The sequence below is a fragment of the Haloferula sp. BvORR071 genome (genome assembly GCF_000739615.1).
In the GTDB taxonomy this organism is placed as follows: Bacteria; Verrucomicrobiota; Verrucomicrobiia; order Verrucomicrobiales; family Akkermansiaceae; genus Haloferula.
Window position 1 is genome coordinate 1 of record NZ_BATP01000026.1, and the last position, 45743, is coordinate 45743.

The 45743-nt window shown below is 62.7% G+C and carries 44 protein-coding genes and 1 pseudogene; 27 read left to right on the forward strand and 18 right to left on the reverse strand.

The window, feature by feature from the left end:
- The 7 genes and pseudogenes from BV071_RS14515 to BV071_RS14545 all read left to right on the forward strand — a co-directional run.
- Positions 1–469, forward strand: a pseudogene (locus tag BV071_RS14515) (hypothetical protein); the annotation flags it as partial.
- A 110-nt stretch (positions 470–579) separates the two neighbouring features.
- The gene (gene trpC, locus BV071_RS14520; protein WP_035608452.1) at positions 580–1368 is read left to right on the forward strand and encodes an indole-3-glycerol phosphate synthase TrpC; all 789 of its coding nucleotides are present in this window, start codon (positions 580–582) and stop codon (positions 1366–1368) included.
- Between the two features lie 43 nt (positions 1369–1411).
- Positions 1412–1654: a hypothetical protein gene (locus tag BV071_RS14525; protein ID WP_035608454.1), complete on the forward strand. Its 243-nt coding sequence runs from the start codon at positions 1412–1414 to the stop codon at positions 1652–1654.
- A 224-nt stretch (positions 1655–1878) separates the two neighbouring features.
- Positions 1879–3378 carry an anthranilate synthase component I gene (gene trpE, locus BV071_RS14530; protein WP_265594448.1) on the forward strand — a complete coding sequence of 500 codons (1500 nt, stop codon included), beginning with the start codon at positions 1879–1881 and terminating at the stop codon, positions 3376–3378.
- A 6-nt stretch (positions 3379–3384) separates the two neighbouring features.
- Complete coding sequence (locus BV071_RS14535; protein ID WP_035608456.1) at positions 3385–3948, forward strand: aminodeoxychorismate/anthranilate synthase component II; 564 nt, start codon at positions 3385–3387, stop codon at positions 3946–3948.
- A 301-nt stretch (positions 3949–4249) separates the two neighbouring features.
- Positions 4250–4501 (forward strand): SHOCT domain-containing protein, encoded by a 252-nt coding sequence (locus tag BV071_RS35430; protein WP_265594449.1) that lies wholly within the window; start codon positions 4250–4252, stop codon positions 4499–4501.
- A 107-nt stretch (positions 4502–4608) separates the two neighbouring features.
- Positions 4609–4977, forward strand: a complete 369-nt coding sequence (locus BV071_RS14545; protein ID WP_035608461.1) for a hypothetical protein — start codon at positions 4609–4611, stop codon at positions 4975–4977.
- 25 nt (positions 4978–5002) lie between these two features.
- On the opposite strand, the gene BV071_RS14550 is transcribed toward BV071_RS14545, so the two are convergent.
- Positions 5003–5611, reverse strand: a complete 609-nt coding sequence (locus tag BV071_RS14550; protein ID WP_052573365.1) for a CGNR zinc finger domain-containing protein — start codon at positions 5609–5611, stop codon at positions 5003–5005.
- 116 nt (positions 5612–5727) lie between these two features.
- Between BV071_RS14550 and BV071_RS14555 the strand changes: the two genes are divergently transcribed.
- Positions 5728–6657 (forward strand): alpha/beta hydrolase, encoded by a 930-nt coding sequence (locus tag BV071_RS14555; protein WP_081886001.1) that lies wholly within the window; start codon positions 5728–5730, stop codon positions 6655–6657.
- A 369-nt stretch (positions 6658–7026) separates the two neighbouring features.
- Here the strand turns inward: BV071_RS14555 and BV071_RS14560 are convergent, their stop codons facing one another.
- Positions 7027–8547: a hypothetical protein gene (locus tag BV071_RS14560; RefSeq protein WP_265594450.1), complete on the reverse strand. Its 1521-nt coding sequence runs from the start codon at positions 8545–8547 to the stop codon at positions 7027–7029.
- Between the two features lie 195 nt (positions 8548–8742).
- Here BV071_RS14560 and BV071_RS14565 point away from each other — a divergent pair, with 195 nt between their 5' ends.
- From BV071_RS14565 to BV071_RS14575, 3 genes are read left to right on the forward strand one after another with little or no spacing between them, the layout of a single operon-like run.
- Positions 8743–9825 carry a M42 family metallopeptidase gene (locus BV071_RS14565; RefSeq protein ID WP_035608547.1) on the forward strand — a complete coding sequence of 361 codons (1083 nt, stop codon included), beginning with the start codon at positions 8743–8745 and terminating at the stop codon, positions 9823–9825.
- The gene (locus BV071_RS14570; protein WP_035608464.1) at positions 9822–11786 is read left to right on the forward strand and encodes a hypothetical protein; all 1965 of its coding nucleotides are present in this window, start codon (positions 9822–9824) and stop codon (positions 11784–11786) included. The genes BV071_RS14565 and BV071_RS14570 overlap by 4 nt, the downstream gene beginning before the upstream one ends.
- Positions 11783–12730 (forward strand): MoxR family ATPase, encoded by a 948-nt coding sequence (locus BV071_RS14575; protein ID WP_035608466.1) that lies wholly within the window; start codon positions 11783–11785, stop codon positions 12728–12730. The genes BV071_RS14570 and BV071_RS14575 overlap by 4 nt, the downstream gene beginning before the upstream one ends.
- A gap of 9 nt (positions 12731–12739) precedes the next feature.
- Here the strand turns inward: BV071_RS14575 and BV071_RS14580 are convergent, their stop codons facing one another.
- From BV071_RS14580 to BV071_RS14600, 4 genes are all read right to left on the reverse strand, one after another.
- Entirely contained in the window at positions 12740–14674 is a 1935-nt protein-coding gene (locus BV071_RS14580) for an alpha-L-fucosidase (protein WP_265594451.1), read from the reverse strand.
- Positions 14675–14750: 76 nt separating this feature from the next.
- Complete coding sequence (locus tag BV071_RS14585; RefSeq protein ID WP_035608471.1) at positions 14751–16226, reverse strand: DUF1501 domain-containing protein; 1476 nt, start codon at positions 16224–16226, stop codon at positions 14751–14753.
- Positions 16227–16240: 14 nt separating this feature from the next.
- The gene (locus BV071_RS32990) at positions 16241–18814 is read right to left on the reverse strand and encodes a DUF1800 family protein (protein ID WP_052573366.1); all 2574 of its coding nucleotides are present in this window, start codon (positions 18812–18814) and stop codon (positions 16241–16243) included.
- Positions 18815–19041: 227 nt separating this feature from the next.
- Positions 19042–20961, reverse strand: a complete 1920-nt coding sequence (locus tag BV071_RS14600; RefSeq protein WP_035608551.1) for an ATP-dependent DNA helicase RecQ — start codon at positions 20959–20961, stop codon at positions 19042–19044.
- A 98-nt stretch (positions 20962–21059) separates the two neighbouring features.
- Between BV071_RS14600 and BV071_RS14605 the strand changes: the two genes are divergently transcribed.
- A complete protein-coding gene (locus tag BV071_RS14605) occupies positions 21060–21896 on the forward strand; it encodes a hypothetical protein (protein WP_035608475.1) in 837 nt (278 codons plus the stop codon).
- An 18-nt stretch (positions 21897–21914) separates the two neighbouring features.
- Here the strand turns inward: BV071_RS14605 and BV071_RS14610 are convergent, their stop codons facing one another.
- Positions 21915–22622, reverse strand: coding sequence for a hypothetical protein (locus BV071_RS14610; RefSeq protein ID WP_035608477.1), 708 nt, complete (start codon positions 22620–22622; stop codon positions 21915–21917).
- A 44-nt stretch (positions 22623–22666) separates the two neighbouring features.
- Between BV071_RS14610 and BV071_RS14615 the strand changes: the two genes are divergently transcribed.
- From BV071_RS14615 to BV071_RS14625, 3 genes are all read left to right on the forward strand, one after another.
- On the forward strand, positions 22667–23071 hold the full coding sequence (locus BV071_RS14615) for an SH3 domain-containing protein (protein ID WP_265594452.1): 405 nt from the start codon (positions 22667–22669) through the stop codon (positions 23069–23071).
- A gap of 41 nt (positions 23072–23112) precedes the next feature.
- Positions 23113–23661: a hypothetical protein gene (locus BV071_RS14620; protein ID WP_035608483.1), complete on the forward strand. Its 549-nt coding sequence runs from the start codon at positions 23113–23115 to the stop codon at positions 23659–23661.
- 326 nt (positions 23662–23987) lie between these two features.
- Positions 23988–25769, forward strand: a complete 1782-nt coding sequence (locus tag BV071_RS14625; protein ID WP_035608485.1) for a hypothetical protein — start codon at positions 23988–23990, stop codon at positions 25767–25769.
- A gap of 72 nt (positions 25770–25841) precedes the next feature.
- Here the strand turns inward: BV071_RS14625 and BV071_RS14630 are convergent, their stop codons facing one another.
- On the reverse strand, positions 25842–26672 hold the full coding sequence (locus tag BV071_RS14630) for a DUF4394 domain-containing protein (protein ID WP_035608487.1): 831 nt from the start codon (positions 26670–26672) through the stop codon (positions 25842–25844).
- A gap of 192 nt (positions 26673–26864) precedes the next feature.
- Here BV071_RS14630 and BV071_RS14635 point away from each other — a divergent pair, with 192 nt between their 5' ends.
- Complete coding sequence (locus BV071_RS14635) at positions 26865–27386, forward strand: L,D-transpeptidase family protein (protein ID WP_052573367.1); 522 nt, start codon at positions 26865–26867, stop codon at positions 27384–27386.
- Positions 27387–27451: 65 nt separating this feature from the next.
- A complete protein-coding gene (locus BV071_RS14640; RefSeq protein ID WP_035608489.1) occupies positions 27452–28663 on the forward strand; it encodes a hypothetical protein in 1212 nt (403 codons plus the stop codon).
- 15 nt (positions 28664–28678) lie between these two features.
- Here the strand turns inward: BV071_RS14640 and BV071_RS34295 are convergent, their stop codons facing one another.
- Positions 28679–28840 carry a DUF3309 family protein gene (locus BV071_RS34295; protein ID WP_075090921.1) on the reverse strand — a complete coding sequence of 54 codons (162 nt, stop codon included), beginning with the start codon at positions 28838–28840 and terminating at the stop codon, positions 28679–28681.
- A gap of 82 nt (positions 28841–28922) precedes the next feature.
- Positions 28923–29120 (reverse strand): CsbD family protein, encoded by a 198-nt coding sequence (locus BV071_RS14645; protein WP_035608492.1) that lies wholly within the window; start codon positions 29118–29120, stop codon positions 28923–28925.
- Between the two features lie 346 nt (positions 29121–29466).
- Here BV071_RS14645 and BV071_RS32995 point away from each other — a divergent pair, with 346 nt between their 5' ends.
- Positions 29467–31656: a CHASE3 domain-containing protein gene (locus BV071_RS32995; protein WP_052573368.1), complete on the forward strand. Its 2190-nt coding sequence runs from the start codon at positions 29467–29469 to the stop codon at positions 31654–31656.
- Positions 31643–32755, forward strand: coding sequence for a hybrid sensor histidine kinase/response regulator (locus BV071_RS14655; protein WP_035608495.1), 1113 nt, complete (start codon positions 31643–31645; stop codon positions 32753–32755). Before BV071_RS32995 ends, BV071_RS14655 begins: the two co-directional genes overlap by 14 nt.
- A 459-nt stretch (positions 32756–33214) precedes the next feature.
- On the opposite strand, the gene BV071_RS14665 is transcribed toward BV071_RS14655, so the two are convergent.
- The 5 genes from BV071_RS14665 to BV071_RS14685 form a co-directional block, all read right to left on the reverse strand.
- Positions 33215–34285, reverse strand: coding sequence for a hypothetical protein (locus BV071_RS14665; RefSeq protein WP_035608501.1), 1071 nt, complete (start codon positions 34283–34285; stop codon positions 33215–33217).
- Positions 34286–34362: 77 nt separating this feature from the next.
- A complete protein-coding gene (locus BV071_RS14670) occupies positions 34363–35853 on the reverse strand; it encodes an altronate dehydratase family protein (RefSeq protein WP_035608503.1) in 1491 nt (496 codons plus the stop codon).
- Positions 35854–35860: 7 nt separating this feature from the next.
- Complete coding sequence (locus tag BV071_RS14675; RefSeq protein WP_035608505.1) at positions 35861–36448, reverse strand: hypothetical protein; 588 nt, start codon at positions 36446–36448, stop codon at positions 35861–35863.
- Positions 36449–36459: 11 nt separating this feature from the next.
- Positions 36460–37104, reverse strand: a complete 645-nt coding sequence (locus tag BV071_RS14680) for a cyclase family protein (RefSeq protein ID WP_035608508.1) — start codon at positions 37102–37104, stop codon at positions 36460–36462.
- Positions 37105–37201: 97 nt separating this feature from the next.
- On the reverse strand, positions 37202–38161 hold the full coding sequence (locus BV071_RS14685; protein WP_035608511.1) for an aldo/keto reductase: 960 nt from the start codon (positions 38159–38161) through the stop codon (positions 37202–37204).
- 104 nt (positions 38162–38265) lie between these two features.
- Between BV071_RS14685 and BV071_RS14690 the strand changes: the two genes are divergently transcribed.
- The 5 genes from BV071_RS14690 to BV071_RS14710 all read left to right on the forward strand — a co-directional run bounded on the left by BV071_RS14690 (position 38266) and on the right by BV071_RS14710 (position 41952).
- A complete protein-coding gene (locus BV071_RS14690; protein ID WP_035608513.1) occupies positions 38266–39141 on the forward strand; it encodes an AraC family transcriptional regulator in 876 nt (291 codons plus the stop codon).
- Positions 39142–39256: 115 nt separating this feature from the next.
- Positions 39257–40288, forward strand: coding sequence for a class II fructose-bisphosphate aldolase (gene fbaA / locus BV071_RS14695; RefSeq protein ID WP_035608553.1), 1032 nt, complete (start codon positions 39257–39259; stop codon positions 40286–40288).
- Between the two features lie 160 nt (positions 40289–40448).
- Entirely contained in the window at positions 40449–40907 is a 459-nt protein-coding gene (locus BV071_RS14700; RefSeq protein WP_035608516.1) for a GNAT family N-acetyltransferase, read from the forward strand.
- Positions 40908–40924: 17 nt separating this feature from the next.
- The gene (locus tag BV071_RS14705) at positions 40925–41419 is read left to right on the forward strand and encodes a hypothetical protein (RefSeq protein ID WP_035608518.1); all 495 of its coding nucleotides are present in this window, start codon (positions 40925–40927) and stop codon (positions 41417–41419) included.
- A 128-nt stretch (positions 41420–41547) separates the two neighbouring features.
- Positions 41548–41952: a hypothetical protein gene (locus BV071_RS14710; protein ID WP_035608520.1), complete on the forward strand. Its 405-nt coding sequence runs from the start codon at positions 41548–41550 to the stop codon at positions 41950–41952.
- 7 nt (positions 41953–41959) lie between these two features.
- Here BV071_RS14710 and BV071_RS14715 read toward each other — a convergent pair whose 3' ends face one another.
- The gene (locus BV071_RS14715; RefSeq protein ID WP_075090922.1) at positions 41960–42295 is read right to left on the reverse strand and encodes a DUF3820 family protein; all 336 of its coding nucleotides are present in this window, start codon (positions 42293–42295) and stop codon (positions 41960–41962) included.
- Positions 42296–42433: 138 nt separating this feature from the next.
- Between BV071_RS14715 and BV071_RS14720 the strand changes: the two genes are divergently transcribed.
- Entirely contained in the window at positions 42434–43210 is a 777-nt protein-coding gene (locus BV071_RS14720) for a VC0807 family protein (RefSeq protein ID WP_035608523.1), read from the forward strand.
- Positions 43211–43398: 188 nt separating this feature from the next.
- Here BV071_RS14720 and BV071_RS14725 read toward each other — a convergent pair whose 3' ends face one another.
- Positions 43399–43683 carry a 4a-hydroxytetrahydrobiopterin dehydratase gene (locus BV071_RS14725; protein WP_035608525.1) on the reverse strand — a complete coding sequence of 95 codons (285 nt, stop codon included), beginning with the start codon at positions 43681–43683 and terminating at the stop codon, positions 43399–43401.
- Between the two features lie 122 nt (positions 43684–43805).
- Between BV071_RS14725 and BV071_RS14730 the strand changes: the two genes are divergently transcribed.
- Together BV071_RS14730 and BV071_RS14735 are read left to right on the forward strand one after the other, a co-directional pair.
- Positions 43806–44255, forward strand: a complete 450-nt coding sequence (locus BV071_RS14730; protein WP_035608528.1) for a hypothetical protein — start codon at positions 43806–43808, stop codon at positions 44253–44255.
- Positions 44256–44337: 82 nt separating this feature from the next.
- Positions 44338–45021 carry a L,D-transpeptidase gene (locus BV071_RS14735; protein WP_035608532.1) on the forward strand — a complete coding sequence of 228 codons (684 nt, stop codon included), beginning with the start codon at positions 44338–44340 and terminating at the stop codon, positions 45019–45021.
- Positions 45022–45088: 67 nt separating this feature from the next.
- Here BV071_RS14735 and BV071_RS14740 read toward each other — a convergent pair.
- Positions 45089–45743, reverse strand: a 655-nt coding sequence (locus tag BV071_RS14740; RefSeq protein WP_265594453.1) for a LysE family transporter, incomplete at its 5' end; no start/stop codon positions are given.

The window sequence follows — 45743 nt, forward strand, 5'->3', positions numbered from 1 at the left end:
GGCCATCGCCATCGCCGGAGAAGCGACCGGCACCGCGATCATCGAGGACGCCGACCAGGCGGCCGAGCTGCCCTTCGCGCCGAAATTCGGCCTCGTCTGCCAAACCACCATTTCCAAACGCCGCGCCCACGCGGTGGCAGAGGCCCTGCGCCTGCGCCACCCGGATAGCCGCATGGTCTTCCTCGATACGACCACCCCCGCCACCTTGGAGCGGGAACGGTCCGTGGACGGGCTCAGCCGCTGGGCGGAATCGATTATCGTCGCGGGAGAAGTCGGGGAGGCTTCGGTACGGACCTTGATCGAGACCGCCCGGCGGTTGGGCCTCGCCGCCCGCGCCGTGGCGGATGCCGGGGCTCTTGATCCCGCCGAATTCGCCGGCTGCGGGCGGATCGGCCTGACCGCAGGGGAATTCTCGCCGGATGCCGTCCTGGATGGCATCGCGGCAAGGTTGGAGACAGAGGGAGCATAGGTAAACGGGTTGGGTGGTCCGCAAGGAGCGCTGCGCGGACCACCTTTTCCGCTTTCCGGGCCGGGGATTCCGTGGTGATTTCTCGCCCCCGCCACGCCATGCCGCCCGCCATGTCCGACAAGCTCGCTGAGATCATCGCCACCAAGCACCAGGAGGTGGAGGCCCTGCTGCCCCGTGCCGGGCACCTGCGCGCCGCCGCCCTGCAGCGCAATGATTTCCGCGGCTTCCGCGCCGCCCTCGACCTCGGCCCGGACCGTCTCGGCGTGATCGCGGAGGTGAAGAAGGCCTCGCCCTCGGTCGGCTTGATCGACCCGAATTTCGACCCCATCCGCCAGGCCAAGCGCTACCTCGATGGCGGCGCTTCCTGCCTCTCCATCCTCACGGACGAGAAGTACTTCCAAGGCTCCCTGAGCTACCTCACCAAGATCTCCGAGTTCTCGAATGCGCCCCTGCTGCGCAAGGACTTCACCGTCCACCCCGTGCAGATCCACGAGGCGATCATCGCCGGGGCGGATGCCATCCTTCTGATCGTCGCCGCCCTCGACGACGACACCCTCAAGCGCCTCTACAACGAGGCCAAGGACTTCCAGCTCGATGTGCTGGTGGAGGTCCACAACCTCGCTGAAATGGAGCGCGCCATCGAACTCGGTGCGGATCTCATCGGCGTCAACAACCGCAACCTGAAGACCTTCGAGATCGACCTTGCCACCACCGAGGAACTCGCCGACGAAGTCTCCGATGATGTCATCCTCGTCGCCGAGTCTGGCCTGAAGACACTTGAAGACGTCCAGCGCGCCCTCAATGCCGGCGCGAATGCCGTGCTGATCGGCGAATCCCTCATGCGCGCGCACAACCCGGCGGAGGAGATCGAGGCCTACCTCGGGCTGCGGACGGTGTGATGTGGCATGTGACCAAACAGGAGGTCACAATATCAGCCTAGCCATGAAGCTGCCCATTTGGATGCGCGGTGCGATGCTGGCTACCGCCGCAATGAACCTGACGGGTGCCGCGGCATTCCTGCCTTTCGCCAAGTCTCTCCGCCAGATTGGAGGCCTTCCGGAGGAAGGACATCCGCTCTACATGCTCACCGTCGGAGCCTTCGTCTTCATCTTTGGGTTGGCCTACCTATGGGCGGGGGCGTGGCGGACCGCCTCTTCGTCTCCACGGGCGCGGCGGGGAAGCTAGCGTTCTTCGGATTGCTGGTGTGGTGTTGGAGTGCTGGCACCTTACCCGCGAAGGTGGTGGGTGCCGGAGCTGGCGATCTCTTGTTCGGCACCCTCTTCGTGGTCTGGCTCTACAGAAGCCGGGGAAGCCATTCGGAAGGTTAGTATCCAGAACCCCTTGGAAATGTGAGGAGAGGGAAGCCCGGGCTTGCGCCACGCCGCTTCCCGGGCATGCTCCCGCGCGTTGTGAATCCAATTCCGGTCGAACCGTCGTTCGAAGCATTCGCGAAGCTGGCTACGCGGGGCAATGTCGTGCCCGTGTACACCCAGCTTGCCGCGGACTTCGAGACGCCGCTGTCCGCGTACCTCAAGGTGCGCGACGCGCGTCATTCCTTCCTGCTCGAGAGCGCTGAAAGCACGGAGAAGGGCGGACGATGGTCGATCATCGGCAGCGGCCCGCGGCGGGTGATCGAGGCCCGCGGCAAGGAGCTGACGATCCGTGAGGGATCCCATGTCGAGAAGTCGGTGGCGGAGGACGACCTGCTGGCCGCGCTGGAGCGCCACATGGCGGACTACAAGCCGGTGCTGCACGGCAACCTGCCGCCCTTCTGCGGCGGCCTGGTGGGCTATCTTTCCTACGATGCGGTCCGGCAATTCGAGCCAACCGTGCCCGAGCCGCCGAAGGACGAGCTCGGCATCCCCGATGCGGTCTTCCTGCTGGCGGACACGCTGGTGGTCTTCGACCAGCGCCTGCGCCGTTTGCAGATCATCGCGAATGCCTTCACCGCGGAGCACGCGACTCTGGAGGAAGCCTATGCCTCCGCACAGTCGAAGGTGGCCGCACTGGTGGAGATGCTGAATCGTCCGCTGCACGTGCCCGCTTTGAATGGCCTCGCGCCGGTCGAGCCCGAGCCTGCGGAAAGCAATACCACGCAAGCCGAGTACGAAGAGATGGTGCGCAAGGGGAAGGAATACATCGCCGCAGGTGATGTGTTTCAGTTCGTGCCGAGCCAACGCTTCGCCGCAGACTTCCACCGCTCACCGGTGGATCTCTACCGCGCGCTGCGGCACGTGAATCCTTCGCCCTACATGTTCATCCTGGAGCTGGGGGACTTCGCCTTGGTGGGTTCGTCGCCGGAGGTTCACGTTCGTGCCATCGCCGGCCGGATCGATATTCGCCCGATCGCCGGCACGCGTTGGAGGGGCAAGACGCCGGAGGAGGACGATGCCCTGGCTGCTGATCTCTTGGCCGATCCGAAGGAGCGCGCCGAGCACCTGATGCTCGTCGATCTCGCCCGCAACGACGTCGGCCGCATCGCCGCGCACGGCAGCGTGAAGGTCGATGACTTCATGATCATCGAGCGCTACAGCCACGTGATGCACATCGTATCGAACGTGACCGGCACGCTGGATGATACCCATAGCGCCTACGACGTGCTGCGCGCGACCTTCCCCGCAGGGACAGTCAGCGGTGCGCCGAAGATCCGCGCGATGCAGGTCATCAACGAACTGGAGAAGAGCAAGCGCTGCGCCTATGCCGGTGCGGTCGGATACTTCGGCTTCGATGGTGGCCACGACTCCTGCATCACTCTGCGCACCTGCCTGCTGAAGGACGGCAAGGCCTACGTGCAAGCCGGTGCCGGTGTGGTCGCTGATTCCAATCCGACTTACGAATACGAGGAGACCGTCAACAAGGCAAAGGGCATGCTCCGCGCCATCGCTCTTGCCAAAACCCTCGAAGGCTAAGCTGCCATGCTACTCATCATCGATAACTACGACTCCTTCACCTACAACCTCGTCCAATATTTCGGCGAGCTTGGTGCAGAGATGAAGATCGTGCGCAACGACGCGCTGACGGTGGCGGATGTGAAGGCCCTCAAGCCCGAGCGTATTTGCATCTCGCCGGGTCCCTGCACGCCGAACGAGGCGGGCATCTCCTGCGAGCTGATCCAAGAGCTGGGTGCCAGCACGCCCATCCTCGGCGTCTGCCTCGGCCACCAGTCGATCGGCCAGGTGTATGGCGGCGATGTGGTGCGCGCGGACCGTCTCATGCACGGCAAGACCTCGCCAATCCTGCACGAGGGCAAGAGCGTCTTCGCCGGCCTGCCGAGCCCCTTCGAGGCCACGCGCTACCACTCGCTCATCGTGAAGCGCGAGACCCTGCCGGATTGCCTGGAGATCACCGCGTGGACCGCCGAGGGCGAGATCATGGGACTGAAGCACAAGACGCATCCCGTGCACGGCGTGCAGTTCCACCCGGAGTCAATCCTCACGCAGGATGGGAAGCGGATCCTGGAAAACTTCTTGGGGTATTGAGTGCATCCAGTGACGCCCCTGCGTCGATCCGGACCGACGTGGCCTTGACCCTGTGAAATGTCGTCTGCTAGAGAGGGGGAGAATGAGATTCTTCTCCCCCTCTGCAGCCGCTGTGGTTTGCGCGCTTGCCCTCGCCTCCTGCAGCTCCTCGCCGCCAATTGAGCGCTATGCGACGAGCAAATCTCACTTTTCGTCACCGCCGAAATTGAACTCGCATACTTATCCTGAAAAGGATCTCTACCGCGTTTACGAGCGTGGGGCCTCCGGCTTCGTTCCCGTGTCGGCATGCCGCTCGGGAGCCGTGGAGCGCGCCACGGAGTTCTGCGAACAGATGGATCGGGACATGGTAATTCTCGGCGAAAAGAACACGATCGCTTTTCCGCTGCCTGGAAACTTTCCCGCCGCAGAAGTGGTTTTCGCCGCGGCTCAACGGAACAAGAAGAACCTCAGTGACGCCGATGTTTCGAGGCTGGCGAAGCTGAAGAAACTGCGCGACCAAGACGTGATCTCTGACGAAGAGTTTCAACAAGAGAAGCGGCGTGCGCTTCGATAGGTTTGAGATTCCGGGATCTTCGTGGTGTCGCGCAAAGGCAATGACGGAGATCTCCGCAAAAGCAGCGGATCTTTACCCGGCTCTTTCACCATGTATCGCGTTCCTCCATGACCTTGAGAGCCTTCCTGACTTTGTTGGCTGGAGCAGCCATCTCCAGCAGTGCCTGCCTCGCCCAGAACCCGGCACCGGAGAAGAAGCCGCTGCCCGACACCAAGCAAGAGCTCGAAGTCTATCTAGTCGGTACCAGTTGGATCGCGGACGCGGATGGCACTCGGGCTCACGTCTTCAGGAAAGACCCAAAGGCCAAACGACAGCTCTTCGAGGGCAAGAAACTCAAGCCAACCTATGTGGTAACCGGACGCCGCACCCTGACCGTCACGTGGGCTCCAAAGACCATCATCAATTGCGTGGTGACGGAGGACTGTTCGAAGATGTCCGAAATCAACGGCGAGAAGCACACGTGGGTAAGACAATAACAACGAAGGCTGCCGGGCCACTGAACTAGCCGTCTTTCCTCCTCGCCTGCCTCTCCCGGAAAGCCGCGACCTTGTGCCGGTTACCGCAGGCCGCGGCGCTGCACCACTGGCGGCGGTGGTTCTTCGTCGTGTCGTAGAAGAACAGCACACAGCCATGCCCGGCGCACTGGCGCAAGTACTCGTGATTGCAGCCGGTGAGGAAGTCCGCGATCTGGCGCGAGAGGATCGCCAGCACCGCATCGACACCGCGCAGCTCTGATGCGGAGCGCACCAAGGCAAAGTGAGCCTCACTGTTACCCGTCGCCACGGCCTCCGAGAAGCGGTCCTTCTCCAGCGCGGCATTCACCATCCGCAGGAAGTCCCGGCTGATGGGCTTGCCCGCGAGCATGCCCATCACCTGTTTCACCCAAGCCACTCGCAGGGCCACCACCGCTTCCAGCGCGGCCTTTGCCCCGGACTTGCTCACTTCCAGCGCCGCTCCGTCGCCGAGCTTCGCCTGATGTAGCCACTCGATGATATCAGCCCAAGAGCGCAACTGGTCTGCCAGTTCGCCGTGCGGAGCGTAGAGAGTATTCGCGAAATCAAGGGCCGGGTGCTCCCCGAGAAAAACAAATTCCGGACTGCTCGTGCTCACGGGTAAAATGTAACCGTTAAAATTGTTTTTGACAAGTTTCAGCATTGGCCGCATTTGGTAACCGTCATCACGACATTTTAAAGGTTACAAAACACATTCCCAATCCTGTCGACCCCATGAAGACCCCATCCATCCTCGCCGCCGGAGTTCTTGCGCTCGCGGCCCTCACTCACTCTGCAGCAGCGACGGAGGTCCACTACAAGACTGCCACCTTGCCGGAGGCCTCGATTTTCTACCGCGAGGCGGGCAATCCCTCGAAGCCGGTGATCCTTCTGCTCCACGGCTTCCCCAGCTCCAGCCACATGTTCCGGGATCTCATCCCCGAGCTCTCCGGCGACTTCCACGTGATCGCGCCGGACCTTCCCGGCTTCGGTTTCTCCAGCGCGCCGGATCATGAGAAGTTCAAGTACACCTTCGACCACCTCGCGGAGGTCATGGGCGGCTTCGTGGAGAAGCTGAAGCTGGAGAAATTCTCCATCTACATCTTCGACTACGGCGCACCGGTCGGCCTGCGCCTCGCCTTGAAGTATCCGGACCGCATCAGCGGCATCGTCACGCAGAATGGCAATGCCTACGTGGAAGGGCTTTCGGAAGAAGGCTGGCAGCCAGTGAGGAAGTACTGGGAACATCCTACGCAGGAGAACCGCGATGCCCTGCGCAATTTCCTCACCCTCGAGTCCACCCGCTGGCAGTACGTCCACGGCGTGAAGGATGAAAGCCTAGTCGCCCCCGAGTCCTACGCCCTGGACCACGTGCTGCTCGAGCGGCCGCAGAGCGCGGAGATCCAGCTCGACCTCTTCGGCGACTATCAGAACAACGTGAAGCTCTATCCGAAGTTCCAGGAGTTCTTCCGCAGCCGCAAGCCGCCCACGCTCGCCGTGTGGGGCAAGAATGATCCCTTCTTCCTGCCACCCGGCGCCGAGGCTTATAAGCGCGACAACCCGAACGCCAAGGTGGTCTTCTATGACACCGGCCACTTCGCGCTGGAGACTCACGCGAAGGAGATCGGCGCGGAGATCCGCAGCTTCTTCGCGGAGCGGAAGTGAGTTATATGGAGTGCGGTGGCACGACACCGCCTTGGCTGCGGGGGCGCTTGGATTCTCCGGTTCGTGGCCGTTCACCGCAGCAGCACCTATGCACCGACCGGAGAACAATCTGACCGCCCAGCCCGTGATCGTCTATCACGGCGGCACCTAGGCCCACCGGAGAGCGCACCTTCGCCAATCCGCTGCCGTCTACCGTTGCATCACCAACCCGAAGCCAAAGCGGTGTCGTGCCACCGCACTCCACATGCCGCTCCCGGTAGTGGGAAACCACCTTAACTGAGTACCATTCGAGGAACCTTACTGTCCCTGAGAACGGTCCCCAAGAGCTGCTTCGGCTACCGGTGCCAGCGCCAGTAAAGTCGCAGCTCCTTAGCCCGCCGATCCCGCGATGGCTTCCACCACCGGCGCGGGATCGCGGGGTGAGAGCGGGTAGTGCCCGGCACCTTCTTGGATGATGACCGTGATCTTGCCGCCGAGTTCCTGATAACGCTTCTCGATCACGCGGCCCTGCTCCTCCAGTGCGGGATCGAGCGCGCCGCAGACATGCAGCAGCGGCACCTTCGCGGTGGCCAAGGGCTTCAGCTTCTCTAACAGCGGCCCGTCCGTCATGTGGGATTGCAGCACGGGATTCTCCGCATAGACGCAGGACACTTTCCCCGGATTCGCGATTGCCCACGCATAGGCCTCACCCGCGGCGCGACCTGCACCTTCCATCACTGGCTTTGCAGAGAAACCATACTTCACCAGATGCTGATAGACCGCATTCCAGTGCTTCAGATCCGGGCCATCCTTGTTGTAAGAAACCGGGCCGGTGACGATGTGATAGCCCTTCGCAAGCAGCGCCACGTCCACCGTGGCCTCCCGTTCCACCACACCCGCGCGGAAGACCCAGGGCGTGCCCGCCGCCGCCTTCTCCGGCACGATCACATTCACCGCACCCTCCACCCCGGGAAGCTCGAAGGCATAGCGGTCATAGCAGCCGGTGAAACGAGCGCCGCGGCACGTGAGCGAAGTGCCTTCCACCTCGGAGTCCGCGTAGGTCATCGCCGTGCCATAGAAGCTGGCGTGCTTGCTCTGCTCACCCGCTAAGGCCGGAGCCGCGGGCAGTGGATGCTTCACACTCTGCTCGATGAAATCCGCGATCGGCCCCGGATCATGCAAGCTGTGCGGATGATGTCCCGCACCATCCTTCATGATCACTGAGATCCTTCCTCCCATCTGCTCATAGGTGGTCTCGATCACATTGGAGAAGCGGCCTAACAGCGGATCCAGGCTGCCGCACACATGCAGCAGCGGCACATTGTTCTCCGCCAGCCCGCCGAGGCCCGCGAGCATCTCCGCATTCCCGCCCGGATTGTCCGCATAGATGCAGGACACCTGCGCCGGATGCCTCACCGCCCAAGTGTAGGCATACTCGCCACCGCGGCTCATCCCGATGAAGGCCGGCTTCGGCGAGAGCCCGTGCTTCGCTGTTAGAAAATCATACCACGCATCCCACTCCTTGCCCGGCTTCAGCTCCGAGTTTGCCGAGATGTAGGCGATGTGGAAGCCGCGCTTCAGCAGCTCCACCTCCGCTTGGGGCTGGTGGTCCCAGTAGCAGCCCTGCCACGACCAAGGGTTCCCCGGCGCAGGTTCCTTGGGCGCAACTACCACGCAGCGGCGCTTGCCCTGCTCCGGATCGCCCACCGAGAAGTTCTCCCCCTTCGGAGCCTTGTAGGGAGAGATCTCCAGCGTGGCGGTGTCCATGATGAAGTCGTAGCGCTCGAAGCCATCATGCCACTGGCTCTTTCCGCCCTCGAAGGCGAGGGGTTCTCCTTCACCCCGGGCCAAGGGTAAAGCGAGGACCATGAGGATCAGCAAACTGGCGGGAGCGGAGATTCGGAATCGCATGGATCGGTAGATTTACCCCCAGCCTAGGCCCGGCGGCTCCCGCGTGACAATCTCCCCGGCTGTCCCCGGAAACGGCGGAAAAAATCATTTGTCCGCGCCAGAAAGCCCGCCGCAGGCCGAGCATCCCGCCCGAGAACCGACTGACTCCATCACTCCCCGATTGCCCTCCGCCATACAACTGCTTGAATGGCCGGGATGACGCAGGACGACCGGGATTTCCTTTTCAAGCTGTTGCAGACCCCCAGCCCCACCGGCTTCGAGATGCCGGGGCAGCGGGTCTGGGCCGATTATCTCCGCCCGATCGCCGCGGAGGTCACCTGCGACGCCTACGGCTCGACTTGGGCCACTCTGCCCGGCGCCGGGAAGTCGCCCAAGACCGTGATGCTGACCGCCCACGCGGACGAGATCGGCTTCATGATCAAGAGTATCCAGCAGGACGGCTTCATCCGCATCGACCGCATCGGCGGCAGCGATGTGGCCACTGCACGGGGCCGTCGGCTCGATTTCCAAGGCGACAAGGGTCTCGTGAAGGGGATTATCGGCAATACCGCGATCCATCTCCGTCGCGACAGCGCAGGCGATGAGAAGGCTCCGCAGGTCCACGAACTGTGGGTCGATGTGGGTGCCTCGAATGCTCGCGAAGTCGCGGCTATGGGCCTGCGCGTCGGCCACCCGGCGGTCTACGAAGACGGCCCGATCGAGCTGGCCCACAAGCGCATTGCCGGCCGCGCGATCGACAATCGCATCGGCGGCTACATCATCGCCCAGGTCCTCAAGCGCATCGCCAAGTCCAAGAAGAAGCCCGCCTTCACCCTGATCTGCGCGAACATGGTGCAGGAGGAAATCGGCGGGAATGGCGCGATGATGGCCACCTACCGCCTCAATCCCGACGTCTGTATCTGTCTGGACGTGACCCACGCCACGGACACCCCGGGCATCGACAATTCGAAGTTCGGCAGCGTGAAGCTCGGCGGCGGCCCGACCATCAGCCACGGCACCGCGAACCACCCGCTGGTCGTGAAGCGCCTGATCGATACGGCCACCAAGGGGAAAGTGCCCGTTCAACACGAGGCCAGCAGCCGCTTCACCGGCACGGATACGGACAAGATTTTCCACCAGCGCGAGGGCGTGCCCAGTGCTCTAGTATCCCTGCCGCTGCGCTGCATGCACTCGGTGGTGGAGACTGCGCACCTTGATGACATCGCGCGGACCATCGACCTGCTCGCCGGTTTCGTCACCTCGCTCACCGCTTCCGACCGCTTCCACCAGAGCCTATGAAGTCTCCCGCCGCCATCGCCTTGATCCTGGCTTCCTGCGGGCTCGCGTCCGCAGCCCAGAATCCATCGGACGCGGCGTTGGCGTGGCTGCGGGACGTGGCGGCCGGCAAGGCGGAAGTGAAGCCCGGCGAGGGCACCGCACTTTCCCCTGAGACCAGCCCGGAAGACTTGAAAGGCATTCGTTCGCGGCTGGTCCGCCTGCGCAAGAGCCTGAGGCCCGAGGATTTGCGGCCGGTGGCAGACAAGGAGGACGGCGATCTGGCGGCAGTGCTGGTCTCGCAGATCACCAATTTCGATTCGAACACGGTCCAGATCCACGCCGTGGGCTTGGTGAAGGAGGGGGACAACTGGCTGCCCGCACCCCTCCCCTCGTCCTTCGACAATACCGGCCTGAGCTTCCGCCCCGGCTTCCTGCAGCGGGCCACGAACTTGGAGGACTGGATGCTCCAAGAACGCTCCGACCAACTGCTGCGTCTCAAAAACGACGCCTTCTCCCTGCTGGCTGAGGAGATGCGCAAGGTGATCTCGCCCGGTGCCCTGCAACAGGCCACCCCCACCAAGCTGGCGGAGAACTTCCTCGCGGCACTGACCAAGCGCGACCTGCCCGCGGCACTCGCGATGCTCGGCGGCTTGGAGGAGCCCCGCCCCGCCGATTGGGATGAGACCTTCCAGGTAGTCTCCGGCAACCTGCGGAAGAAGGAGATCACCCACTCGCTCTGGCGCCTGCTGGCATCGCCGGAAGCAGTCCGCGCCATCGTCGCCACCGAGGACGATGACAAGGAGCCGCTGGTCAGCATCGTCGCACTCGATCCCGATGGGGATGCCTCCTCGCGCCTGCGGCCACGCACGGTGCATCTGCCCTTCGTCCGCTCGGCAGCGGGCAACTGGCACATCCGCCTGACCCACGACCTGCTGGCTCCGGCGACGCGCCCGCTTTCCCCCGGCCAAGAGGCCGACGACGAGGTTCTCGATGCCGAGTTCATCGAAAAATTCCCCGGCAAGCTGAAGGAGACGCTGGCACCCACTGCCGTCGGCAGCGCTCGTGAAGCGGCCCAAGCCATGGTGAATGCCCTGCGCCAGCCGTCCCTCGCCGACGCCTGCCACCTGCTCGACCTCGGAGCCCCCACGAAGGGGGCGCTCGACTCCATGTCGCGCGCAGCCGAGCTGTGGCGGAAGATCCACAATCGCCCGGACGGGGTTTCGCCGCTCCTACTGGACGCCTTCGAATCCGGTGACGATGCGGTTGCGCTCGTCCAGATGTTCGCGGGCCGCGATCCGGTGAAGCCAGCGATCGAGAAGCTCTATTTCCGCCGCGGCGAGAAGGGCTGGCTGGCCAATCCAGTCTTCGGCGGTGAGCCGGAATTCGCCTCGGCCACCAGCAAAGACGCCATTGCGGCTTGGCAAGAGCAGGCCATGGATGCACGGCGCCGCGAATGGTGGACCGGCACGGTCGGCCGCATCGGTGGCATCGCTGCGGATTCCGCCCCCAGCGAAGAGGACACCCGCCGCTTGGTAGACGAGGCCAGAAAGGCCCTGGTCCAAGGCGATGCCGAGGCCGTTTTTACCCGCTCCGCGTGCTTCGATGACGATACCGGCATCAATCGCCTGCTGCGCAACATCGGCTCCGATATCCGTGACGGACAAGCCGGGGAAATCCTCGGCATCCACCGCTCTGGCCGCTGGGCCGCAGTCAGCCTGCGGGTGCCACCGCCGGACGGTGATGACTCCGCCAATCTGTACCCGCTGGTGCTGGTAGTCAGCACTCCTGCCGGGCCGCGCCTGCTGCCCGAACTCGATCTCTACGATCCCCTGACCCGGACCCGCGACTTCTTGAATCGCGGCGTCTGGGACCGCGTCACCGCTCGCCTCCCGGAAGGAGCGCGCGGCGAGCTGGAGGCGATCTTCGAAAAGCACCGTGCCCTTTCCGCCGCCGACCGCGGCCGCCAGAAGACCACCGAATGAGCGATCTCAACTCCGCACGACAAACCGCCCAGCGTTTGGAAGAAGCCGTCCGCACCGTCGTGCGGGGCCAAGACACCGCCCTCCGCAACATCCTCGCCTGTCTGGCGGGAGGTGGCCATGCCCTGGTGGAAGACGTGCCCGGCACCGGCAAGACCACCCTCGCCAAGGCGATCGCGAAATCCGTGGACGGAGCCGCCTTCAAGCGCGTGCAGTTCACGCCAGACCTTCTGCCCGGCGATATCCTCGGGGTCTCGATCTTCGATCCGCGCACGCAGGAATTCCGTTTCCGTCCGGGTCCGGTCTTCGCCGATATCCTGCTCGCGGATGAGATCAACCGCGCCTCGCCGCGGACCCAGTCAGCCCTGTTAGAAGCAATGGCCGAGCGCCAGGCCACGATCGATGGCGAGCGCCATGACCTCGATGGTCTCTTCTTCGTGATCGCCACCCAAAACCCGGTGGAATTCCGCGGCACCTATCCGCTGCCGGAGGCACAGATGGACCGCTTCATGATCCAGAGCCGCCTGGGCTATGTGACGCCGGAGGAAGAGCGGGCGATTCTTTCCGATCAGATCGACCGCCACCCGGTCGACCTGCTCCAGCCAGTGGTGACCCGTGACAATCTTGTCGGCCTGTTAGAAGCGACCCGCCGCGTCCGCATCAGCGATGAGCTGCGGGGCTACATCGTCGATATCGTCTCCGCCACCCGCGGTCGCGACGACGTCCAGCTCGCCGCCAGCCCGCGCGCCTCGATCGCGCTGATGAAGATGGCGCAGGCGCTCTCGCTCTTCGAAGGCCGTGACTTCGTGGTCCCGGAAACGATCCAGACCGTTGCCGCGGATGTCATCGGCCACCGCTTGGTCATCGCGCCGGAGGCCAAGCTCTCCGGCGTGACGGGACGACAGGTGGTCACGGACATCCTCGCGCAGATCCCGGTGCCGGTGTGAGGCCAGGGCCTACCGCTTGTCCGCGGCGATCACGCCGATCTCGGCCATGGTCACGTTGTTCTTCTCCAGCACTCCGAGTGCCGTGAAGCGGACGTAGCGGGCCTTCACATCCGGTGGCAGCGCCACGCGCTGCTCCACGGGATTTGCCCGGATGTTGGAAAACTCCCCTTCGAGAGGCTTGCTCCAGTCCTTGCCGTCGCGGCTCCATTCGAGGCGATATCGGTCCACCACCGCGTGCGGGGTTCCGTCTTGCCGCGGCAAGAAAAGCAAGGCGGCCAAGGCCTGCTCCCGGCCGAGATCGAGCGTCAGGCTTTGTGGCGGCCCCTGCTCGCCCTTCACCGCATCGTGCGTGCACCAGAAAGTCCGCGGATCGCCATCGATCGCATGCTTCGCCGGGTGATCCGCGGTTTCAAAGCTCGCCGTCACGCTCCAGCCATCCTTGGACAGCTCGCCGGGATTCCGCTTCGCGAGATGATCCGGCACGCCTTCCGGCTCCAGCCACAGCGAGAACTCCGACAAGCACGGACAAGCCGCGCACTCCAGAAGCTCCAGCCGCACGGCATCCGCAGTCACCCGCTTGCCACGCAGCAAGGTCTGCGCGCCGATGCTGCTGCCATCGGCAATCCACGGCACCCACTGGCCTTGCTCACGCACCGAGAGAGAGAACCTCCGGACCCGCTGGCCGAGGCGAATCGCCTCGCGCAGCCGCACCACGCTGAAGGTCCGTGCCTCCGGCAGGGTCAGTTCCAGTGTTGCCTTGGTCACGTTGTCCGGAGTCGCCCAGTAGCTTGCCTTGTCGTCGTCCAAAACCTTGGCGGCGTCGAAGTCGGGCCCGCGAACGCTGCTGGCACTCACCTTGGCACCCTCGGCCAGGTTCTTGGAGAACAGGGCATCCAGCGCCTTCTTGTATCCTTCGAGAGCCGCCACATCGGCCTCATTGATGCGGCCGCGGCGATCCGGCGGCACATTCAGGAGGAAGGAAGCACCGTGGCCGACTGAGTTGAAATAGAGATCGAGCAAGTTCTTCGGCGAGCGCACCTTGCTGTTCTCCTCCTCATGCCAGAACCAGCCCGGGCGGATTGAGACATCGCACTCGCCCGTCAGCCACTGTGTGCCATCCACCGTGCCAGTCGTGCCCTCGCGCTCGCGCACGTGCCCGGGAGCAGCCGCTCCGCCATCCGGACCCACGGGCGAATAGGTCGCCCAGCACGGGTAGCCCGCCATGCCGCGCTCATTGCCGATCCAGCGGACGTCCGGCCCCACGTCCGAGAAAATCGCGGCAGTCGGCTGCAGCTTGCGGACCATCTCCCAAGTACGAGGCCAATCGTAGTAGCTCGTCCGGTCGATCGAGCGTTTGCCGCGCTTGCCTCCATAGAAGCCATCGCCGCCATTCGCGCCATCATGCCAGACCGTGAAGACAGGACCGTAACCGTTCAGTAGTTCCCGGAGCTGCTCGCGGTAAACTTCCACATAGCGGTCGCTGCCGTAGTCGGGAGAGTTCCGGTCCCAGGGCGAGAGATAAACCCCGAAGCGAATGCCTTGGCGCTTCGCCGCCTCGCTGAATTCCTTCACCATGTCGCCCTTGCCATTCTTCCACGGGCTGGCCGCGATGTCGTGCTCGGTGGTCTTGCTGGGCCACATGCAAAAGCCATCGTGATGCTTGCAGGTGAGGATCACGCCTTTCATGCCCGCCTTCGCGAGCGTGCCCACGATCTGGTCCGCATCGAAGTCCGTCGGATTGAAGATCGCCGGATCCTCGTCACCAAAGCCCCACTCCTTGCCGGTGAAGGTATTCGTGGTGAAGTGGACGAAGGCGTAGGTCTCGAGTTCGTGCCATGCGAGCTGCGCCTCGTTCGGAACGCCCTTGTAGGGCAGAGGCGCCGGCTCGGCGGCGAAAGCCGCCAACGGCATCAAAAACGAGACAAGCTGCGATATCCTGATCATGGGTGACATCATGTAGTCCTCAGGACCGCTCCCGCAAGCAAATCGATTTGCTCCCACATGCTTGCGGCAGCCCTCCTCAGCCGAAGAATCCCAGCGGCCCCGTCGCCCCCGGCGTGAAGAAATTCCCCACGTTCGGCAGCACGAGATGCAGGCTGGAGGGCGGCACTCCCAGCCACAGCGCGAGCTCGCCGAAGTACTCATCGCAGCTGGTGGTCGGGATCATCCGCCCTCGGCCGGTGTCGAGTGGATTGAGTTCACCGCCACTGAGAGGATTGAGGGCGAGACTGGGATATTGTCCGTAGATCTTCCGGCCTGCCACGCTGCCGCCCATGATGAAGTGATTCCCGCCCCAGGCATGATCGGAGCCGCGGTCGTTGCTTGTCAGGGTCCGCCCGAAGTCGGAGCCAGTGAAGAGCGTCACCTGATTCTCCACGCCCAGCAGGACAAGCTGGTCCCAGAATGCGCCGATCGCTTCATCCACCCATGCGAGCATGGTTTGCTGCTGGGACAGTGTCTCGCTGTGGTGATCCCAGCCACCAAGGTTCACGAAAAAGGTCTGCCGCAGCGCCCCGATCGCGCTCCGCCCCATGATCGCTTTCGCCACCTGATGGAGTTGCTGGCCCAGGCGATTGGGCGGCTCGTTGTTAGGTCCCGGGCCAAGCCGAAAGTTCACGCTCCCGGGCAGCGCGCCGGAAGTCGCATTGTGGTAGATCGAATAAGCCGCCTGCGCATCGCGGCGCTTCTGCTGGAAGGTCTCTTGCAGCAAGTGGCCATACTGCCGCGCCAGCATGCTATCCACCGCCGTGCTGGCGGCATTGCCGAATCCGGAGTTGGCATTGTAGCCAGACTGATAGCCCGCGAGCGCCTGCGCACCACCGTTGCCGCCCCCGTCGCTCGGTACGATCGCATACTCCGCTCCGGTGATCCCGCTCTGGAAGACATTGCTGCCATCCACCGAGATGTTCATGGAGACCAGTTGGCTCGGATTGATGTCCTTGATCAGGTCCATCATCCGGCCGCCCCAGCCAACACCCGAGCGGCTCTGCGGCACGCTGGTCTGCCACTGCTCGATTTGGTCCGCGTGCGAGTAGAGACCCAGCGGCAGGCGCTTGGAGGCATTGTTCACCTCGGTGCGATTGAAGACCGGCTCGATCAGGGTCCCGACATTCGCCACAAAGGCCGCATTCTCCGCCTCGAAGAGCTGCGCCAGCCGCGGCATCGAAGGATGCACCGCAAAGGTCCGGTCGGGCGTATTCAGCGGATGGACCTCGTGCAGGCCCGTCAATGGTAGCGCGAGATTACCACGGGTATTCTCGTACTCCGTTCGCGAGTTCGCATGCGTGGAGGACGCCCCGGTGAGAGGCGAGAGCATATTGTAGCTGTCATTCCCGCCGCTCATGAAGAGACAGACCAGCGCGCGGTATTCGCTCGCCTGCGGTGGCGCGGCATTCGCAATCGAGCTGGCGAGACGCAGGTTCAGCAGCGTGTTCAGCACCGGGATGGCACTGACGGCGGAGCAACTGGCTTGGCCAAGGAAACGGCGACGGTTCATGGGAAGAAGAGGTGTTAGTGTTGGACCGCGAACTCCGGGCTGCAGACGATCAGATAGATGGCGAGCTTCAGCCGACTCTCCGGCCACTCCCAGCCACTGCCGGGACCGATGCGGGCGAGCGCCTCGTGAATGACCTGGAATGACTCCGGCTCCAGCGTGCCACCGGTGAGCGCCAGATCGAGACGGCGGATCAAGGGGTCCGGGTCCAGTGGCTGCACATTCGGGTCCGGCTGCCCCACCGCGGCGGCAGGCACATTCAGCAGCCACTCCTGGTCGAGGTTCAAAAAGGTCCGGCGGTCATTGGTGGACGCGCCGTAGTCATACTGGGCCGTGATGTGATCCCAGAAGTAATTCGGCGCTGTGACCCCGGAGGCCGCATTGATGATCTGCAACTCCGGCGAGACCAGGCCCGCGGAAGCCAGCGCGCCCGGCGGCGTGTAGCTGGGCAGGTAGAAATTGAAGACACTCGGCGGATTGAAGGGCTCCTGCACGTGGTCCTGATCGTGATTCGAGAGGTAGTACCAACCGGCCTGCGTGCTCGCGTTGAAAGCCCGCGCGACGTTCACGACTTTCAGGAAGGGCTCGCGCAGCTTGCCAAAGGTTGGGTCTGCGATCTTCGCGGCATCGCGTGCCTCGGGATCCAGCAGGATCGCCTTCACCGTCCGCGCCATGTCACCCCGCGGCGCGGCATTGAAGGCAGCGCTCACCCGCGCAATGTAGGCGGGCGAGGGATTGGATGTCACCAGCCGCTGGATCAATTGCTTGCCGATGAAGGGGCCGACATTCGGGTGATTAAAGAGATTCGAGATCGCCGCGTTCACATCGGCCATCGTTGCGGTGCCGGTGCTGCCCGGGCTTGCCGTGCGCGCCGGGGTGGTCGCTCCCAAAAGCAGCGTCTTGGGGCCGAGATCATGCTCGGCATCGAAGCCCTTCATTGGCAGCGTGAAGTCGCCATCCCAAGATGCGAAGGGCGCCGGCTGGCCATTGACCAAGCCGCCGTACGAGAGCCCGGTGAAAACCCGCGCAAACTCGGTGATGTTCGAGTTGTCGTAAGTGGGGATCGGGTTGCCCTGGGGGTCCAGCTTGCGCGTGCCATCCGGGTTGAGCATCCACAGGCCGATGCTGAAGAGCTGCATGACCTCCCGCGCGTAGTTCTCATCCGGGAAAGTCCGGGTCACCGGGTTCGCCTTGCGATTGTCCAAGTAGCTCAGGTAGTTCCCCATGCAGGGATGCAGGGTCACATCGCGCAAGAGGTTCTCGAAGTTGCCGAAGCCATTCTCTAACAGCTTGTCGTAGAAGTGGGTCATCGCCGCCGGCTCCACGCCGATCCGCTCCATGCGCTCGCTGATCACGAAGATCTGGGCCAGCGCGAAGCCAACGCGCTGCCGCAGTGGATCGGGCAATTGCCCGGTGGCGGCATCCGGCCGCAGCTTTGGCACGCCCATCGCTCGGCCCCACCAGGCGTTCATCTTGCGATCGTTCCAGATATTCGCGCTGCCCGGCTGCTCGTTCTGCCAATTGACCATCGGCGTCAGGCGGCCGACCGGGCGGGTGAACTGGTCATCGATCCAAGCCTCGAAGCCCATCGACATCACTTCCTCCACGTTCTCGGGGATCTGGTCGGGGTCAGCCGCGGAATCCTGGTCAGGCCCGAAGGCCGCTTGGATCAGGAAGCGCGCCGCTTCCTTTGGCGAAGGGCCGCTGCTTGCCGTCTGGTTGTTGATCGAGACGCTGTCGGAGATCGTGCCGCCCAAGGTATAACCCGTGCCCGCAAGCGCGGTGAGTACGACCGTCTCCGTGCTTTCCTCATCGTCCGCGTCCTCGACAGGGACGACCTTCACAAAAGCTTCGTTCTGTCCTGCGGCGAAGGCCACCGAGCCGGTCGCGGAAGGCGTGTAGTCCACGCCATTGGTCGCAGTTCCGCCCAAGGAAAAGTTCACCGTCAGCGGCTTGAGGCCACCGCTGCGTCGCAGCACGAAAACCGCGGGATCCGGCCAGCGCTCCCAGCAGTTGTCATCATAGACGGAAACGGTGATCGTGTTCGTGGCAGTCAGTCCGGCGCTGATCCGCTGCGAGTCCGTCTGCGAGAAGCGCCCAGTGCGGTTGGTCGTGGGATTGAAGCCCACCAGTGCCTCCTCCCAGTCGCTTACGCCGTCGCCATCGCTATCGAGGTCCGAAGGCTGGAGCTTGAAGTAGGCACTTGGACCGCCCGCCGGCAGGCTCCGGGACATCGGCCCATTGGTCCCCGGGATGTTTCCCGGTAGCGGCGTCCAGCTTGTCAGATCAGTGCTACTAAGGATCTCGTAGCGCTTGCCCGCCACGCCCTGCCACTGCAGCAAGGATTGCCCGCCCGAACGATCCAACTCCACCTTCGGCCAGGACTTCGGATCAAGCGGATTGGTCCCTGCCAGGCTTTCGTTGAGATTGCTCCAGCCGTCCTTGTCGGCATCGGCCGCGGCGGATAGGCCGGACGCGCCGAAATACATTTCCCACACATCGCTCTGCGAGTTGCCGTTCCCATCAATGGCAAAGCTGGTCGACGGCAGGAGCGCGGCGAAGGCGATGAGAGGCGACAGCCCGGTCTTCATGGGACCAGATTGCATTGACCCTTAAGCCAAAACAAGCCTTCCGCATGTCCTGACATCCGAAGAAAGCGAATATATTCACCAAGAAATAAAACCTCGTCATTTACATTTTAACTATATCGACGCGTTCGGCATTTCGAATGGCGATAAGCGAGGTTTGGGATTCAGGCTCCGCGAGAACCACCAGAAACCTACTGCAATAGATCCAGGATCCCCGAGGGCCGCAGCACTCAGAGTGACTCCTCCGCCAAAGCCAACACCTCGCCGAAGGGCAGATGCTGCAGCAGCCCGAAGGCATCGTGTCGGCTCAAGCGTGCCCGTGTGACCGCCGGACTCGTAATCCCACACAAGAAGCGCGCAAGCTGCCGCGGGGTCTTCAGCGCGGCGTGCCGCTCGTCGCGCAGATCACGAATCATCTGCAAATCCTCTATCGACGGCTCTTGATGCGTCGTGCGCGGCACTGGCTGCGGAGCGATACCACGGCAGCGATCGCAGTGCCCACAGGGTGCCGCCAGCTCCTCGCCGAAGTGCCGCGTGACGAAGTTGGTGATGCAGCCCGGCTGCTCGGCCAGCTCCACCACTTCGCGCAGGCGCTCAAGATCCGACAGCTCGCGCTTGCGGAACTTCTCATCGAGCCGCGCGGCCAATTCACGCAAGTCGCCGGGCTCCTTCTTGATCCGGTAGCCTTGGCGCACGCCGGACTTCTTCAGCACCACATCGCCCGCTTCTTCCAAGTAGCCCAGCGCCGCGGTGATCCGCTGCGAATCCTCACCGGTCTTCATCGCCACCTCCGCCACCTCGAAGGTGTGCCAGCTCCGGCCCTCGCTCGCCGCAGCGAAGATCTTCCGCAAAAAGGTCTTACGCCGCGCATCGTAGCCCGCGAGCATCGCCTCGAATTTACGCAGGAAGCGCACCTGCCATGTGGACCAGAAGATCCGCGTGGCCTCGATCAAGCCCTCCAGCTCCAGATAGGTGAGCAGGGTATTCACCACCAGCGGGCGGACGTCATTCACCATCGACAGCTCGTAGGTCGAGACATCGAACTCCTGGCCGATCCGCAGGATATGATCGACCAAGTGCTGCGTGGCCGTCGGCGAGGGCGTGTCGCCATAGGTGAAATTCTCCAGCGTGACCAGATCATCGCCACAGGCCAGCAGCTCGCAGGAAGACATCAGCCCATCGCGTCCCGCGCGGCCGGTCTCCTGGGTGTAGTTCTCCAGGCTCTTCGGCAGGTTGTAGTGATAGACCGCGCGGATGTCCGCCTTGTCGATTCCCATGCCGAAGGCGATCGTCGCCACGATCACCCGCGTCTTGCCGCTCATGAAGGACTCCTGCGCATCGGCGCGGAATTCATCCGGCATCCCGGCATGGTAGGCGCGCGCCGCCAGCCCGTTCTTTTGCAGGTAGGTCGCCACTTCCTCCGCCGTTTGCTGCAGGGTCACATAGACCACCGCCGCACCCTCGCTCGCCCGCAACCTCTCTAACAAATGCGGCTTGCGCTCCCGCGCCGTCAGTGGCGTGACCCGCAGGTCCAGGTTCGCGCGGTGGAAGCTCAGTTGCACATGGTCGCCCTTCTTGATCCGGAAGGCGGTGCAGATGTCCTTCGCCACCTTCGGTGTGGCGGTCGCGGTCAGGCACAGCACCCGCGGCACCTTCAGGTCCCCGCAGAGCTTCGCCAGCTTCAGGTAGTCCGGCCGGAAGTTGTGGCCCCACTCGGAAATGCAGTGCGCCTCGTCGATCGCCACCAGCGCGATCCGCAGCTTCTTCAACCCCGCTCGGAAACCCTCGTTCGAGAGCCTCTCCGGCGCGACGTAGAGCAGCTTCAGCGAGCCATCGCCGAGCGAGCGGATCACCGCCTCATACTCCTCCCGCTCCAGCGTCGAATCCAGCCGCGCCGCCGCCACCCCCTTCGCGCGCAAAGCATCCACCTGATCCTTCATCAGCGCGATCAGCGGCGAGACCACCAGGGTCACCCCCTCCAGCAGCAAGGCCGGAAGCTGGTAGCACAGCGACTTCCCTCCGCCGGTCGGAAACACCGCCAGCATCGAGCGACCATCCATCAAGCCCTCCACCACTTCCCGCTGCCCGCCCCGGAAGCCGGAATGGCCGAAGCGGGATTCGAGCAGGTCATGGATAGCGTCGCCGGACACGGAGGGGAGATGGCTCACGCCCACTGAAAAGGCAAGGGCGCCTGTATCGCGATCGCGACTCAGAGAATCCACTCGACGGTCGCGGGACGTATTGCACCATGACCAAGTTGCTCATTCCACGCAAAGACTGGATCTTCATCCCATTGCTTATGCTATTGGGTTTGGTCGCTCCTGTATCGGGCGTGAACCAAGCATGGGTTGACGAGCAACAAGAGCAAATCGAGGCGATCCCTGAGTCTCCCAGCATCGATGACTTACGATTGCTGGCCACTCTAGCTGTTCACAAATCAAGTGAGGATCCTCTGGCTCGGCCGGTGGGCGAGGCAGCTTGGTCGAAATTGTCCTCCACTCCAGATTTTGCGGATCGACTACTCAAAGAAATTCTGGAAGCGCGGACAAAATCGAGAGCCGGAGGCGGGGATTCCGTAGACTACGACCGGAAACGCTGTTGGATAATCAACGACGTGGGCAAGCTGTCCGACTACCGCTCCATCCGGGTTTTGGGAGAGTTCCTTTCAGATACGGAAGTGCCAGGAGTGATCGGCGAAGCTGCCGGTGGGCCTTCCAATGCCCGACTGGCCGCCCGATCCTTGGAACAACTGCTGGAGAACCCGCCGACTCATGAAGACAAATCGCGGGATTCGGATGATGATCTCGTATCCTGGCAACTCTGGTACGAGCAGCTGAAAGCAGGTAACCGCAGCTTCCGTCTCAAAGGTGATCCTCAAGAGTATAGCCTGAATGGGCCCGCTACTGCGGCAATCACTCCGGCTGGCACACGGGCCGCGCGTTCAAATCCAAGGATTGCTCCCACCGCGCCCGGGAGCGCTCCTTCTACCAATGCCCCTGCTGGACGGTGGCCCGGCGTGGCACTCGCGGCTGCCTGCTGCGTGCTGCTCTTCGCCGCGTTCAAGGTTCTACGCCCCCGCCGCTAGCCAGTCTGCCCACTGCGACTACTTCCGCGTCATCCCCGGCGGCAGCTCATCCTTGGATGACTTCTTCGCGGGAGTGATCGTTCCAGGCTTTGCCGGAGCAGGGGCCGGACTCGGGTTTGCCTTGGCAGCGGCCTTGGCGTCTGCCAGCCCGTCGACGACCCGCTTCATCTCCGTCAGCGTCTGTAGGGTCAGCTCGGTATATTGGGTGCCGACGGCTTTCTGCTTCGCGATGACCGTTTGCACTTCCGGCGACTTCACCGATTTTCCGGAATCGAGAAGCGTGATGATCTGCTGATCCAGTCCGTCGAGCTGCTTGGCCTCTTCATACATCGCAATCACCGGAGTGGCGAGGGCCTTGGTCTCGGGGTCGAGCAGCATAGCAGCCACCTCGGGCTTCAGGACATGGATTTCCTTCCATGCGGCGGCGCGCTCCACGGCAGCCGTTTTCCGGTGCTCAGCCAGTTCCGCGGCAGAGGCGGGCGGCTTCCCATTTTTCGGATTGCGTAGAGTCAAGCCCTCGCCATTGACCTTTATCAGGCGTGAGTACTGCTGGAGAAGTAGTCCCACCGGCTTCACCGCGAGCTGTTCCTTGGTATATTGCCACCCTGCGGGAGCTGGCGGCAATGTCGGAGCTGGCGGCGGCTCCTGTCCCGCAGCGGAGGCAATGGCCGCGAGGGCGACGAAGAAAAACGGGACCGGACGAAGCAGGTGGGACAGCAGGGACATGACCTCGCTATATCACGGGCAAGTCGACATTCAATATTTTCGCAGTGACGGATCCAGAAGCCACGCCCGCTCTTGCCCCCGCGCCCATCCCACTCCAGCATCTCACCATGCCGCGCTTCATCGCCAATGCCGATTACGAGGACAAGGACAGCCACCCGATCAATCTGGAACCCGGGGACGAGGTGACCGTCGGCCCTGTAGACCGCGCCTGGCCGGGCTGGGTCTGGGCGGAGGATGACAAGGGCAACGACGGCTACGTGCCGGAGGAAATCCTCGAGCCGCTCGGCGAGGGCCGCTTCGCCGCGATGGAGGGCTTCGATCCCACCGTGCTGGTGATCAAGCGCGGCGATGAGCTGGAGTCGCTCAAGCAGATCCACGGCTGGCACTGGTGCCGGACCACCGAGGGCAAGGAGGGCTGGGTCGCCGGCTACCTGCTGCGTCCCGCTTGATCATTGCATCCACCCCCCGCGAATCCCTACCTGCCCAAGCCATGAAACTACTGTTGTTCGCGTTCAGCTCGCTGCTTCTCACCCTCGCCTCCGGCTTCGCCCAGACGACGCCGCAGGAGATGACCAAGGCCTATTACGATGCCCAGAAGGCGAAGGATTTCGATGCTCTGGCCAAGCTCTTCGACCCGGCCGAGCTGAAGGCCTTCCGGACCAAGCTGGACTTCCTGACCGATCTGCCGGACGAGGACGGCGCCGCGGTCATCACTGCCTTCTTCGGTGAAGAGGCGACCAAGGAAAGCGTCAAGAAGCTCGATGACCTCGGCTTCTTCGCCACCTTCCTCAAGAGCGCCGCAGGCGCGGGAGAAGATGCGGGCGGCACGATGCCCGACGACGTGAAGGTCGTCGGCGAAGTGAAGGAAGGCGAAGACCGCATCCACGTGGTCACCCGCTGCAAGACCGGAGCCGGCGAGTTGCAGGTGGAGTCCATGGAAGTGATGTCCTTCAAGAAGATCGGCGATGCGTGGAAGGCCCAGCTCAGCGGGGCCATGGCCGCCCTGCCCGCCCAAGTGCGCCAGTCCTTCGGCAAGTAAGAAACCGAAATAACGCGGGCTCAATTCAGAGTCCGGACAAAAAAGCCGGGGCGGATGATCCACCCCGGCTTCGTTGTTTTCTCATCCTTGGATCAGGCGATCGATGCTTGCTCCTGAGTCTCGGCTGAACGGGCACAAGGCGCGGCTATCGCCCAACAAATCAAGGGAATCCCGCAATCGCATTACACGCGAACGCACTTGGTCGCGCCACGCTTGAACCGCATTTCCGCGGTCTCTTTTCTAACAGAATTTATCTGAAAGCCGGGGCACCGTTGCACCCTTCGTTCCATTCCCAATTGCGGGATGAGGTGTAAACAGCCGCAGTCATGGCTCCACTCTCTCCTCGCCACGCCGTCACCGCCGCATCCGCAGCGCTTCTTCTCCTCACTGCCGCCGCCCATGCGGTGCAGCCCTTCGGGCACATCATCCGCAAGAACGATGCGTCCCTGCCCGCCTTCACTTCCGCCGGCATGGCGACCCACGAGGGCTTCACCGGCGCCGCGTTCTACGCGAGCATGAACTTCCCCAACGGCGCGAACACCTATCCCGTCGCCGGCTTCGGTTACTTCGATCAAAACGCGGCCTTCAAGTGGGCAGCTTACATCGAGACCGGTCCGCTCGCCGGCTACTACCCCACCATCGCCGGCCCGCTTCCCAGCAATCCCGCGAAGTACTTCGCCATCTACAACCTACCCGGCGGCAAGACCCGCGTCGGCGTCGGCAATGGCAGCACCTTGGCCAAGGACTTCGCCTACGAGTTCAGCCACACCGCCAACCCCGACGAGACTGTCACCGCCTTGGCCCCGGGCGACAAGATCCTGCAACTGATGGACCAGGGCAGCACCCTCTCGCTGGTGTCCTTCACCCCGAACGGAAACCTCGACATCAGCAAGAACTACTCGAGCCCGCTGTTCCTGCCCGCGGTGGCAGCAGGAGAGGACGATCCGCAGTTCGCCTCCATCTCCAGCATCGCCGATGGCTCCGGTCACTACGTCTGCGTCCAGAACTCGAGCAACGGCGTCGCGAATACTTTCATCCTCATCAATCTCGATGGCGCTGGTGCGGTCCGCTGGGCGCGGACCTTCGCGGTCAATGCGGGCACCAGCACGCTCAGCCTTAGTCCCGCACTGCATCCGGCACCGGATGGCTCCTACATCCTGACGCTGACCGAGACCGGCTTCGACCTCGGCACCTTCACCTACAACCAGAAGACGCACCTGATCAAATTCAACGCGAATGGTAGCAAGGCCTGGGCCACCTCCATCACGGGCGCATCGTTGAATGTGGATCTCTATTCCCCGAATGGCAACGATGTCTGGCTTACCGGCTCGAAGGTCGACCTCTCCGGCGGCTCGGCCACTTCCCAGCCACTCGCCGTGCGTCTCAGCAATGCCACCGGACAGATCGCGGCCGAGTTCCGCCCCTCCATCTCAGCCGGAGTCGGTGCCATGGCCTACATGATCGCCGTCAATGCCGACGCCGCTTACTTCAACATTTACGATACCGCATCGCCGACCCGCTCGCTCGTCGCCAAGGTGCCCGCTGGCACCAACACCGTCCAAGGTTTCGTCCGCAACGACACCTTCAACAACGGTGCCATGCTCTCCATGCGCGACACCACCGGCACCCTCTCCTCGGAGTTCGGCGATGGCCTGAGGGTCATCGGCTACAACCCGAGCTTCCAATCGGTGATCGCCGCATGCCCGGACTACGCCGCGAACACGATCACCCTCCTGCCCGCCGCACTCACCGCACAGGCCCTCACCATCGATCCGCAGGCCACCACCATCACGGCCACCGCGCGGACCACGACGCTCACTCCGGTCACGCTGCCGATCCACGCGCTCGCCCTGAAGATTGATCCCTACCAAGCGAGCTCGGCACCGCTCAAGCTGGCAGTGACCACCACGCGCAATGCAGCCGGGAACCTCTTGATCGGGTTCACTGCCCAGGCCGGGGTGAAATACACCCTCCTCCACTCGCCCGACATGGTTGCGCCCTTCCAGGCCATCCAGACCCTCAATGGCACCGGAGCCCCCGCGACCTTCACCATCACCGACCTCTCCGCGCGCAAGGGCTTCTTCAAAATCAGCGACGACAATCCCTGAGCGATACGACAAAAGCCGGAGCGGATGGTCCGCTCCGGCTTTGCTATCTACGAACTGCAGCTACCAAGGAAATCAATTCGCCACCGACCCCAAGGCCGTCAGCCCGCTGATCGGATAAGGCCCGCCGATCTTGCCGACCAAGGTGACGGCACCTGTGCCAAGATTGATGGTATAAAGCGCGGCCCGCTTCGACTTCCCATACCTCAGCTTGAGTTGCAGGCTGGCAAAGGCGGCACCGCTGCCCGCGATGTCGAAGCCCACCGTGTCGGTGGTGTTCACGCCCAGCGAGCCCACGGTCACCAGCGTGCCGTTGTTCGGCGGATTCTGGATCACCAGTGCGTCGCGCGCGGCATCGATATCGTAGAGCGTGGTGGTGAGCGGAGCAGGGCTCACGCTATTGGTGTAGGCAGCCCCCGCGACCAGAGGTGCCAATCCAGCATCACCGTAGGCCAGGTTGACATCCGCAGGCGTGATGGCGACTCCCGTGTCCGGATGGACCCGCAAGTTCTGGCCGGTATTGCTCACGATCCGGATCCGGTCGACCACCGGATTGAAATCAAAACCGAAGCGCGTGCCCCTAAGAGCCGGGGTGAAAGCAGTCGTCCCCACCGCTGTGGCGGCCCCCGTGGTCGTATTAATGGTGTAGATCCGGCTACTACTGCTGAGAGCATAGAGACCACCGGTCGCAGGCCGCCGGTCGATGCCCAGCAGCTTCTCACCCTTCGCCAGACCAGTCACCTTGAGCACCTCGACATTGCCCGGGCTGGTGGAGACGAAGAAGACCAATTTGTTCTGCGGCGCGAGGCCTACCAATTGTTCCTGCGCCATGGCGGGCGCGATGCCAGCGGCCAACAAAGCCGGTAGCAGCACCGGGCGGAGAAGGGAACGAATCAACGCATTCATGGAATTTCCGTGGGGTTGGGATTTTTCGGCAAGTGTCCGATCCGCGAATCCGGAAGACGGACGATCGCCAACCTAACACCCGGAAGCATCCCTACCACGAAGTGGTGGAATGAAATTGCTATGGGGGCATAGTGGCGGCCTTGGGGTTGACGACCGCCGCCCTCTGGCCGATGGGGATGCCGTCGCCATTGCATGAACTGGATCCACCGCACTTCCGCCCTGTTACTCCTGCCGCTCGCCGCCAGCTGCGCCCACATCCCTGAACTCGGTGCCCTCGCCGACCACGGGGGCACCCGCAACCGCAAAATCGTGGTGAAGCTCGGTGAGCAAAAGGCCTACCTCTACCATCAAAATGAGGTGGTCGCTGTCTCGCCAATCTCCTCAGGCCGCGAGGGCAGGCACACGCCAACCGGCCGCTACAGCGTGATCGAGAAAGACATCGACCACCGCTCCTCCGTCTACGGCAACTACGTCCGCGACGGCAAGGTGGTGAAGCAGAACGTCGACATCCGCAAAGGCGAGCGCCCGCCCGGCAGCAAATTCGAGGGCGTGCCGATGCCTTATTTCCTGCGCTTCACCGGCGGCTACGGCCTCCACGCGGGAAATCTGCCGGGCTATCCGGCCTCCGCCGGCTGCGTCCGCCTGCCGAAGCGCCAGGCAAAGCGCTTCTACGACGCCGTCCGGCTCGGCACGCCCGTCACAGTCGAGCGCTGAGCGGGGGCCGCCCGAGCGCATTTTTCGGCTCGGATTCTCCCAAAAACCTGATTTTCAATAAGGCCATGGTTTTCACCCGCCATGGCCTCCTCCCCTATACTCTCGCTGCCAGCCTGCTGCTTAGCGGCCCCTCACAGGCGGTTATCAGCACTTGGACCAATAGCGCCGGCCAAGGCTTCCAGGCCCAGCTCGTGCGAGTGGATGGTGCAAATGCGATCTTCACCCTGGAGGGCGGCCGGGCCTTCACCTGCCCGCTGGCCAACCTCAGCGCCAGCGACCAAGTCCGCGCCCGCAACCATCGGGTAGCGCCGCCCCCCACTGGCGGCGGTGATACCCCGGGGGCACCAAGCCAAGCCTCCTCGAACCTCGGCTACGCTTGGCCGCGCGAGATCCGCATGGATGGCTCCTCGCAATCGAAGGTGATCTCGGAAGACCCGAAGAAAAATGTCTTCATCTACGAGAGTCCGCACTACCGCTTCACCAGCAATGTCCGGCTGACCTCGGATGTCCTCCGCAACTTCGCGATGATGTTCGAGACTACCTGGAAGTATGCCACCAGCATCCCTCTGGGACTGGATGGCGGCACACCCCGCCAGGGGAGGCTCGATATCCTGCTCTTCGAAACCAAGGAGCAGTACCTTGCCGCGGGCGGGCGCGCTGGCAGCGCTGCCTGCTACAGCCCCGGCTCCGGGGCCGTGCTCACGCCCTTGGATAGCTTGGGCCTGCGCAAGACGCCCACGGGCTTCAGTATCGACACCACGGCGACCAATTCGGTGCTGATCCACGAGCTGACGCATCAGGTCACACCGCGCTCCTACATGAGCCCGGCGCTACGGAACGGCTGGTTCGTGGAGGGCCTTGCGGAGTACATCTGCACCACTCCCTACAGCTGGGGCTACTTCCGTCCCGACCCCTATGGCAATGCGGTGCTGGCATTCGTGACCGCTTACGGCGAGGACAAGAAGAACGGCCGTGCTCTAGGCGCCAAGATCAGCGCGCCTCACTTGCGCCAGTTCATGCAGATGGACTACGACAACTTCGCCGGCCCGAAGGGTAATCTGCACTACGGTCTCGGCCTGCTGCTCACGCACTACTTCCTCCACATGGAAGGCGGCGGCCGCTCACAGCCAATGACCGCCTATCTCAAAGGGATCCGCAGCGGTTCTACCGGTGACGCGGCGCTCGCCCCACTCCTCGGCGGCAGCACCTACGAACGCTTGGAAGCGGACTTCGCCGATGCATGGCGGAAGAAGGGGCTGGAGATCACCTTCGAGTGAGCTAAAACGCGGGCCTTATATCCTGCCAAAAATAACCAACAGGATTACGATGACCACGATCAATCCCAAGCCGCCGCTGGGACCATAGCCCCAGCTCCGGCTGTGGCCCCAAGTCGGCAAGGCACCGACCAAGGCGAGGACGAGAACGATCAAGAGAATGAGTCCGAGAGTGCTCATAATGGTTTCCTTTTGGGGTGTTTGGAGTTTTCGGAGAGACCGCCACCGGCACCTGAGTGCCGGGGCGATCGTAATTTTCAGCTCAACCGCAGTCGCAGGAATCCTTGATGGCTTTCTCGACCTCTTCGCGGGTCTGGCCTGTCCGTTTTTGGATGCGGCCGACCAGCTCGTCCTGCTTGCCTTCCACGAAATCAAGATCGTCATCGGTGAGTTGACCCCACTTTTGCTTCAGCTTGCCTTTCGCGATGTTCCAGTTGCCTTTGATTTCGAGGGTATTCATCGGTTTGTTGGTGGTTGGAATGAATCGGCGTTTCCGGCGTCTCACGCTGGATATCGCCGCCATCCCTTCAACACACCGCGTGCCTGCAACCGGTCCAAGCGCGCGAAGCCCGGAACTGCTAGGCTTTCCGTCGCTTTGTCGCTCTTCAGCTACCTAACATCCCTGCTCATGCCGATGCATCCTGCAAGGATGGGTATCCCGGCAACGTTGCAGAAACTTGCAATGATTGCCGCGGATTTCCGTTTCAATGCCCTTGGAAAACGCTCGTTAAATCATCTTGTCGCCGCAGCGATGGGATGATGGGTTTCCGCTGCGTCTGGATTCACCAAGCGCCACTCGTTCCGTCATGCGCCGCCATCTTCGAGCCCGATACCTGACCGCGGCCCTGATCGCGATGGTCATGATCAGCTATGGCGCCTTCACCTCGATCCACAATACCCAGGCGAACCTGGATGAGTTCAAGGAGGTCCAGCGCATCCGCTCGCTCTTGGCGGAACTCGACGGCTTCATGGTGACAATGCTGAACTTGGAAACCGGCTACCGTGGTTTCCTGATCACCGGCGATGACAGTTTCCTGGAGCCCTACGAAAAGTCCAAAAAGGAAATCCGCACCGAGAAGCAAATCGACGGCGAAAAACAAATCGAGGGCGACATCGGGCGTCTCATCGCCCTGACCAAGAACGATATTCCCCAGCAAACACATCTCCGGAGGTTGGAGGAAATCTCTGCGGCCAAGATCGCGGAGTGTGATCGAGCCATCGAAATCCGCCGCGCAGGAAACACCGATGCCGCCGCCGCAGTGGTGGCCACCGAGCGCGGCAAACGAATCATGGATGATTTCCGCGCCTTGGTCGACGAGATGCGGGACCGGGAGCAAGAGACCCTCACCAAACGCCAGATCAGCTTGGTCCGCAGCTTCAAGGAGACCAACACCATCGTCGTCTCCACCAGCGTGGTTGCGATCATCGCGGGCATCGTCGGCACCGTTCTGTTAGGTCTCTATCTCAGCGCCCGGGCACGCCAAGAGCGCCTGATCTTCGAGAAGGAAAAGGCGGTGCAGGCGGACCGCGCCAAGACCGACTTCCTGTCGATGATGAGCCACGAGATCCGCACGCCGATGAACGCGATCCTCGGCTTCGGCGAGCTACTCCACGAGATGTCGGACAAGCCGCAGCAGAAGCACTATGCCAAGGCCATCATGACCAGCGGTAATTCCCTGCTGACGCTGATCAATGACATCCTCGACCTCTCCAAGATCGAGGCTCAGAAAATGGACCTCCACCCCGAAGCGGTGGACATGAAACGCTTCGTTGAAAACTTGGAGACTTTGTTCTCCTTCCGGGCGCAGGAGAAGGCCTTGCAATTCCGGGTCCATCTGGACTCCTCGGTACCGCCCTCGTTGACCTTCGATGCCCTGCGTCTGCGCCAAGTGCTCGTGAACCTGATCGGCAACGCGCTCAAATTCACCCGCGAGGGCCACGTCCACGTCAACATCCGTGCCGAAAACGGCGCCGCGCCGGAAGAGGTGGCTCTGCGGATCGAGGTTGAAGACAGCGGCATCGGGATCGGCGGCGAACAGCTCGACCACATTTTCCGACCCTTCTATCAGGTCGAATCCGAACAAGGCCGCCACTTCCAGGGAACCGGTCTCGGCCTGGGTATCTCCGAGCGCCTGATCAAGCTGATGGGCGGGGAAATCACGGTGCAAAGCGAACTGGCGAAGGGCTCGATCTTCCGCATCGCAGTGCCGGTGCGCCGCCAACAGGAGCGGACCTCGGAGGTGCTGCCCGGATACAGCGGCGGCGGCGCCGATTTCAACCGTCTCGCGCCCTCGAAGCTCCTGATCGTGGATGACGTGCCGCTGAACCGGGAACTAATCCGCGGCTACCTCCAGGGCACCCATCATCAGCTCGCCGAGGCCGAGAATGGCGAGCAGGCGGTGATCCTTTGCCGCCGCCAGCGCCCCGACGTGGTATTGATGGACATCCGCATGCCGATCACTGATGGGCGCGCCGCGCATGCCATGCTCAAGGCCGGGGATGAGACCCGCAAGATTCCTCTGATCGCCCTCACCGCATCCTCACTGCTCGACAGCCAGCAAGAGCTGAAGCAGATGTTCGATGGCTTCGCGACCAAGCCTATCAGCCGCGAGCGCCTCTTCCTGGAGCTCGCGAAATTCCTCCCCGTACAGGCCACCGCCGCCACCGGCCGCCCTCGACCCGAGCCTGTGCTTCAGCCCGGGGAAGTGCCGGAGGAACTCGCCCACGCCCGCGAATGGCCCGAGCTACAAGCCGAACTGGCCGCCCTACGCGATGCGGTGCTGCCCGGGCTCGTTGAGCTGGTCCCAGCCCAAGCCACACTGCGCTTCGCAACTGACCTGGGCGAGCGGGCCAAACGCCACGACTGCCTGCCGTTGGCGGACTATGCCGCCCAACTCGACAATGCGGCGGCCAACATGGATTTTGCGGAGGCCGGACGCTTGCTCGCCATTTTCCCCGGCATCGTGGATACTCTCGCCCGTTATGACCCAGTTTGATCCGTTGCCGCGCCCTTCCGGCTCCTCTCTGATCCTGGTGGTGGACGACGAACCGAAAAACATTCAGGTCGTCGGTACGCTGCTGCTCAAGCAGGGCCACGAGGTAATCGCCGCCGGTAGTGGCGAAGAGGCCCTGGCCAAGCTGCGCTCGGTGAAGCCCCACCTGCTTCTGTTAGATGTGATGATGCCTGGCATGACCGGCTTCGATCTCTGCCGCAAGCTGCGCGCCCAGCCGGAGTGGCAGGACATCCCGGTGATCTTCCTTTCCGCGGTCACGGACAAGAGCTTCGTGCTGGAAGCTCTCGCTGCCGGAGCGGTGGACTACGTGACCAAGCCCTTCCACGGGGCCGAGCTGCTATCGCGCGTCCAGCTTCACCTGAATCTCCAGACCGCTCGCCGCCGCCTCGCCAGCACGATTGAGGAGCGCAACCGCCTGCTAGAAGTCGTCGCCCACGATTTGAAGAACCCTCTCGGAGCCGTCCGCTTCGCCGCCGCGATGCTGAAGGAACACAGCGATACCATGCCACGGACCCAAGCGGCCCTTGTCGGCAGCATCGGCGAGTCCACCGAGCGCGCCCTGGAGATCGTCGGCTCTCTGCTGCAGACCCGTCAGTTGGACGAAACCAAGGCCCAGATGGGTCTCACCACGCTCTGCCTGCGCGAATACGCGGAGGAAGCGGTGAAAAACTTCACGCCTCATGGCAACCGCAAGGGCATCACGCTCCGGCTCGAGTGCCACGCCGAGCACGTCCCGGTCATCGCCGACCGCCGTTCGTTGCTGTGCTCGCTGGAGAACCTGATCTCGAACGCGGTCAAGTTCTCCCCCCACGACTCCGCGGTCCAAGTCCACGTATTGGAGAAGGATACCCGCGGCATCTTCCAGATCGACGACGAAGGACCCGGCGTGGACGACGAGGAAAAGGATCTGCTCTTCCGCAAGTTCACCCGCCTCAGCGCCCGCCCCACCGGCGGCGAAATTTCCACCGGCCTGGGCCTCCACATCGTCCATGAGCTGGTGGATGCCATGAGCGGCAGCGTGCACTACGAGCGCGGACCACGGGGCGGAGCCTGTTTCGTCGTGAAGCTGCCGCTGGCATGAGGTTCTCGCGTCCCAATCGGGACGCCTCATGCGTCTGGCGGCAAGGGATTTTCAATTCGATGCCGCCTCCGGTGCCATTTCCTCAGTATCCAGAAGGCCACCGCGTAAGTCACGAGAACCACCCAATGCGAGATCTGGATGTCCACAAAATCGTGATCCCATTGCCAGCGCCACGCTTCGACAGGGATGAAATGGCCGTACCGCGGGACATCCTCAAATGCCGGCGCTTCCCACTTCGCTGCATCCGGGTCACGCCACACGGTCAGCCGCAAATATCCATCACGATGATCGATCCGCACACCACGCGGTCCACCCAAGAAAACCTCGGTACGATAGAAAGCCGATAGCACCCACGCCACAAGAGAACGGCTGGCACCAGTATACCCAGCCAAAAGTCGTAGGATCTGAGGAAGCGGCTTGTCACACTCCTCTCCCATTAACATAGGAGCGCCATCCCCTTCAACTCACTAGCTGGCCCAGCAGACGCGGCCCCTTCCCGAACTTGCTACGATACTCCTCGTACGTCGGCACCAGCCTCACCTTCACCTTCGCCTCATGATTGAGCGCAATCGCCGAAAGCTTGTGCTCCAAGAACGGATTCCGGAAGCGATCCAAGGTCACCCGCGCGAAGCCCTCCGGATCCTCCACCCTGCCTTCCAACACCGGCACGATCTCCTGATACAGCAATTCATCCAGCCACGCCGCGACCTCGGCATTCTCCAAGCACTCGCGCACCGTATCGATCCCCATCGGCATCGCCTTGCACACCAGCGCGCTGTGCAGGCCATTCAAGATCCGCACCTTCCTCAGGTAATAGGGCGTGATATCCGCGGCCGTCACCACCGCAGGATGCTTCAGCTCAAACCGCTCTGAGCTCTCGATTGCCCAGAACGCAAAAGGCTCTGCGCTTAGCAACAGGGGATCTTTCCCCAACAACTCGTGCGCCTTCGGTGGTCCCGGCACGATCCGGTCCACCAGGTTGTTCACCCAGCGGCAAGCTCCCCGCAGCCACTCCAGCGCCTCTTGCGAAACCTTCCATCGAGCCGCCTGCTCGATCACAAAGTCGCGCAACTTGTCGCCATTCCGCTCGATCAGCTCGCAAGGCAAGATCACCGGCCCCGGCAAGCCCGCCTCATGCCGCGTCAGCAGGACCGCCAACAACTTCGCCGGATAGGAAGCAGGCACTCCCTCCTGCCCCGCATCCGCCTCCTCCAGCACAAATCCCGCCTCAGTCGTATTCGAGACGATCCAGCGCAGATCCGGCCGCCGCGCGATCTCAAGCACCTTCGACCATTGCGTGCCCGCATGCAGTGCCTTCGTGATCGAACTCACCTCCAAGGTTTCATCGATCACCCGACTATCCGCAAAGCCCTGCACCGCCACATGATAGCGCCCGCCAGCCTGGTTGATCGCCTCCGCCCGTTCAATCCCGGTGGACTGCACCACCACAATCTCATCGAAGCCCGTCTCCGAGACGAATAGATCGACAAAGGCCCGCAAAAAATTCCCCGCCCCGAATTGAAGTATCACGCTGCAATCTGGTTAGAACCCGCCTCGCTTCGCGGGATCTGATCTCAAATTTCAAATTTCAGATTTAAATATCGCCGTTAGAGCGTCACCCCCTGCTTCCAAATCGTGATCTCCCGGAAGCCATTGATCTCATTCCGCGCCTCCTTGCCCGAGGCCGTCTCCAGGATCAGAGCCATCAGCTCATCCGTGACATCCTCTTCCACCGCCTCCGGCTCTAACAACTTCCCTGCATTGAAATCGATCCAGTTCGGCTTGCGCGCAGCCAGATCCGAATTCGACGCGATCTTCAGCGTCGGCACCGCCACTCCGAGCGGTGTTCCCCGACCCGTCGTGAAAAGAATCGCATGCGCACCCGCCGCGGCCAGTGCCGTGCAGGACACGCCGTCATTCCCCGGCGCCTCCACCAGGCACAGCCCGCCCAGATTCTGCCGCGCCGACTCGCCATAGCCCACCACCTGCTTCACCGGTGCACGGCCGCCCTTCTGGATGCAACCCAGCGACTTCTCCTCCAGCGTCGTGATCCCGCCCTCCTTGTTTCCCGGCGAGGGATTCTCATGCACCGCCTCGCCATGCCGGCGGAAGTAGTCCTTGAAGCCATTCACCATCGCCAGTGCTTCATCGAAAATCTCAGCGCTCTCACAGCGATTGAAGAGCGGAGCCTCGGCTCCGAACATCTCCGGAACCTCTGTTAGAACCGCCGTCCCGCCCCAGCCTGCCAGTCGTTCAGCAATGCGACCCACCAGCGGATTCGCGGTGATCCCGCTGAAGCCATCGCTGCCGCCGCACTTCATCCCCAGCACCAACTCGGATGCCGGGATCGGCTCGCGCTTGAACTGCGAGGCATAGGCCACCAGCCCGCGCATTGCCTCCATCCCGTGCCCGATTTCATCCTGCACCTCCTGCGCATTGAAGAACTTCACCCGCTGGGGATCGAGCGTCCCCGCCTCCGCGAGGAAGGACTTCAGCGTATTGTTCTCACACCCGAGTCCCAGGATCAGCACCGCCGCCGCATTCGGATGCCGCACCAGCCCTGCCAGAATCTTCCGCGTATAGCCAAGGTCATCGCCAAGCTGAGAACAACCGTAGGGATGCGTGAAAGCATGGATCCCATCGATCGGCCCACCCGGCACCATGAACTCCTTAGCCGCAAGGTCTGCGATCCGCTGGCTCGGCACGTTCACACAGGCCACCGTGTTCACGATCCAGATCTCATTCCGCGTCGCCGCCCGCCCATCCGGCCTCCGGTAGCCCATGAAGGCTGGCACCGATCCGCTTGCATCTGAAGAACTACCATGCGGCTCGTACTTCAGCGCCGTGTCTTCCGCCAGTCCCGTGCGCAGGTTGTGCGAGTGCACCTGCTGCCCCGCCGCGATCGCCTCCGTCGCCACCCCGATGGGAAAGCCATACTTCACCACCGGCTCACCCGGCGCGATCGCCCGCAGTGCGGCCTTGTGGCCCGCCGGGATATTCCCCAGCTCCATGCCGGATTCATTCCGCGTCCCGGCCGCAATCGCCTGCGGAGCCACGGCCACATTGTCATCCGGATGGATTTGAACGAGCAGCTTCATGAGTATTTCAAGGAATGAGGTCCTCCAAGGTCACCCGATCTCCGGAGGAGCCGATCCCTGAGCGACGCGGCTTGGGCGCGGTCAAGAGGTGCCCATGCTTCTCATAAAGCCGCGGAAAGCGTTCCGCGACGTCGGAATCATCCCAAGGCGCGTTTCTCGGCGGAAGTTCCTCCTCCAGCCCGAGTACCAGAAAGTAGAGGAAATGGGCCTCCTCATCGAGGACCGCCTTGTCGAACACTCTCGCGACCCGTGAAGCGAAATAGAACTCCCTGAAGTTATTCGACACCTCATCGTCGATCAAGGAGTCAGGATTCTCCACGATCCGTTGGTAACGCTCTTCCGGCAGGATCGCCACGCAATCGGCGAAATCCATGAAGCCGTCGTTGCCCGCGGTTCCATCCGAGGCCAGCCAAGCCGCAAGCCTGAAGGTCCGCGTGTAAAGACGCTCTTTGCGCAGGATCAGATCACGCCCAATCACGCCGGCCTCAGGCGGCGACATCGTCCTGCATTCTTCAGCAAGCCGGGCATCGATTTCCCGGAAGCTTGGTTGTCCCTTCCACAGCACCTTCAAGAGTTGGCGGGTCAGTTCGTTCATGGTGTGGCACCCTACACTTTCATCAGGACTGCACGACAAGGCGATCCCGAGAAACCCGGCACCAGCAAGGGCAGCGCCATGAAGCTCGCGCCCTCCGCAAACTCCTGCCAGCCCTCCCGGAAGCACAGCTCCTCGATCACCCACACGCCGTTCCCCAGCAGGATCTCGTGGGTGAGCGCATTCTGCTCACCCGTCCCGCCGATTGAGAAATGATCGATCCCCACCGCCCGCACGTCGTGCTCCACCACCCACTCCGCTCCCGCCGGCGATAGCCAGGGCGAGCAATGGATCCACTCCTCGGTCTTCGCGCGCTTGTGGCCCCAGCCGGTATTCATGAGCAGGATCTTTCCCGAGCATGGCCCCACGCCTTCCAGATCCGCCGGCCCGATCGGATGTCTCGCATCCAAGTGCGTGAGATCGGCAATCACCTGCTCCCCGCAAAAAGTCTCCAGCGGATAAGCATCAATCGCAGCACCGCCCGCCATTTTGTGCAGCGGCGCATCCAGATGCGTGCCGGTATGCGAGGCCATGTGGAATTCCTCCATCCGCCAGCCATCCAGCGGATGATCCGCCGTCCGCGGCAGGCGCACCGGCGGGTGCACGTGGCAATTCGGGCAGCCGTCAAAAAGCGGCTGGGATAGATCAAAGAGGCGCATGGATTCCGAAAACGATTCCAACCATGATTGAACCTGAATCTACACGCATAAAGGCATCTTTATCCGCGCAAACTTTCTCCAATTTCCAGCATCCACCTCACCCGAGGATCGGATCGCGGTGCTGCGGCAGCCCGCGGGTGAAGTTGAAATTGTGGATCGGCCCGAGGATCTCCATCACCTCCGCCAGCAGATCCCGGTCAAAGGGTTGCTCCAGATAGGCGATATTCGCACGGATGTTGTCCGGATTCGCCGAGCCTACCAGCGTGCTGGCGATGGCCTCGTTGTCGCAGGCGAACTGCAGCGCAAGCTGGACGATGTCCACGCCCTTGGCCCGGCAGTGCTCCATCGCCTTCCGGCACCCCTCCTGGATCGCCGGAGTCGAAGGATGCCAAGCCGGCACCCCCCGCTGCGTGAGCAGACCCATCCCTGTCGGCGAGGCATTGATGACCCCCACGCCCTTCTTCTGCAGATAGGGGATCATATCCCCCAGCGAGGTATCATTCAGCTCGTAGTGGCAGAAGGACAGGATCGTCTCCACCGTGCCCGGTGCCACCCGGTCGAGGATGGACGGGAAAATCTTCAGCGGCAGCCCGGTGATCCCGATGTGCCGCACGATCCCCTGCTCCTTCAGCTTCTGTAGCGTGGGCAAGGTTTCGTTCACGATCTGGTCATGATCCGCAAACTCGATATCGTGGCACTGGATCAAGTCGATGTGATCGATCCCCAAGCGGATCATGCTGTGCTCAATGCTCCGCTCCGTGCTCGCGGCGGAGAAGTCGTAGTCGCCGCGCGGCTCGCTGTAGCTGCCGATCTTGGTCGCCAGGATGTAGGAATCCCGTGGCACGCCTTCCAGCGCCCATCCCAGTCGCAGCTCGGCCAAGGTCTGCCCGTAAGACGGTGAGGTATCGATGAAGTTCATCCCGCCCTCCAAGGCCGCCCGCACTGTGGCGATGGCGTCATCGAGGGTCACTTGCCGGAAAACGGAGCCAAGCGAGGAGCCTCCAAAGCCGAGAACTGAGACCTGCAGGCCGGTCGAGCCGAGCGGACGATACTTCATGGGTTCGCGGCAGCATGACCACCTTAACCCTTCTCAGCCATGCCGGTTTTTTGCCAATCCATGACGATTCTTGACCTATTCTCAGCTTCAGGAATGCTCCGATTGTGAGTCAGAATACCTTGGATCTGCCTTATTTCGTCTCGCCTCAGGTCCGCGAGGCCCGGCGCTTCTATCTCAATCTTAATCCTCCTGCCAGCCACCCTCTGACCGCCGCTTGTGGCGGTTGGGAGCGCTGCGCCCCGGATTTCCATATCGAGCGGGCGGACTTTCCCTTTCTGTGTGTCGAACTGGTTGCAAGCGGCAAGGGCCGACTCCAACTCGAAGACGGCGAGTGGCCGCTGCATCGTGGCAGTGTCTTCTCCTACGGCCCCGGGGTCCCCCACCGAATCGAGGCGGACCCTTCCGATCCGCCGGTGAAATACTTCCTCGATTTCACCGGCCGCGCTGGCCTTGAGCTCCTCCGCTCTGCCGATCTCTTGCCCGGAAGCTGCCGGGTCTTGCCGGAACCCGGCGATCTGGAACAGGCCTTCGAGCAAGTCATCGCCAGCGGGCTCCGCACCGGCCCGCAAGCGGAACGCATCACCGCGCTCCATCTCGAGATCCTGCTGCTCACCCTCGCCGAATCCCCCGTCGCAACCGGCGGACGCGAGCAGTCCTACCAGACTTATCTGAAGTGCCGGGACTGCATTGAGCGCCGCTTTTTGGAGCTCCACACCGCCGCGGAAATCGCCGCCGCCTGCCACGTCTCGCCCGCCTACCTCTCCCGCCTCTTCGCCCTGCATGGCCACGAGTCCCCCTACCACGCGCTGCTGCGCTGCCGCATGCGCCACGCCGCCACCCTGCTCGACAGCGGCGGCCGCATTGTACGCGAGGTCGCGGAGGAACTGAATCTCGACCCCTTCCACTTCTCCCGGGTCTTCAAAAGGGTCCACGGCGTCTCCCCCGCGGAATTCCTGCGGCGGCGCTCCGGAACTTCCTGAAAATACCGGCATTTGTGGGATTCATGCGGATTGTAGCTCCGGACGAAGCGGACGCGGGCAAATGCACTTCTCCGGCCTTGCGCCGGGGGGAAGCCTCGTTTACTCCGGCTTTGCCATGCCCGTCGCAACTCCTGCTCAATACCGCGCCATGCTTGATGCCGCCCAGAAGGGTGGCTACGCCTACCCGGCGATCAACGTCACCTCACTGCCCACCATCAACGGGGCCCTGCGCGCATTTGCCGAGTCCAAGTCCGACGGCATCATCCAGGTCTCCACGGGCGGCGGCGAGTTCGCCTCCGGCACCTCCGTGAAGGACGCCGCCTTTGGCGCGATCGTCCTTGCCGAGGCCGTCCATCGCCTCGCGGAGAAATACGACGTCCTGATCGCCCTCCACACCGACCACTGCCACCCGGCCAAGGTCGAAGGCTTCCTCAAGCCGCTCCTGCAGGCTTCCCGCGAGCGCATCGCCACCGGCAAGGGCCCGCTGTTCCAGAGCCACATGTTCGACGGCTCGGTGGTCCCGCTCGACGAAAACCTCAAGATTTCCAAGGAGCTCCTCAAGGAGTGCGCCGAACTCGACATCATCCTCGAAGTCGAAGCCGGCTGCGTGGGTGGTGAAGAAGACGGCCACGACACCTCCGGCCTGCCCCACGACAAGCTCTACACCACCCCTGAAGACATGGTGGAGGTCTATGAGGCGCTCAATCCGATCGGCCGCTTCCTTTTCGCCGCCACCTTCGGCAACGTCCACGGCTCCTACAAGCCGGGCGCCGTGAAGCTCAAGCCCTCCATCCTCCGGGATGGCCAGAAGGCCGTGACCGACAAGTACGGTGCAGACGCTGAAATGGACCTCGTTTTCCACGGCGGCTCCGGCACCTCCGAAAGCGACCTGCGCGAGACCCTCGACTACGGCGTGGTGAAGATGAACATCGACACCGACACCCAGTACGCCTTCACCCGCCCGATCGTGACGCACGTCTGCCAGAACATCGAAGGCGTGCTGAAGATCGATCACGAAGTCGGCGACAAGAAGGCCTACGACCCGCGCTCCTACCTGAAGAAGGCCGAGCTCGGCCTCTGCGAGCGCATGAAAGAAGCCTGCGAGGACCTGCTTTCCTCCGGGAAGACGATCTTCGGGACCGTCTGAGCGTTACAAAGCGCCCTAACAGACCCCTTTACTTTTCAGTAAATTTAGATATAAGGCCCGGCACGCTGCTGCCGGGCCTTTCTCATGTCCGGACTTGGCGTGTCGCTTGGAAGCCCCCCATGACTTCCACGGGCCTTCTCACCCCGAAAGCCACTTCTCCATGATCCGTCGTTACCAACCGGGCGATCACCTCGCCATCGGCCGCATTTTCCATGAGGCGGTCCACCAGCTTGCCTCCCACGACTACACCCACGAGCAGTGCCTCGCCTGGTCGGATGGGGAAATCGATTTCCGCCGGTGGCAGCAGCGCTGTGGCCGCAAGCGCCCCTTCGTGAAGGAACTCGATGGCAATGTCGTCGGCTTCATGGAGCTAGATCCCGACGGCCACATCGACTGTACCTACATCGACCCCGCCTACGCGCGCCGCGGCTTCATGTCCCAGATCATGACCACCGTGAAGGACGAGGCGCGTGCCTGGGGCCTGGCCAGGCTGTATGCGGAAGTCTCGATAACCGCCCTGCCCTTTTTCGCCCGCCACGGTTTCCGCCATGTGAGCAACAATGAGGTTCATGTCCGGGGCGAGACGCTCCCAAACTTCATCATGGAATGTTATCTGTGAGAGTGAAAGCTTAGCGCATGTTCATTCTCCTCGTCGGACCCAGGGGCAGCGGCAAGAGCCACATCGGGCTCGTGCTGGAACGGCATCTGGGCGTCCGGTTTTTGCAGGTGGAGCCTCTATGGATGGCCTACCTTTCGGAATGCCGGGAAACCGGGCGACTTCCGGTAATCCCGGAAGGAATCGCCAAGGTGCACCCGGAAATCCGCCTGGCGCTCCTGGAGCATGGAAGGCTGAGCGTGGAGACTACGGCGGCCTCTCAGGAGATTCTGGAAGGGCTCATGAAACTCCGACCGCGGGAGAAGACCATCGTCGCGCGGATCACAGCTCCGGAGGAGTTGTGCCAGCAGCGGGCCGAGGCCAAGGAACCCAACCCTCAGTTTCAGATGGATGCGGAAACGATCCACAACGTGAACGCCATGAGCAAAGCTGCATGGGTTCACGCGGATTTGGAGCTCCATAACGACGACCTCAGCGACGAGGCGATCGTGGCGGCGTTCCGGCCTCATTTGTAAGGATCAACCTGTCCGATCGGCGCAGGGGTGCTTCATGAGATTCGCACCGGAGTTGCCTTCTGATTTCATTCCCGGTTCATCAGGGCTTCCAGCGACGCAGGCGGGATCCGTCCATCCCGCCTTGCCCGATGCCTAAAAAGCTCTTCGTCACCTTGTTCGTGGTCCTCGCGATCGCCTTCGTCCCCATTCTTATAAGCTTCGGACTCGTCGCCTTCACGGTCCCCACCGTGTGGGGATATGTTTCCACCTTCGCTGAGCTCGCACGCTTCAAGGCAAGCCACGCCTTCGGATTCTCCATCCACTGCGCCTTCTACACGGCGATCTTCTACGGTCTCGCGCGCTTGGCCCATGCGATAAGCGTGCCCATGAAAGGCCCGCGGATCCGCCTGGCGTTCCAGTGCGTGATTCTTGCGGGCATCGTTCTGTGCTCCTTCCTCCGCGTGATCACCTACAGTTCCTTCGGAGGACAGGGCGGCACCTACACCTTCTGGGGTGCCCTTGAGCGCTTCATCGAGAAACGCCACAGACTCTGAACACGCCTCAAGCGCCGTCCTCCGCATCCGGAAAACGATGCGCTTTCTTCCGCTTCGGATGAAAGCTCACGCGCCCGCCCTTTGCCTGCCGGATTGGATCGAAGAGCGAGTCCATCCCCACGCCCTTGATCTCGCACACGATCGCCATCAGTTCACCGAGCCGACCCTTCGGAAATCCGCGCTCCTTGAACCAGAACAGGTATTCCTCCGGCAGATCGTAAATCGGCATCCCCCGCGGCGGCACCGCCATGCGGCCATATTTGCCGAAGGGCATATAGGTGCCCCCGATCTCCGCGAGCAAATTACGGAAATCCTCGCGCTCGATGTCGGTCAGCGGAAACAAGCCCCTACCATGGCCCGCCCGGGGCAGGATGCAATCCCCCGAACCGGCCTTTCCAACTCATTCCCCCTGCGAAACCGCCACGGATTTAGCATTTCCATCCGCCCCACAACCCGCTTCCCTGCGGGCGATTTCAATCCCATGCCCGAAACCAAGCCCAAGCCGGAACACCCGCTCGCCAATATCCTCGTGAACGTTATCGTTCCGGCGCTGGTGCTCAGCTACCTCAGCAAGGACCCCGCCCTCCAGGTGAAGCTCGGCAAGGCCGTCCGGCCCTGGCACATCGGCCCGCTCTGGGCGATGATCGTGGCGCTGGCGCTGCCGCTCGGCTACGGCGCCTGGCACTTCATCCAGACCCGCAAGGCCAATTTCTTCTCCGCCATCGGTGTGGTTTCGGTCCTCGCGACCGGACTGGTGACCTACTACCTCTGGAACAAGGACGGCACGGTGAAGCCGAATGCCGGCCTGCTCTTCGGCATCAAGGAGGCGCTCATCCCCTTGTTCCTCGCTTTCGCGATCCTCGGCTCGCGCAAGTCCCAGACCCCCTTGATCCGCCTCTTCCTCTACAACGACACCATTTTCGACGTCCCGAAGATCGAGAGCAAAATCGAGGAACGCGGCGAAACCAGCCGTTACGCCGGGTTGCTCGACGGCGCCACCAAGTTGTTCGCCGGCTCCTTCTTCCTCAGCTCGCTCATGAACCTAGGCCTCGCCCAGTGGTTCTTCCGCGGCTTCGACGCCAATGCCATCGACGCGCTCGAGACTTATAACTCGCTCGTCGGCAAGCTCAACTGGTCTGGCCTCATCGCCATCGGTGTCCCGCTGATGGGCATCCTCTTCCTGATTCTCACCAAGCTGCTCAAGGGCCTGCGAGAACTCACCGGCCTGAAGGACGAGGAGCTGATGCTCCCGCGCTGAGGATATGGAGTGCTGCGGCACGACGCCGCTTTCACTCTGGGTAGGTCATGCCTTGACCAGCGGCACCGGATTGCCGAAAGCGAGCGCCACTGGAGCCAAAGCTGCGTCGTGCCGCAGCACTCCAAATAAAAAGGCCCACCGTTAGGCGGGCCTCTTCAAGAAAACACGGCTTCTGCCGTCTCGCTCGCTCAATCCACCAGATTGTCGATCCGCTGCGCCAGCTCGATGTCCGCCTCGGTCACACCGCCGGCATCATGCGTCGTCAGGATTAGGGTCACCTTGGTATAGCGGATCCGGATGTCCGGGTGGTGCTGTGCTTCATCCGCGATCTCGGCGAGGTCGTTGACGAAATCGATCGCCTCCATGAATTCCTCGAACTCGACGGTCCGGGTAATGGTCTTCTTCTCATGCTCCCACTCGGGGCATTTTTTGAGGGCGGCCTTGAGATCGTCGTCTTCGAGCAGGTCGGACATGGCGAGGGAAGTTGCGGAGGGAGATTGCGTTCGGCGATTCTCGCTTGGCAAGCGAGTTTGCGCCGGAAATTTGCCACCGCGGGGGTTTGCAGGATTCGTGCCGCCGGTGTATCGCCAGTCACATGAAACCGCTGCTGCCGCTTGCCGCCTTTTCGGCGGCAATTCTTGCCTCCTGCGCGCCCTCCACCCCCGCTGCACGGATCGCCGCGCAGCCGCAGATGTACGAGGCCCTCTCCAGCCGCGAAAAACAAATGGTCAGCCAGGGCCAGATCGACAAGGGCATGAATACCGATGCCGTCTATCTGGCCTGGGGCCGCGCCAGCCGGGAGTATGAGGGCAGTGAAGGCAGCGCCCGCACCCTGCGCTGGGAATATCTTGGCAGCACCCCGGTTTACGGAGCCAGCTACGGCTGGTTCGGAGCCTACGGCTGGGGCACCGGTCGCCTCGGCCCCTACGGCTATTATCCAAATTACGGATACCCCTACGGTCCGGACGTGGTTTATGCCCCATACCGGCGGGCCAGCGTCCTTTTCCACAATGGCCGCGTCAGCTCTTGGGAAAAAACCCGCTGAGCCCTGGCGAGAGGAAAAACTGGCGCTCCTGAGGGCTTGAACTCAGCGGCAATCTGGGGATGGTAGCAGCCAAGTTGCTATCATGAAATTGCTCCGACCCATCCTGATCGCCGGGGCCGCGCTTGCGGCCGGCCTCCTTTCTTCCTGCTCCAACGGCCCCGTCAGAAGTGCTGCGGGGCTGGCCACCTACCGGGCCTACGACCGTCCCGCCAAGAAGCCTTCCAACCCTTCCGCGGTGAGGGTGAAAGTCTCCTTGGCCAAGCAGATGGCTTACGTGATGGAAGGCAACACCCCCTTGATGGTGATGCCTGTCTCTACCGGCGCCCCCGGCTCCCCTACCCCGACCGGCAGCTTCACGATCTTCAACAAGGAGCACAAGCACCGCGCCAACACCCACGGCTACGCCTACTCCGGCAACCAGGTGAAGAAGACCATGCTCTCCAGCAAGCCCTCTGGCTGGAGCTTCAAGGGCACCCCGATGCCCTACTGGTGTGAGTTCAAGTCGAACTACGGCTTCCACACCGGCTGGCTGAAGCACTCGCCCTGCACCCACGGCTGCATCCGCATGCACGAAAACCTCGCGCCGAAGTTCTATCAGCTCGTGAAGGTCGGCACCCAGGTCAACATCTCCTACAGCCAGCCCGAGGACTCTACCCTCGGCAAGATCGACCTCCCGCCGGATGCCGGTCCGCTGCCTGACTACGGTGGCGACACCTACGTCAGTGACGCCTACTTCACCCTGCACAAGACCCCGACTTTCCAATAAGTCTCTCCCGTTCTCCACGGATCAAGGCCTCTTCCGCCCTGCGGAAGGGGCTTTTTTTGTGGGGCGATCAGGCCCCCAGCACCAGCTTCACCGACAGCGCAATCAAGGCCACCCCGAAGGCCCCATCGATCCACTTGGCCGAACGCTCATAGCGCGACCGCAAGGGTCCCCACTGCAGCAAGCGCGCCCACAGGGCCCACAGCGCCCCTCCTTGGATCACCACCACGGCGATGATCGCGTACGGAAACCACAGCGGCCGATCCCCTCGCAGGAAGTCCGCGCAAATCGCCGCCAGGAAGATAATGGCCTTCGGATTGAGCAGGTTGCAAAGCAAGCCGCGCAAATAAGGACTTCGACCCGCCGCCGGAGCCACTGTTTCCTCCCCATTTTCCGCCGCTGGCTGCGGCGCTGCAAATGCCGCCCGCAAGAGCTTCCACGCCAGCCAAGTCAGATAGGCCGCCGCCAGCCAGGAAATGATTCCGTGCAGCCTCGGGCTCTTCTCAAAGGCCACCGCCACCCCGCCGACCGCAATCGAGGTCAGGATCGTCAGCCCGGTGGCAATCCCCAGCGCCATCATCACCCCCGCCCGCGCGCCATCCGCCAGCGCGGTCCGGGTCAGCAGGATCATGTCCGGCCCCGGGCTGAACTGCCCGAGCGCCATGATCAGGGCGAAGCGCGCCAATTCCAGCCAGTCGTTCACTTCTTGGCCGCCATGATGTAGG

Coding starts and splice junctions, on each gene's coding strand:
- trpC (WP_035608452.1), top strand. CDS start 580: ATGTCCGACAAGCTCGCTGAGATCATCGCCACCAAGCACCAGGAGGTG.
- BV071_RS14525 (WP_035608454.1), top strand. CDS start 1,412: ATGAAGCTGCCCATTTGGATGCGCGGTGCGATGCTGGCTACCGCCGCA.
- BV071_RS14535 (WP_035608456.1), top strand. CDS start 3,385: ATGCTACTCATCATCGATAACTACGACTCCTTCACCTACAACCTCGTC.
- BV071_RS14545 (WP_035608461.1), top strand. CDS start 4,609: ATGACCTTGAGAGCCTTCCTGACTTTGTTGGCTGGAGCAGCCATCTCC.
- BV071_RS14555 (WP_081886001.1), top strand. CDS start 5,728: ATGAAGACCCCATCCATCCTCGCCGCCGGAGTTCTTGCGCTCGCGGCC.
- BV071_RS14560 (WP_265594450.1), bottom strand. CDS start 8,547: ATGCGATTCCGAATCTCCGCTCCCGCCAGTTTGCTGATCCTCATGGTC.
- BV071_RS14565 (WP_035608547.1), top strand. CDS start 8,743: ATGACGCAGGACGACCGGGATTTCCTTTTCAAGCTGTTGCAGACCCCC.
- BV071_RS14570 (WP_035608464.1), top strand. CDS start 9,822: ATGAAGTCTCCCGCCGCCATCGCCTTGATCCTGGCTTCCTGCGGGCTC.
- BV071_RS14575 (WP_035608466.1), top strand. CDS start 11,783: ATGAGCGATCTCAACTCCGCACGACAAACCGCCCAGCGTTTGGAAGAA.
- BV071_RS14580 (WP_265594451.1), bottom strand. CDS start 14,674: ATGATCAGGATATCGCAGCTTGTCTCGTTTTTGATGCCGTTGGCGGCT.
- BV071_RS14585 (WP_035608471.1), bottom strand. CDS start 16,226: ATGAACCGTCGCCGTTTCCTTGGCCAAGCCAGTTGCTCCGCCGTCAGT.
- BV071_RS32990 (WP_052573366.1), bottom strand. CDS start 18,814: ATGAAGACCGGGCTGTCGCCTCTCATCGCCTTCGCCGCGCTCCTGCCG.
- BV071_RS14605 (WP_035608475.1), top strand. CDS start 21,060: ATGACCAAGTTGCTCATTCCACGCAAAGACTGGATCTTCATCCCATTG.
- BV071_RS14610 (WP_035608477.1), bottom strand. CDS start 22,622: ATGTCCCTGCTGTCCCACCTGCTTCGTCCGGTCCCGTTTTTCTTCGTC.
- BV071_RS14620 (WP_035608483.1), top strand. CDS start 23,113: ATGAAACTACTGTTGTTCGCGTTCAGCTCGCTGCTTCTCACCCTCGCC.
- BV071_RS14625 (WP_035608485.1), top strand. CDS start 23,988: ATGGCTCCACTCTCTCCTCGCCACGCCGTCACCGCCGCATCCGCAGCG.
- BV071_RS14630 (WP_035608487.1), bottom strand. CDS start 26,672: ATGAATGCGTTGATTCGTTCCCTTCTCCGCCCGGTGCTGCTACCGGCT.
- BV071_RS14635 (WP_052573367.1), top strand. CDS start 26,865: ATGAACTGGATCCACCGCACTTCCGCCCTGTTACTCCTGCCGCTCGCC.
- BV071_RS14640 (WP_035608489.1), top strand. CDS start 27,452: ATGGTTTTCACCCGCCATGGCCTCCTCCCCTATACTCTCGCTGCCAGC.
- BV071_RS34295 (WP_075090921.1), bottom strand. CDS start 28,840: ATGAGCACTCTCGGACTCATTCTCTTGATCGTTCTCGTCCTCGCCTTG.
- BV071_RS14645 (WP_035608492.1), bottom strand. CDS start 29,120: ATGAATACCCTCGAAATCAAAGGCAACTGGAACATCGCGAAAGGCAAG.
- BV071_RS32995 (WP_052573368.1), top strand. CDS start 29,467: ATGCGCCGCCATCTTCGAGCCCGATACCTGACCGCGGCCCTGATCGCG.
- BV071_RS14655 (WP_035608495.1), top strand. CDS start 31,643: ATGACCCAGTTTGATCCGTTGCCGCGCCCTTCCGGCTCCTCTCTGATC.
- BV071_RS14670 (WP_035608503.1), bottom strand. CDS start 35,853: ATGAAGCTGCTCGTTCAAATCCATCCGGATGACAATGTGGCCGTGGCT.
- BV071_RS14675 (WP_035608505.1), bottom strand. CDS start 36,448: ATGAACGAACTGACCCGCCAACTCTTGAAGGTGCTGTGGAAGGGACAA.
- BV071_RS14680 (WP_035608508.1), bottom strand. CDS start 37,104: ATGCGCCTCTTTGATCTATCCCAGCCGCTTTTTGACGGCTGCCCGAAT.
- BV071_RS14685 (WP_035608511.1), bottom strand. CDS start 38,161: ATGAAGTATCGTCCGCTCGGCTCGACCGGCCTGCAGGTCTCAGTTCTC.
- fbaA (WP_035608553.1), top strand. CDS start 39,257: ATGCCCGTCGCAACTCCTGCTCAATACCGCGCCATGCTTGATGCCGCC.
- BV071_RS14700 (WP_035608516.1), top strand. CDS start 40,449: ATGATCCGTCGTTACCAACCGGGCGATCACCTCGCCATCGGCCGCATT.
- BV071_RS14705 (WP_035608518.1), top strand. CDS start 40,925: ATGTTCATTCTCCTCGTCGGACCCAGGGGCAGCGGCAAGAGCCACATC.
- BV071_RS14710 (WP_035608520.1), top strand. CDS start 41,548: ATGCCTAAAAAGCTCTTCGTCACCTTGTTCGTGGTCCTCGCGATCGCC.
- BV071_RS14720 (WP_035608523.1), top strand. CDS start 42,434: ATGCCCGAAACCAAGCCCAAGCCGGAACACCCGCTCGCCAATATCCTC.
- BV071_RS14725 (WP_035608525.1), bottom strand. CDS start 43,683: ATGTCCGACCTGCTCGAAGACGACGATCTCAAGGCCGCCCTCAAAAAA.
- BV071_RS14730 (WP_035608528.1), top strand. CDS start 43,806: ATGAAACCGCTGCTGCCGCTTGCCGCCTTTTCGGCGGCAATTCTTGCC.
- BV071_RS14735 (WP_035608532.1), top strand. CDS start 44,338: ATGAAATTGCTCCGACCCATCCTGATCGCCGGGGCCGCGCTTGCGGCC.